At 68.4% G+C, this 56,077-nt stretch carries 52 protein-coding genes (1 of these 52 only partly in view); 13 read left to right on the top strand and 39 right to left on the bottom strand.

Features of this window, described 5'->3' with window-relative positions:
* Positions 1 to 7: 7 nt before the first annotated feature.
* Together LTI14_RS10185 and LTI14_RS10180 are read right to left on the bottom strand one after the other, a co-directional pair.
* A complete protein-coding gene (locus LTI14_RS10185; protein ID WP_241476422.1) occupies positions 8 to 1,561 on the bottom strand; it encodes a phytoene desaturase family protein in 1,554 nt (517 codons plus the stop codon).
* Positions 1,558 to 2,817, bottom strand: a complete 1,260-nt coding sequence (locus LTI14_RS10180) for a hypothetical protein (protein ID WP_241465766.1) — start codon at positions 2,815 to 2,817, stop codon at positions 1,558 to 1,560. The genes LTI14_RS10185 and LTI14_RS10180 overlap by 4 nt, the downstream gene beginning before the upstream one ends.
* Before the next feature lie 102 nt (positions 2,818 to 2,919).
* Between LTI14_RS10180 and LTI14_RS10175 the strand changes: the two genes are divergently transcribed.
* On the top strand, positions 2,920 to 3,456 hold the full coding sequence (locus LTI14_RS10175; RefSeq protein WP_241476421.1) for a dimethyladenosine transferase: 537 nt from the start codon (positions 2,920 to 2,922) through the stop codon (positions 3,454 to 3,456).
* Between the two features lie 130 nt (positions 3,457 to 3,586).
* Complete coding sequence (locus LTI14_RS10170) at positions 3,587 to 4,420, top strand: CGNR zinc finger domain-containing protein (protein WP_241465763.1); 834 nt, start codon at positions 3,587 to 3,589, stop codon at positions 4,418 to 4,420.
* Between the two features lie 244 nt (positions 4,421 to 4,664).
* Here LTI14_RS10170 and LTI14_RS10165 read toward each other — a convergent pair whose 3' ends face one another.
* The 5 genes from LTI14_RS10165 to LTI14_RS10145 all read right to left on the bottom strand — a co-directional run bounded on the left by LTI14_RS10165 (position 4,665) and on the right by LTI14_RS10145 (position 9,322).
* A complete protein-coding gene (locus LTI14_RS10165; RefSeq protein WP_241465761.1) occupies positions 4,665 to 5,078 on the bottom strand; it encodes a hypothetical protein in 414 nt (137 codons plus the stop codon).
* A 114-nt stretch (positions 5,079 to 5,192) separates the two neighbouring features.
* Positions 5,193 to 5,762 (bottom strand): hypothetical protein, encoded by a 570-nt coding sequence (locus LTI14_RS10160; protein WP_241476420.1) that lies wholly within the window; start codon positions 5,760 to 5,762, stop codon positions 5,193 to 5,195.
* A 67-nt stretch (positions 5,763 to 5,829) separates the two neighbouring features.
* A complete protein-coding gene (locus LTI14_RS10155) occupies positions 5,830 to 7,191 on the bottom strand; it encodes an MATE family efflux transporter (RefSeq protein ID WP_241476419.1) in 1,362 nt (453 codons plus the stop codon).
* A gap of 52 nt (positions 7,192 to 7,243) precedes the next feature.
* Positions 7,244 to 8,344, bottom strand: coding sequence for a CPBP family glutamic-type intramembrane protease (locus LTI14_RS10150; protein ID WP_241465757.1), 1,101 nt, complete (start codon positions 8,342 to 8,344; stop codon positions 7,244 to 7,246).
* Positions 8,345 to 8,377: 33 nt separating this feature from the next.
* The gene (locus LTI14_RS10145) at positions 8,378 to 9,322 is read right to left on the bottom strand and encodes an acyl-CoA thioesterase (protein ID WP_241465756.1); all 945 of its coding nucleotides are present in this window, start codon (positions 9,320 to 9,322) and stop codon (positions 8,378 to 8,380) included.
* A 168-nt stretch (positions 9,323 to 9,490) separates the two neighbouring features.
* On the opposite strand from LTI14_RS10145, the gene LTI14_RS10140 reads away from it, so the two are divergent.
* The gene (locus LTI14_RS10140; RefSeq protein ID WP_241465755.1) at positions 9,491 to 12,712 is read left to right on the top strand and encodes a beta-phosphoglucomutase family hydrolase; all 3,222 of its coding nucleotides are present in this window, start codon (positions 9,491 to 9,493) and stop codon (positions 12,710 to 12,712) included.
* A 287-nt stretch (positions 12,713 to 12,999) separates the two neighbouring features.
* Entirely contained in the window at positions 13,000 to 14,073 is a 1,074-nt protein-coding gene (locus LTI14_RS10135; protein ID WP_241476418.1) for a MinD/ParA family ATP-binding protein, read from the top strand.
* A gap of 89 nt (positions 14,074 to 14,162) precedes the next feature.
* On the opposite strand, the gene madM is transcribed toward LTI14_RS10135, so the two are convergent.
* From madM to LTI14_RS10120, 3 genes are read right to left on the bottom strand one after another with little or no spacing between them, the layout of a single operon-like run.
* Positions 14,163 to 14,924 (bottom strand): malonate transporter subunit MadM, encoded by a 762-nt coding sequence (gene madM / locus LTI14_RS10130; protein ID WP_241465753.1) that lies wholly within the window; start codon positions 14,922 to 14,924, stop codon positions 14,163 to 14,165.
* A gap of 1 nt (position 14,925) precedes the next feature.
* Positions 14,926 to 15,327 carry a malonate transporter subunit MadL gene (madL, locus tag LTI14_RS10125; protein WP_241465751.1) on the bottom strand — a complete coding sequence of 134 codons (402 nt, stop codon included), beginning with the start codon at positions 15,325 to 15,327 and terminating at the stop codon, positions 14,926 to 14,928.
* 42 nt (positions 15,328 to 15,369) lie between these two features.
* Entirely contained in the window at positions 15,370 to 18,336 is a 2,967-nt protein-coding gene (locus LTI14_RS10120) for an AMP-binding protein (protein ID WP_241476417.1), read from the bottom strand.
* Positions 18,337 to 18,451: 115 nt separating this feature from the next.
* Between LTI14_RS10120 and LTI14_RS10115 the strand changes: the two genes are divergently transcribed.
* Together LTI14_RS10115 and LTI14_RS10110 are read left to right on the top strand one after the other, a co-directional pair.
* Entirely contained in the window at positions 18,452 to 19,144 is a 693-nt protein-coding gene (locus tag LTI14_RS10115) for a GntR family transcriptional regulator (protein ID WP_241465749.1), read from the top strand.
* 10 nt (positions 19,145 to 19,154) lie between these two features.
* Positions 19,155 to 20,003: an IclR family transcriptional regulator domain-containing protein gene (locus LTI14_RS10110; protein ID WP_241465748.1), complete on the top strand. Its 849-nt coding sequence runs from the start codon at positions 19,155 to 19,157 to the stop codon at positions 20,001 to 20,003.
* 57 nt (positions 20,004 to 20,060) lie between these two features.
* Here the strand turns inward: LTI14_RS10110 and LTI14_RS10105 are convergent, their stop codons facing one another.
* The 4 genes from LTI14_RS10105 to LTI14_RS10090 are packed head-to-tail and all read right to left on the bottom strand — an operon-like array spanning position 20,061 to position 23,494.
* Positions 20,061 to 20,426 carry a hypothetical protein gene (locus tag LTI14_RS10105; RefSeq protein WP_241465747.1) on the bottom strand — a complete coding sequence of 122 codons (366 nt, stop codon included), beginning with the start codon at positions 20,424 to 20,426 and terminating at the stop codon, positions 20,061 to 20,063.
* A 13-nt stretch (positions 20,427 to 20,439) separates the two neighbouring features.
* A complete protein-coding gene (locus LTI14_RS10100; protein ID WP_241465746.1) occupies positions 20,440 to 21,423 on the bottom strand; it encodes a DODA-type extradiol aromatic ring-opening family dioxygenase in 984 nt (327 codons plus the stop codon).
* Positions 21,424 to 21,425: 2 nt separating this feature from the next.
* A complete protein-coding gene (locus LTI14_RS10095) occupies positions 21,426 to 22,253 on the bottom strand; it encodes a citryl-CoA lyase (RefSeq protein ID WP_241476416.1) in 828 nt (275 codons plus the stop codon).
* Entirely contained in the window at positions 22,250 to 23,494 is a 1,245-nt protein-coding gene (locus LTI14_RS10090; RefSeq protein WP_241476415.1) for a CaiB/BaiF CoA transferase family protein, read from the bottom strand. The genes LTI14_RS10095 and LTI14_RS10090 overlap by 4 nt, the downstream gene beginning before the upstream one ends.
* Positions 23,495 to 23,748: 254 nt before the next feature.
* Between LTI14_RS10090 and LTI14_RS10085 the strand changes: the two genes are divergently transcribed.
* Entirely contained in the window at positions 23,749 to 25,239 is a 1,491-nt protein-coding gene (locus LTI14_RS10085) for an amidohydrolase family protein (RefSeq protein WP_241476414.1), read from the top strand.
* A gap of 110 nt (positions 25,240 to 25,349) precedes the next feature.
* On the opposite strand, the gene LTI14_RS10080 is transcribed toward LTI14_RS10085, so the two are convergent.
* A complete protein-coding gene (locus tag LTI14_RS10080; protein ID WP_241465741.1) occupies positions 25,350 to 25,868 on the bottom strand; it encodes a DoxX family protein in 519 nt (172 codons plus the stop codon).
* 215 nt (positions 25,869 to 26,083) lie between these two features.
* On the opposite strand from LTI14_RS10080, the gene LTI14_RS10075 reads away from it, so the two are divergent.
* Together LTI14_RS10075 and LTI14_RS10070 are read left to right on the top strand one after the other, a co-directional pair.
* On the top strand, positions 26,084 to 26,332 hold the full coding sequence (locus LTI14_RS10075; RefSeq protein WP_241465795.1) for a cory-CC-star protein: 249 nt from the start codon (positions 26,084 to 26,086) through the stop codon (positions 26,330 to 26,332).
* 15 nt (positions 26,333 to 26,347) lie between these two features.
* Positions 26,348 to 27,328 carry an ArsA family ATPase gene (locus LTI14_RS10070; RefSeq protein WP_241476413.1) on the top strand — a complete coding sequence of 327 codons (981 nt, stop codon included), beginning with the start codon at positions 26,348 to 26,350 and terminating at the stop codon, positions 27,326 to 27,328.
* A gap of 14 nt (positions 27,329 to 27,342) precedes the next feature.
* Here LTI14_RS10070 and LTI14_RS10065 read toward each other — a convergent pair whose 3' ends face one another.
* The 4 genes from LTI14_RS10065 to LTI14_RS10050 form a co-directional block, all read right to left on the bottom strand.
* Positions 27,343 to 27,990 carry an alpha/beta hydrolase gene (locus LTI14_RS10065; protein ID WP_241476412.1) on the bottom strand — a complete coding sequence of 216 codons (648 nt, stop codon included), beginning with the start codon at positions 27,988 to 27,990 and terminating at the stop codon, positions 27,343 to 27,345.
* A gap of 6 nt (positions 27,991 to 27,996) precedes the next feature.
* Entirely contained in the window at positions 27,997 to 28,956 is a 960-nt protein-coding gene (locus LTI14_RS10060) for a VOC family protein (protein WP_241476411.1), read from the bottom strand.
* Positions 28,953 to 30,122 carry a maleylacetate reductase gene (locus tag LTI14_RS10055; RefSeq protein ID WP_241476410.1) on the bottom strand — a complete coding sequence of 390 codons (1,170 nt, stop codon included), beginning with the start codon at positions 30,120 to 30,122 and terminating at the stop codon, positions 28,953 to 28,955. The genes LTI14_RS10060 and LTI14_RS10055 overlap by 4 nt, the downstream gene beginning before the upstream one ends.
* Positions 30,123 to 30,314: 192 nt before the next feature.
* Positions 30,315 to 31,694: a sugar porter family MFS transporter gene (locus LTI14_RS10050; protein WP_241465735.1), complete on the bottom strand. Its 1,380-nt coding sequence runs from the start codon at positions 31,692 to 31,694 to the stop codon at positions 30,315 to 30,317.
* Between the two features lie 102 nt (positions 31,695 to 31,796).
* On the opposite strand from LTI14_RS10050, the gene LTI14_RS10045 reads away from it, so the two are divergent.
* Positions 31,797 to 32,261 (top strand): GNAT family N-acetyltransferase, encoded by a 465-nt coding sequence (locus tag LTI14_RS10045; protein WP_241476409.1) that lies wholly within the window; start codon positions 31,797 to 31,799, stop codon positions 32,259 to 32,261.
* Between the two features lie 48 nt (positions 32,262 to 32,309).
* Here LTI14_RS10045 and LTI14_RS10040 read toward each other — a convergent pair whose 3' ends face one another.
* From LTI14_RS10040 to LTI14_RS10025, 4 genes are all read right to left on the bottom strand, one after another.
* Positions 32,310 to 33,476: an acyl-CoA dehydrogenase family protein gene (locus tag LTI14_RS10040; protein WP_241476408.1), complete on the bottom strand. Its 1,167-nt coding sequence runs from the start codon at positions 33,474 to 33,476 to the stop codon at positions 32,310 to 32,312.
* Positions 33,477 to 33,560: 84 nt separating this feature from the next.
* On the bottom strand, positions 33,561 to 34,475 hold the full coding sequence (locus tag LTI14_RS10035) for an HpcH/HpaI aldolase/citrate lyase family protein (protein ID WP_241465731.1): 915 nt from the start codon (positions 34,473 to 34,475) through the stop codon (positions 33,561 to 33,563).
* 89 nt (positions 34,476 to 34,564) lie between these two features.
* Entirely contained in the window at positions 34,565 to 35,524 is a 960-nt protein-coding gene (locus tag LTI14_RS10030) for an electron transfer flavoprotein subunit alpha/FixB family protein (RefSeq protein ID WP_241465730.1), read from the bottom strand.
* Positions 35,521 to 36,336, bottom strand: a complete 816-nt coding sequence (locus LTI14_RS10025) for an electron transfer flavoprotein subunit beta/FixA family protein (protein ID WP_241465728.1) — start codon at positions 36,334 to 36,336, stop codon at positions 35,521 to 35,523. The genes LTI14_RS10030 and LTI14_RS10025 overlap by 4 nt, the downstream gene beginning before the upstream one ends.
* 310 nt (positions 36,337 to 36,646) lie before the next feature.
* Here LTI14_RS10025 and LTI14_RS10020 point away from each other — a divergent pair, with 310 nt between their 5' ends.
* The gene (locus LTI14_RS10020; protein ID WP_241476407.1) at positions 36,647 to 37,594 is read left to right on the top strand and encodes a sunset domain-containing protein; all 948 of its coding nucleotides are present in this window, start codon (positions 36,647 to 36,649) and stop codon (positions 37,592 to 37,594) included.
* Positions 37,595 to 37,677: 83 nt separating this feature from the next.
* On the opposite strand, the gene LTI14_RS10015 is transcribed toward LTI14_RS10020, so the two are convergent.
* The 11 genes from LTI14_RS10015 to LTI14_RS09960 form a co-directional block, all read right to left on the bottom strand.
* The gene (locus tag LTI14_RS10015; protein WP_241470771.1) at positions 37,678 to 38,913 is read right to left on the bottom strand and encodes an alpha-hydroxy acid oxidase; all 1,236 of its coding nucleotides are present in this window, start codon (positions 38,911 to 38,913) and stop codon (positions 37,678 to 37,680) included.
* 147 nt (positions 38,914 to 39,060) lie between these two features.
* Positions 39,061 to 39,288 (bottom strand): hypothetical protein, encoded by a 228-nt coding sequence (locus LTI14_RS10010; protein WP_241476406.1) that lies wholly within the window; start codon positions 39,286 to 39,288, stop codon positions 39,061 to 39,063.
* A 145-nt stretch (positions 39,289 to 39,433) separates the two neighbouring features.
* Positions 39,434 to 39,937, bottom strand: coding sequence for a DUF421 domain-containing protein (locus tag LTI14_RS10005; RefSeq protein WP_241476405.1), 504 nt, complete (start codon positions 39,935 to 39,937; stop codon positions 39,434 to 39,436).
* 64 nt (positions 39,938 to 40,001) lie between these two features.
* Positions 40,002 to 42,227, bottom strand: coding sequence for an SMP-30/gluconolactonase/LRE family protein (locus tag LTI14_RS13260; protein WP_342357751.1), 2,226 nt, complete (start codon positions 42,225 to 42,227; stop codon positions 40,002 to 40,004).
* An 85-nt stretch (positions 42,228 to 42,312) separates the two neighbouring features.
* Entirely contained in the window at positions 42,313 to 43,494 is a 1,182-nt protein-coding gene (gene mmsB, locus LTI14_RS09990; RefSeq protein ID WP_241470774.1) for a multiple monosaccharide ABC transporter permease, read from the bottom strand.
* Between the two features lie 3 nt (positions 43,495 to 43,497).
* Positions 43,498 to 45,039: a multiple monosaccharide ABC transporter ATP-binding protein gene (gene mmsA / locus LTI14_RS09985; RefSeq protein ID WP_241465722.1), complete on the bottom strand. Its 1,542-nt coding sequence runs from the start codon at positions 45,037 to 45,039 to the stop codon at positions 43,498 to 43,500.
* A gap of 120 nt (positions 45,040 to 45,159) precedes the next feature.
* On the bottom strand, positions 45,160 to 46,320 hold the full coding sequence (gene chvE / locus LTI14_RS09980) for a multiple monosaccharide ABC transporter substrate-binding protein (RefSeq protein WP_241476404.1): 1,161 nt from the start codon (positions 46,318 to 46,320) through the stop codon (positions 45,160 to 45,162).
* A 78-nt stretch (positions 46,321 to 46,398) separates the two neighbouring features.
* Positions 46,399 to 47,925 carry an L-arabinose isomerase gene (gene araA / locus LTI14_RS09975; RefSeq protein ID WP_241465720.1) on the bottom strand — a complete coding sequence of 509 codons (1,527 nt, stop codon included), beginning with the start codon at positions 47,923 to 47,925 and terminating at the stop codon, positions 46,399 to 46,401.
* Positions 47,922 to 48,695, bottom strand: a complete 774-nt coding sequence (locus LTI14_RS09970) for an L-ribulose-5-phosphate 4-epimerase (protein WP_241465719.1) — start codon at positions 48,693 to 48,695, stop codon at positions 47,922 to 47,924. Before LTI14_RS09970 ends, araA begins: the two co-directional genes overlap by 4 nt.
* Complete coding sequence (araB, locus tag LTI14_RS09965) at positions 48,692 to 50,371, bottom strand: ribulokinase (protein WP_241465718.1); 1,680 nt, start codon at positions 50,369 to 50,371, stop codon at positions 48,692 to 48,694. The genes LTI14_RS09970 and araB overlap by 4 nt, the downstream gene beginning before the upstream one ends.
* Positions 50,372 to 50,522: 151 nt before the next feature.
* Entirely contained in the window at positions 50,523 to 51,551 is a 1,029-nt protein-coding gene (locus LTI14_RS09960; protein ID WP_241470778.1) for a LacI family DNA-binding transcriptional regulator, read from the bottom strand.
* A gap of 151 nt (positions 51,552 to 51,702) precedes the next feature.
* On the opposite strand from LTI14_RS09960, the gene LTI14_RS09955 reads away from it, so the two are divergent.
* Together LTI14_RS09955 and LTI14_RS09950 are read left to right on the top strand one after the other, a co-directional pair.
* A complete protein-coding gene (locus tag LTI14_RS09955) occupies positions 51,703 to 52,131 on the top strand; it encodes a universal stress protein (RefSeq protein ID WP_241465716.1) in 429 nt (142 codons plus the stop codon).
* 30 nt (positions 52,132 to 52,161) lie between these two features.
* The gene (locus LTI14_RS09950) at positions 52,162 to 53,331 is read left to right on the top strand and encodes a glycerate kinase (RefSeq protein WP_241476403.1); all 1,170 of its coding nucleotides are present in this window, start codon (positions 52,162 to 52,164) and stop codon (positions 53,329 to 53,331) included.
* A 53-nt stretch (positions 53,332 to 53,384) separates the two neighbouring features.
* On the opposite strand, the gene LTI14_RS09945 is transcribed toward LTI14_RS09950, so the two are convergent.
* The 5 genes from LTI14_RS09945 to LTI14_RS09925 all read right to left on the bottom strand — a co-directional run.
* Positions 53,385 to 54,182, bottom strand: a complete 798-nt coding sequence (locus tag LTI14_RS09945) for a SurA N-terminal domain-containing protein (RefSeq protein WP_241476472.1) — start codon at positions 54,180 to 54,182, stop codon at positions 53,385 to 53,387.
* Between the two features lie 127 nt (positions 54,183 to 54,309).
* Positions 54,310 to 54,636, bottom strand: coding sequence for a DUF202 domain-containing protein (locus tag LTI14_RS09940; RefSeq protein ID WP_241465713.1), 327 nt, complete (start codon positions 54,634 to 54,636; stop codon positions 54,310 to 54,312).
* The gene (locus LTI14_RS09935) at positions 54,636 to 55,061 is read right to left on the bottom strand and encodes a YidH family protein (RefSeq protein WP_255728112.1); all 426 of its coding nucleotides are present in this window, start codon (positions 55,059 to 55,061) and stop codon (positions 54,636 to 54,638) included. Before LTI14_RS09935 ends, LTI14_RS09940 begins: the two co-directional genes overlap by 1 nt.
* 25 nt (positions 55,062 to 55,086) lie before the next feature.
* Positions 55,087 to 55,521: an SDR family NAD(P)-dependent oxidoreductase gene (locus LTI14_RS09930; RefSeq protein ID WP_274616134.1), complete on the bottom strand. Its 435-nt coding sequence runs from the start codon at positions 55,519 to 55,521 to the stop codon at positions 55,087 to 55,089.
* Positions 55,518 to 56,077, bottom strand: partial view of a pirin family protein gene (locus LTI14_RS09925; protein WP_241476402.1) — the 3' portion only. 691 nt of this gene lie beyond the right edge of the window; only the last 560 of its 1,251 coding nucleotides appear in the window; its start codon lies beyond the right edge, outside the window; it ends in the stop codon at positions 55,518 to 55,520. The genes LTI14_RS09930 and LTI14_RS09925 overlap by 4 nt, the downstream gene beginning before the upstream one ends.

Genomic DNA, 56,077 nt, shown 5'->3' with positions numbered 1-56,077 from the left:
TACCCGGTCAGTGCCGGCGCAGAACTGACTGGGCCGCGTGGAACCCGGCCATCCCGTGGGCGCCTCCGCCCGGAGGTGTCGAGGCGGAGCAGAGGTAGACCTCTGGTCCTGGGCCGCCGGAGCGTGCCAGCCCGGGAGTTCCCGGCGCCTCGCCACCGGCCTGGGGCACCCGGTAGGGATCTGCGCGCAGCACCGGCCGGGCCAGGAACTGTCGCAGCGTCGGCGCACCGGCGCTGATGGAGCCGCCCACCAGGTTCGGGTTCCACTCCTGCAGATCCGCGGGGCTCCAGAGCTTGCGTGCCTGCACCGACGCACCGAACCCGGGGGCCTGAGCTTCGATCTCGGCTTCGATCATCTTCGCGGCGCGGGGCACCGCAGACCCGGAGAGCCCGCCGGGGACATGGGCGTAGGCCCAGGCCACGGTCCGCTCATCAGGGGTCCGGGAGGGATCGGCGGCGGCGGGCTGGGTCAGCAGCACATAGGGCCGCCCGGGCAGGGTGCCGCGCACAGCTGCGGCCTCCGAAGCCGCCATCTGGGACGCGCCGCCGCCGAGGTGGACCGTGCTGGCCCGGCCCATCGACTCGTGCCGCCACGGGATCGGACCCTCGAGCAGATAGTCGATCTTCACGATGCCGGTGCCGTAGTTCCAGCTGCTCAGCGCCCGCGAATATCCGCGCGGCAGCCGCAGGCCGCTGAAGCTGCGCAGCTGGCGCGGAGTCAGGTCCAGCAGCACCGCGTCGGGGACGTGTCCGCCGGGACCGGTGCTGCCGGGCTCGCGCAGATCCTCCAGGCCGAGGATCCGGCGGCCGGTGAACACGGTGCCGCCGTGGGATTCAAGCTCCGCGACCAGGGCGCGCACCACCGCGCCGGAGCCTCCGCGCGCCATCGGCCAGCCGGTCACCTGCGCGGCGGTCCCCAGCAGCAGCCCGAAGGCTGAGGTCAGCGGCCTGCGCAGGTCGGTGGTCGCATGCCCGGCGAGACCGGCGAAGAGCGCCTTTGCCGGCGCCTCGGCGAAGATCTGCTGCAGCCAGGTCGAGGGCCAGGCGCCGCGGGCACCGATCTGCAGCAGCGACTGCAGTCGACGCGCTGCCGAGTCGGACTGCAGGTTGGTCCACGGCGCGGTGATCGGGGTCATCCCTGCGCGCAGCACCTGGTCCCAGTCCCGGGCCACCGGTCCGAAGACTCGGGTCCAGGCGGCACCGTCGGGGCCGAGCCCGGCGGCGGTGGCACGCACCGAGGTCTCCAGCAGGGCTGGAGGGGCGCCGTCGTCGAGCCCGTGGGCGGCGGGGATCGAGGCGTGGACGTACTCCAGGCCGTGGCGCATGACGCCGGGGACCGGCGGCGGGCCGAAGGGGAACACGCTGGCCCCGAGGTCACTGATCACGCCCTCCCCGCCGGGCACCGCGCCGCCGAGCTCCCCGGCGAAGAGCTCGGCCGAGCGCATGGCGCCCCCGGGTGCGGCGGCGGCCTCGTAGACGGTGACCTCCCATCCGGCCTGGGCCAGCAGGCAGGCGGCGGTCAGTCCGTTCGGACCTGACCCGACGACGGCGGCTCGCTTCATGTGTGGGGACCTTTCAGCTGGGCGACCAGGGCGGCGATGTTGCGGATGAAAACGACCATCCAGGAGAAGAGCACAGCGGCTCCGATCAGCTCCAGGGAGGTCAGGTTGTAATAGCCGATGGGCTCCCACAGGGCGACGGCGAAGAGCACGGCCGCCGCGGCGAGGTAGCTGATCAGGTAGAAGGTGCGCGGGAAGCCGGGCAGCAGATAGGGCATGCCGATCAGCAAGATCAAGAAGGACAGTCCGAAGCCGGCGGTGAAGACCACGTGGATGTCATGGTGCAGGCTGATCGGCACCAGTCCGACCCCGGCGAGCGAGACGCCCATGCTGATCATCACCGTTCGCAGCATCCCGATCCGCGGCCGCCAGACGTGTCGGGTCATCGCGGCGGCGAGCCGCGCCCCCACCGGCAGCCTGCCGCTGCGCCGGCGGCGTTCCTCCTGCCGCCGCTGCAGCTCCTGCTCGCGGGTGCTGGTGATGTGGTCAGACCAGATCTCCAGGTCGCGGGTGATGAACGCGGTGAGTGTGGTGATGATCGTCCCGGAGACCACCAGCGTGGTGTTGAAGGTCCAGAAGGAGGTGAGCCCGGCCTGGCCGGTGCCCAGCTCGGAGAACATCACATGCCACCAGAAGGGGTTCTCGGCGAAGATCATCGAGACCAGCACCCCTGAGGCGGTGAAGAGCGCAAGCAGCGTGGAGAGCGTGAACGCATTGATCCGCGCGCCGGAGTTGAAGCTGAAGTACCCCGAAGTGCCGCCGACGATCGCCAGCAGCACGGCACCGGCGATGTAGTCCACGGTCAGCCCGATGAACGCCTCCTGGAAGACCCGGAAGAGTCCCAGCGCGACCATCACCGCGATCGAGGAATGGACCACCAGCAGCGCCAAGGTGTCCATCACCTGGCGGATCCGTGGCCGCTGCCCCAGCCAGATGTTGGCCAGTCTGGTGTTCAGCGAGAAGCCCAGCAGGAAGGCGAGCCCGGCGGTGACCCCGCCGACGATGGATCCATACACCTGGATCGACCCGTCTCCGGCCAGCGGCGGCCGATGATCGGTGAAGACGAAGAATCCAGCTCCCAGCCCGATGAGCGCCCCTCCGATGGCGCACCAGATGGCGCGCGACTCGATCAGCACCTGAAGCCGGGCCTGCGTCTCAGCCTGGGAACGGGTGGTCTCCGCCGGATGGGAGGCCTCCTCCACCGCGGCCTGCGCCGCGAGCCGGCGAGCTGTGCCGTGGGTGGAGGTGGAGTTGATCACCGCCCAAGCCTTGCCGCAGGGGGAGCTTCTTGCAAGCTGGTGCGGTGAACTCCCGGCGAACGGACCTCTGCTGTCAGGACCGCCGGCCTAGACTTGAGGCCCATGAGCACACCCGCATCCTCACCATCTGACCCCCGAAACGCTCCGCGCCCACCCGAGCAGGTAGACCGCGGCGTCCACGTGGTGGCCTTCAGCGCCGAAGTCGCCGCCTCGGCGCAGGAGATCTTCGCACTGGTCGCAGATCCGCATCGTCACCACGAGATCGACGGATCCGGCACCGTCCAGAGCCAGGCGATCGGGCCGCATCAGCTGAAGACCGGCGATCGCTTCAGCGTCCGGATGCGCGTCTTCGGGGTCCCCTATACGCTGCCGCTTCGGGTGCTGACCTCACAGCGGCCGACGGCGCAGCGACCGGGGGTGCTGGAATGGGTCCAGCCCACAGGGCACCGGTGGCGCTGGGAGATGACTCCGATCCGGCCGGGCACGGACAGCACCTTGGTCACCGAGTCCTACGACGCACGTGCTCAGAACCGACTCATGCGAGCGGCCCTGACGGCGTCGAAGGTCTACTCCCGCAACGGTCGAGGGATCGAGGCCTCACTCTCCAGGCTGCAGAAACTGTTCGGCCCTGACGACTGAACGTCCCTCAGCCCGGCGGAAGGACCCCCGGCCCTGACCCCACATGGACTAACATTAGCGGCACACCAGCGCCCGCCGCCGCGAGGCCGCGGATCTCGGCCGGGTGCTATGACCTCGGGAGAGGAGATGCATGTTCGATGTGGATACTGACCGAACCCTCGTAGCGGCAGCCGACCTGGTCAACACCGGCGAAGGACTGCGCAGCGCCACGCCCGGTCTGGATCAGCTCACCACGGTGACGCAGCTCAAGGAGTATCTGAGTTCGCGGGATCCGGCCCTGCGCTGGCCACCCTCCGGCGCTGACCGGACGCAGCTGGAGAAGATCCAGCACCTGCGTGAGAAGGTCCAGCAGATCTGGAGCGCGACCCCGATCAAATCCGACGCCCCGATCCAGGTGCTCAACGAGCTCCTGCGCGGCGTGGGACTGAAGGTCGCCCGCGGCTCAGATGGCGAGTACCGCGCTGAGCCGGTGCCGGCGTCGAAGGAGCTCGCAGATGTGATGACGGCGAGTATGGCCACTGCCATCCAGCACCTGGTGGTGCGGGATGAGACGGCGCGGATGCGCACCTGCAAGGGCGAAGGCTGTGATGCGGTCATCATCGACCTCACCCGCAATCGCTCGAGGCTGTTCTGCGACTTCGGCAACTGCGCCAACCGCGCCCATGTGCGGGCCTACCGGGCCCGTCAGGCAGCACACCGCAAGACGTTCTCCACCGCGCCCGAGGCGGCGGCCCCCGTCGCACACTCGAGTCGGCACGCTGTAGCGCATTCGGACACGCTGGACAGTCCGCGACTGGTCAAGCCGAGCGCGGCAGAGAAGGCGGCACAGATCGAAGTGCCCACCTCTCAGTCCGCCAGGGCGGCCAAGGAGTTCCGCGACCGGATGCGTGATGAGCTGATGGAGAAGCGTGACAAGAAATCAGCGAAGAAGCTGAAGAAGGAGAAGAAGAAGGCCAAGACGTAGCCGCACGACTGAGGGACCGTCACGGAAAACAGGAGGCTGTGACGTGCTTGTCAGTCGGGGGCATGAACCCCGGGCCGGCCGAGGAAGGTGCTGCTGCGCCGGACTCGGCGGGTGCGGGGTTCATGCGTGCCCAGATTCGAGCATCCGAGATGTGACGGCGTGCCCGCTGGGGGCGCAGCGCGCCTCGAAGCGTCGAGTGCCCTCCTGAGGGGGCAGCGCGGCCAGACCTGGTGGAGGTCGAGGATCAGCGGCGGTCGTCGCGACGCCCGTAGGTCGGCTCGTCGCCGTCCTCGGGCTCCCCGGCGTCGCGCCGGGCCTGGGCCGCTTCGTCAGCCTTCTTGCGGCGGGCCTTTTCGCGGCGCGTCGCCACCTGCTGGCGGTAGAGCTCCTCGGAGTTCCGATTCACACCCGAGCCCTCCGAGAGGTGCTCCGGGTTGTCCCGCGAGGCCAGGTGCAGCATCGAGATCACCAGCAGCGTGGCGATGAAGCCGATCCCGAACGCGATCAGCCCCAGGTCAAGCCGTGCCGGGTTGTCGGTGCCGCCGGAGGAGGTGATCAGCGTGACGAATCCCGCCACGAATCCCATGGCGAAGGAGAAGATCAGCGGAGCCTTGACCGTCTCGAGCAGAGATCGGCGCCCCTTATCGTCTTCAGCCACTGGGAGTTCCTCGTTCCTGAGCATCGGTATCTGGTCTCGGGTGGGCTGCGCCTGCGGCGTGGCACCACCAGGTCAATTCTACGTCCTGTAGTAGAACGGCGACGATTCAGCGACTCACTGAGTCGACGCACGCCCCCGTTTGGCGTCATGGAGCAGTCCGGCGCCGCTGATCAGCAGCACCACCGCCATGATGACCACGCCCATCCCAGCGACCCCGAGAATCCCATGGGGGTCCAGCTGGAGGCCGATCGCGAGACCGAGCGCGGTGAGCACGCCCACGGCACCCAGGATGATCTGATCCCGCGCCGGGACGAAGTCATGCCGGGCCCTGAATCCTCCGACGAGCTCGGCCACGCCCATCGCCGCGAACCCGATGGCCGCGATCACGGCGGCCGCGGCGGCGGTGTTGACGAAGATCACAGCGACCCCGGCGAGCACCCAGGCCGCGGCGCCCATGGCCAGCGGTCCGCGCAGGCTGATCGGCACCGCCTCGACCTTGGCGTAGTCCCAGACGGCCGTGGCGCCGAGCACGAAGAACCCGGCGATGGAGATCTTCAACAGCGTGACGGTCTCTTCCTGCCAGAAGATCGCGACCACGGCAAAGATCACGGTGATGACCGCGCGGAGCCAGACCGGTCGGGTCAGCTCTTCGGCGGTGGCGGCGGGGATCTTCTTCACAGGCACGCAGCAGAGTCTACCGCTGCGGCCCGGCGGCCCGACCCAGGCAGGGTGCCCGGCCCAGCGGTGCGGCTCAGCGCTGCTCGCCGGCGATCATCCAGCGCTCCCCGTAGGCCCGGACCCCGAGCGTGACCCCGCGGGCACCCATGAACACCACGGCGAATCCGGCCCAGAGCCAGACGATCGCCTCGGTGCCGCTGAAACCGGCGCTGGAGATCCACCAGAGCAGCGGCAGGTACACCGCGAGGTTCAGCAGCCCGACGACGGCGAGGTAGCGCACATCGCCGGCGCCCATGAGCACGCCGTCGAGCACGAAGACGAAGCCGGCGAGCGGCTGGGCCGCGGCCATGACCAGCAGCGCGGCGGTGACGCCGGCGGCGACGCGATCGTCCGGGGTGAACAGGGCCGGGGCGAAGGGCGCCGCCAGCGCGATCAGCCCGCCGGTGATCACGCCGAACCCGAGTCCCCAGCGGGTCATCGTGCGGGTCATCGCCTTGGCCTCCTGCACCCGGGAGGCGCCGAGCTCCTTGCCGATGAGTGCCTGCGCGGCGATGGCCAGGGCGTCGAGCACGAAGGCCAGGGTGGAGAAGATGGTGAAGGCCACCTGGTGCGCGGCGAGGGTGTGCGGTCCGAGATCGGTGGCGATCAGGACCGTGGCCACGATGGCCGCGCGCAGCGAGACCGTGCGCAGCATCATCCAGGACCCCACGCTGGCCGCCTGGCGCAGCGCGATGGGGTCCACGCCCAAGGGCACTCCGACTGCCCGCATCCTGGGGATCAGCATCACCAGATAGGTGATCGCCATCCCCCACTGGGCGATGGAGGTGCCGAGGGCGGCTCCGGCGGTGCCCAGCCCCAGCGGGTGCACCAGGATCAGGTTCAGCACGATGTTCGCGCCGAAGCCGACGGCGGCCACCACCAGCGGGGTCCTGGTGTCCTGCAGCCCGCGCAGCATTCCGACGGCGGCGAAGACCAGCAGGATCGCCGGGACCCCGGGCAGCGACCAGAGCAGGTAGTTCCAGGCGTGGACCTGCATGTCTGCGGAGCTGCCCATGGCCAGGAGCAGCTGCTCACCGAACGCCAGTCCGGCGAAGGCCAGCACCGCCCCGAGCATCACCGCGAGCCAGAGCCCGTCGCGGCCCGCGGCGAGCGCCCGGGAGAGCCGACCGGCGCCGACGAAGCGCGCCACCGCCGGGGTGGTCGAATAGGCCAGGAAGATCATCAGTCCGGTGACGGTGTGCATCACGGTGATCCCCAGCGCCGCTCCGGCGAGCTCGTCGACGCCCAGCCGGCCGATGATCGCGGTGTCCGCCAGCAGGAACAGCGGCTCGGCCACCAGCGCCCCGAGGGCGGGGACCGCCAGGGCGAGGATCTGCCGGCCCATCGGCCGCGGATCGCGGGACGGCACAGACTCCGGTGCCGGTCTCGCCGCCATCAGCGCGGACCCTGGCGCCGGTGACCTGCGCGCCGGCTCAGGTGCAGCTGGTTCACTTGCCCCCGGCCAGCGCCAGGGTCGTCTCGGTGAGCACGCGCAGCACCGCGCCGGTGTGCCAGACCAGACCGCCGAGGTCGTCGATCCCGCTGTCCTCGAGGAACTGCTCGAGCTGGGGCTGGACGAAGTAGGCCATCACCAGCGCCATGACGTTGTTGAAGGCGTGCAGCAGCCAGGCGTAGACCAGCGAGCGCCCGGTGAGGATGTAGGCCACGGTGAACACCGAGCCCATCACCACGTAGGGCACCACCGAGACCACGGTGAGGTCCGTGGCCGCGCCGGGACTGGCGAGCATCGCCACCAGCGCCGGGATGAAGTGCAGCAGCGGGAAGGTGATCACCGAGATCGCCCCGCAGATCCAGATGTTGATATAGCGGGAGAGCTTCCCGATGAGCAGGTGGCGGAAGAAGTATTCCTCCACATAGGGGCCCAGCAGTCCCATCACCAGCACTGCGGCGAGGAACGGCACGAACGCCAGCATGGACTCGATCGCCAGCTGGTTCTCCGAGGTCTCCGGCTCCCCGCCCAGGCTCAGCACCAGCAGGGCGGTGAGGATCAGCGTGACCACCCAGGCCACGGGCACCAGCAGCAGCTTCAGCCACCACAGGTAGCCGAAGGCGCGCACCGAGCGCCACAACGCCTTGGCGGAGAGCGCGAGAGCGATGACCACCATCACCGCGTAGCCGATGACGTTGATCAGGAACAGCGCCTGCTGCTCCTGCTGCTCGACCCCGGAGCCCAGCATGGTGGAGAAGGGCGGCAGCAGGGCCAGCAGGCTCACGCCGCCGACGAGCATCACGATCACATAGACCAGCACCGCGATGAGATCACCCCAGATGAAGCGGCCAGGCTCGGCGTCGCGCTGCCGCTTGCGCGGCGGGTGCGACGCCGGCGGCCACCCGCCCTGCGGCGGCTGGCCGGGCTGCTGACCGGGCTGCAGCGATTGGGCGTGCTGGTGAGGCGGCTCGCCGTAGGGGTGGACCGGCTGGCCGTAGTGCTGCGGCGGTCCGCCATGAAGACCGGGCTGAGGACCGTAGACATCGGGCGCCGGGTAGCGCGGATCATGGCCATAGGGGTTATGCGGAGGCTGAGTCATCACGTACCAGTTTAGTTCTGCGCGGTGATCGGGTCAGTTCTGCGAGGTGATGGGGCTGGGCGTCAGCAGGGTGGCGTTGCGCAGGTCACGCAGCTTGCGCGCCTGGGCCGCCACCGCGTGGTCCTCGTCGGTGATCGGCTCCCAGGGGGCGATCGTCCGCGCCGAGCCGGTGCCGTCCGGGGCGACCATCACCGGCAGCCCGTAGGCCACCACCGCGGGGTGCTTCTCGCGGCGGTCCCCGGCGCGGACACGGACCAGCACATGCATGGATTTGGAACCGGTGAGCACCAGCCGGGCGTCGACCTCTACGAGGTCCCCGACGGTCACCGGCCGGTAGAAGCGGACTCCGCCTGTGAGCACCGCCGCGACCTCATGGCCGCTGTACCGCTCCGCGCAGATCTCCGCGGTCTTGTCGATCCACTTCATCACCGCGCCGCCCCGGATCTTGCCATCGGGGTACCGCTCGTCGGTGTCGGCGAGGAAGCGCATGGTCAGCGCCTCGGAGCTGCCCATGCCCTCGGGCAGGGACTGGATGGTCTCTTCCATCTGCCGGCGGTAGACCATCCGCTGGGAGGCGTCGAGGTCGCGCCGTCGCTCCAGCTCGGTCTGCGGCTCGAAGGCGGCGGCGGCAGCGGGCTCGCCGTCGTCGCCCACGGCGACATAGATCATGAAGCACTCGGTGCAGACCACCCAGCCCTCATCCTTGCGGATCAGCACCCGGGTCTGGATGTGCACCGAGGTGCGCCCGGTGTGGACCACCCGGGCCTGCACGGTGACCGGAGTCTCGCGTGGGACCGGCACGGTGAAGTGCATGTTCCCCACATAGGAGGTCACGCAGTCGGTCCGGGTCCAGGAGGCCGCACAGGCGTAGGCGGTCTTGTCGATCCAGTCCACCACCGTGCCAGCGGCCACGAAGGAGTCCGGGGAGGTGCCCGCCACCTCTCGAAATGTCAGTTCGATGCTGCTTCGCCGCGCCATGACCACGACGCTAGCACCCCCGCGTGCGAGACCCGCGCCATAGGTGGTCACCGCGCGGGTGTATATCGTGGACCCTAGAGACCTAGGATGGGGCACCGTGCCCAATCGGAGACGCCCCCGTCATTGGGCCGCCATCCGACCCTAGAACCATCTCAGCGTGAGGCAGATATGCACCCCTTTGAGAATCCGTTCCGACACAGCGCCGAAGCTAAACGCCACGCGCTGCGTCATTTCCGTGCCGTGATCTTCGATATGGACGGGGTCGTCACCGACACCGCCGGGGTGCACACGCGCGCATGGAAGGAACTCTTCGACACGGCTCTGCCGGAGATCGCCGGCTCCCCGCAGCCGGAGTTCACCGAAGAGGACTACCTGAACTTCGTCGACGGCCGACCCCGCGAGGACGGCGTGCGGTCGCTGCTGAACGCACGCAATCTCGACGTGCCCGAGGGCAGCCTCGATGATGCCCCCGACAGGCTGACGGTGAACGGGCTCGCCGCGCGCAAGCAGGGCTACTTCGAATCCGTGCTCGCCAGGGACGGTGTGGAGGTCTTTCACACCACCGTGGAACTGATCGAACAGCTGCGCAAGGACGGGATCCCCACCGCCCTGGTGACCTCCTCGCGCAATGGCCGCGAGGTGCTCACCATCGCCGGGCTGCTCGACGCGTTCACCGTGATCGTCGACGGCTCCGACGCGTTGGAGCTGGGCCTGCCGGGCAAGCCCAACCCGCATATGTTCCTCCACGCCGCAGAGCTGCTGCGCGTGGAGCCCCAGGACACCATCGTGGTCGAGGATGCGGCCTCCGGGGTCCAGGCCGGACGCGCCGGGGACTTCGGCATGGTCGTGGGGCTCAACCGCGGCGATGACCCGGCCCGGCTGAAGGAGGCCGGCGCCGACGTCGTGATCACCGATCTCGCCGTGATGAACCTCTCCTCCCGCACCACCCGCCCCTATGACTCGGACTGGGTGCTCTCCTATGACGGCTTCGATCCGAAGCTGGAACCCACCCGCGAGGTCCTGATGGCGATGGCCAACGGCTACTGGGGCACCCGCGGGCACTACCCGGGCACCGCGGCGGACGCCACCCACTACCCGGGCAGCTACATCGCCGGGGTGTTCAACCGGCTCAAGACCGACCTGATGGGCAAGACCGTGGAGACCGAGCACATGGTCAATGTGCCGGACTGGACCTTCCTGCAGGTGACCCCGGATGCCGGCACCCCGCTGCTGCCGGGCTCCCCCGAGCTGATCCACTACCACCAGGAACTCGACATGCGCCGCGGTGTGGCCACCAGGATCGCCCGCTATCAGGACCTCCATGGACGCCGCACCAAGGTGACCATGCGCCAGTTCCAGTCCCTGGCCGGCGTGCAGATCGCCGCGCTGGAGATGAAGATCGAGGCCGAGAACTGGTCCGGCAACGTCAATGTGCGCTCGATGATCGACGGCCGGGTGGCCAACCGCAACGTCGACGCCGACCGCGAGCTCGCCGGCAACCACCTGGATCCGGTGCAGTCCCGCGAGGTCGACGGCGAGACGGTGCTGCTGGAGACCCAGACGAACCAGTCCGAGGTGCGCATCGCCCTGGCGACCCGCACCTCCGTGACCACCTCCGGGTCCAGCAACCCGATGCGTCGGGCGATCCACGAGGGTGAACTCGTCGCAGGCCACGACATCTCGCTGGCGCTGGAATCCGGCAGGCCGGTGATCCTGGAGAAGATCGCGGCGGTCTCGAACTCCCACGACCAGGCGATCTCCACCGTGTGGCACAACGCGGTCAAGAAGGTCCAGCGGGCCTCGAGCTTCCGCACCATGCTGACCTACCACGAGGAGATGTGGGGCGTGCTCTGGCACCGCTTCGCCGTCTCCATCGGGGCGAACCCCTCCCGCCAGCAGATGGCGCTGAACCTGCACACCTTCCACGTGCTGCAGACCGCCTTCGGCGCCCGCCACGATCTGGACGCGACCCTGCCCGCGCGCGGGCTCACCGGCGAGGGCTACCGCGGACATCTCTTCTGGGATGAGATGTTCATGTACCCGATGCTCACCCTGCGCCGACCCGAACTGACCCGTGGGCTGCTGCTCTACCGCTACCGGCGGCTCAGCGAGGCCCGCGCGATGGCCCGCAGCGAGGGCTACGACGGCGCCATGTTCCCCTGGCAGGCCGGCTCTGACGGCCGCGAGGAGACCCCCAGCGAGCTGTGGAACCCGCGCTCCGGGATGTGGATGCCGGACAACTCCCACCGTCAGCGCCACGTCTCCCTGGCCATCGCCTACTCGGTGCTGCAGTACTTCGAGACCACGCAGGACTACACCTTCCTGGCCGACTATGGGGCTGAGATCCTGGTGGAGATCTCCCGGTTCTTCGTGTCCATGACCACCTACGACGCCGAGTCCGACCGGTTCAGCATCGACGGCGTGATGGGCCCCGACGAATACCACGACGGCACCGCCGAGGCGCCCGGCACGGGTCTGCGCGACAACGCGTACACCAACGTGCTGACCTCCTGGATGCTGCGCCACACCTCACGACTGGTGCGCGATCTCGACGGCCGCGACGATCCGCTCTCGGAATGGCTCGACATCTTCGAAGACGAGCTGGACCACTGGGAGCACATCGCCAAGCGGCTGCACGTTCCCTTCCACGAGGACAACGTGATCAGCCAGTTCGAGGGCTACGAGGCGCTGGAGGAGTTCGACTGGGAGGGCTACCGCGCCAGATACGGCAACATCGGGCGGCTGGACCTGATCCTGCAGGCCGAAGGTGACTCGACCAACCGGTACAAGCTCTCCAAGCAGGCCGACGTGCTCATGCTCTGCTACATCTTCTCCGCCGATGAGCTCATCGAGACGCTGAACCACATGGGCTATGAGCTCTCCATGGAAGACTTCGGCCGCACGGTCGAGTACTACCTGGCCCGGTCTTCCCACGGCTCCACGCTCTCCCGGCTGGTCCACGGCTGGGTGGCGGCCCGGTTCGACCGCTCCGGCTCCTGGAACCTGTTCAAGGAGGCGCTGGAGGCCGACCTCGCCGACACCCAGGGCGGCACCACCCGCGAGGGCGTGCACCTGGGCGCGATGGCGGGCACCGTGGACATGGTGCTGCGCTGCTATGGCGGCGTGGAGACCCGCGCCGACGCGCTGTGGCTGCACCCGCTGCTGCCCGATGAGCTGCCCGCGCTGACCTTCCGGATGCGCTACCGCAACCAGCCCATCGTGGTCTCGATCAACCACGAGGTCGTCGAGCTCAAGCTCTCCGAGGGCTCGGCCGAGCCGATCGACGTCAACGTCGAGGGCACCCCGAAGACCATGGCCCCGGGTGAGACCTGGACGGTGAAGCTGGCGCACTCCGCACGAGTGCATCAGCGCCAGCCCGCCGAGGTCTGAGCCGCTGGGAATATAGAAAACAAGGAACGAAGACGTCGGCCCACCCGGTTCTCCCGGGTGGGCCGTCGTCGTTCTTCGCGACGTCCCGGGCATGTTCAGCAGACCAGAAATCCTCCTCGGACCCCTTCCGGAAACCACGAGATCCCGTATTGTATGGACAGGTTCTACTGCGTTTGTGCAACTGTTCAAACCACGCCGCAGCCTGCTTGCACTATGCGGCACAGGGTCCAGCAGAATGCGCGGGCAGGGAATCCTCAGGCGTCTCATCCTTGAACAGGAGGGTTCCCATGAAACAGAGTCCGGCTGAGTCACAGAGTCCGGCTGAGTCACGAAGTCCGGCTGAGCACCCCGGCGGCGCCGACCTCGCCCCTGAGGTGATCGCCCCGCCACAGCTCGGCACCGACGCCAGGGACCTTCCGACCCGGGCTGAGCGCCGTCGTCTCGCCGAAGCGGGACGACCCTTCATCGCCGTGGCGCCGGAGAAGCCGCAGGGCGGACTGCGCAGATTCCTCTATACGGCCACGGGCGGGGTGATCAACATCGGGCCCAGCCAGAAGGAGCTCCAGGAGCAGGAGCTGATCGAGCGGATCGCCCGGCCGCTGCAGGGCAGTCACAACACCGCCGTGCTCTCGCTCAAGGGTGGCATCGGAAAGACCTCCACCACGGTGGGGATCGGCATGACCCTGGCGCACCACCGCGGCGACATCCCCTGCGCCATCGACGCCAACCCGGATTCCGGGGACCTGGTGGAGCGCGCCCTGGGCGAACGTGCCACCCAGGCGCACCAGCCGCCGAGCATCACCGATCTGCTGGAGAACCTCGACCACGTCAACTCGCTGACCGCGCTGCAGGGGTACCTGCAGCAGGCCGGGCGGCTGCACGTGCTCGCCGGGGAGCAGGACCCGGCCCTCTCGGACAGCCTCACCGCCGAGGAATGGCGCAGGATCCATGCGGAGTTCGCGAAGTACTATTCGGTGGTCGTCACCGACTGCGGGACCGGGGTCACCCACAACGCCATGGAGGGGATCCTGCACACCGCGGACAACATCGTCATCGCCGCGGGCTTCGCGGTCTCCGGGGCCCAGCGCGCGCTGCAGACGCTGAACTGGCTGGCGAACCACGGTTATCAGCAGCTGGCCCGGGAATCCATCGTGGTGATCACCGACAAGGAGCGCGTCTCAGACCGGGTGGACAAGCAGGCCATCCAGGAGAGCCTGCGCGGCTACTGCGGCAAGCTGGTGGTGGTGCCCTTCGACCGCGCCGTGGTGGACGGGGACCGGATCAACCTGGACATGCTCCAGGCGGAGACCCGCCGGGCGTATATGAACATCGCCGCTGCCATGGTGGACGGGTACAAGTAGCTTTCGAGGTAGAGCTTCAAGGACGACGACGGCGGCCGCCCACCTGGTTCCAGGTGCGCGGCCGCCGTCGTCTGTGTTGCAGAGGTCGATCAGCCGAAGAGGCCGACCAGGGTGAAGTAGAAGACCGAGGGGCCCAGCAGAGCGCCGAGTCCGGTGTAGAAGGTCGCGGTCATCGCCCCGTATGGGACCAGCCGCTTGTCCGTGGCGGCGAGTCCGCCGGCCACTCCCGAGGTGGTGCCCATCAGCCCGCCGTAGGCCATCGCCGACTTCGGGTTGTTCAGCCCGATGAACGGCGCGATCATCGGAGTGCCCACCATGACCACCACGGCCTTGATCAGGCCGGCGGCCACCGAGAGTGCGATCACCTCGGAGCTGGCGCCCACCGCGGTGCCGGTGACCGGTCCCACGATGTAGGTCGCGGCCCCGGATCCGATGGTCGCCATCGATTCGGGGTCGGTGTAGCCGAACGCGGCGGCCACCGCGGCGCCCACCACGAAGGAGACGACGATGCCTGCCAGCAGGGCCAGCCCGCCGGCGGCGCCGGCCTTCTTGATCTCATCCAGGTCCACGCCGTAGGCGGTGGCCACGATGGCGAAGTCGCGCAGCATCGCGCCGCCCATCAGGCCCAGGCCGCTGAAGATGGCGATATCGGCCATGCCGGCCTCGCCTCCGGTGTTGATGCCGCCGAAGTAGGCGAGCACCAGGCCGAGCATGATGGCGATGGCGGAGCCCTGCAGGCGTCCTCGGGTCAGCGTCTTGGACAGCCAGCCCGAGATCATCATCAGCGCGCCGACCACCACGAAGGCGAAGAGCAGTCCGTTGCGTTCGAGCACATCAGCAATGATGTCCATCTCAGGCCTCCTGCTTCTCTGCCTCGGTCATCGCGGGCAGCGGTTCAGACTGTCCTCCGATGCGCGAGATCACCGGCACCAGCGCTGCACCTGCGGTGAGCGCGCCGAGACCGGCGAGCGCTGCCATCGGTCCGCCGCCGATCGCGTCGGCGACGTTCTGGGTGGCCGCCATGGCGATCACGATCGGGATGTACAGGGCGGACCAGAACAGCACGCCCTGTTCGGTCGGCTTGGGGAACAGGCCTCGTTTGCGCAGCCTGTCGGTGGCCACGACGAGCAGGATCATGGCGAAGCCCACCCCGCCGACATTGGCGTCGACCCCTACTGCGACCCCGAGGGCGTCACCGATCAGCTTTCCCACGAGCAAGCACAGCGCCAGCGCTGCGACTCCATAGAGAACCATCGTCTACTCCTGACTTGCGGTTGAAGTTTCTTGAGCGAGCATTCAGCTGTTGAAGAGCTCTGTGTACTGCTTGCGCAGCTCGGCCTTCTGGACCTTGCCCATCACGTTGCGCGGCAGTTCCTCCACGAAGCGGACGGCGCGAGGCTGCTTGAAGCGGGCCAGCTCGCCGGCGAGCGACTGCAGGATCTTCGCCTCATCGGGGGCGTCGCCTCCGGCGGGGACCACCACGGCGACCAGGCCCTCGCCCAGATCCGGGTGGGGCACCCCGATCACGGCGGATTCGGTGACGCCGGGGTGGTCATCGATGAGTCCCTCCACCTCTTTGGGGTAGATGTTGAACCCTCCGGAGATGACCAGATCCTTGTCGCGGCCCACGATGCTCAGGTAGCCCTGGTCATCGATCACTCCGAGGTCGCCGGTGATGAAGAAGCCGTCCTCGCGGAGCTCCTCGGCGGTCTTCTCCGGCATGTTCCAGTACCCGACGAAGACGTTGGCGCCGCGGACCTCGATGATGCCGACCTCGCCCTGAGGCAGCGTCGCCTGGGTCTCCCGGTCCACGATCCGCACCTCGACGCCGGGCAGCGGATGCCCCACGGTGCCGGGGCGTCGCGGTCCCCCGCGGTAGGGGTTCGAGGTGTTCATCCCGGTCTCGGTCATCCCGTAGCGCTCGAGGATGGCGTGGCCGGTGCGGGCCTCGAAGGCCTCGTGATCGCTGGCCAGCAGCGGAGCGGAGCCGGAGACGAAGAGCCGGATCCCGGAGCAGGCTTCCGCGCTGAGCCGGTCCGTGCTGAGCAGCCGGGTGTAGAAGGTGGGCACGCCCATCAGCACGGTGGCGCCCGGCATCGCGTCGAGCACCGCGTCGGCGTCGAACTTGGGCAGCCAGATCATCGAGGCTCCCGAGACCAGGGTCATGTTGACCGCCACGAAGAGCCCGTGGATGTGGAAGATCGGCAGCGCGTGGATCAGCACGTCTTCTCCGGTGTACTCCCAGGACTGGATCAGTGAGGCGCAGTTCGCCGCGAGATTGCCCTGGGTCAGCACCGCACCCTTGGAGCGGCCGGTGGTCCCGGAGGTGTAGAGGATCGCGCCGGGGTCTGAAGGGCGCATCTGGGTGATCTCGGCGTGCTCCTGCTCGGCGGCGAGCAGCGTGCCCTCCCCGGACGTGCCGAGGGTCTCGACGACGATGCCGTCCTTGCCGCGCTGTTCATGCTCGGCGGTCTGACTCGGGTCACAGACGAGCACCCGCGGGGCGGCGTCGGACATGAAGTAGTCCATCTCGGCCCCGGTGTAGGCCGTGTTCAGCGGCAGGTACACCCCGCCCACCTGCAGCGTGGCCAGATAGAGCGCGATGGCCTGCGGGGACTTCTCCACCTGCGCGGCCACCCGGTCACCGGGGACGACGCCGTCGCCGATCAGCTTCGTGGCGATCCGGCGCGAGGTGTGGAGCACCTGCGCGTAGGTGAGCGTGCGCCCACCTGGAAGATGGAAGAGCGGCTTCTCCGGGTGCGCCTGCGCCTGCTGGATGAAGCTCTGGTAGATGCCGTCGGGGTGGTTGTCCACTGGTGAGGTTCCCTTCTCGCTGCGGTTGTCTTCTCTGCTGCTGTCTGTGCTGGTGGTGGCTTTGCTGGTGTGTGGGCTGTTCAGGTCTGTGCTGTCTGGAAGCAGCGCCGTGACGTGGTCACCCAGGGCGATCACCCCGTGCCGGACGTAGTTCTCGTGGCGCTGCTCCACCAGGGATGGTTCGTAGCGGTAGTTGATCATCGCCCCGTAGGACTGGTCCCACATGTAGTCCGCGCCGCTGGCCGGCCAGTGCAGCTGCCAGGCCGTGGCGCCGTTGCCCAGGTGGAAGCGGGCCACCGGATCCAGCGGCTGCCCATCCGACCGGCGTTCGACGGCGATGTAGCGTGCCAGCGCTGCGCAGAGCCGCTCGCGCAGCTCCGCGGCGGCGGGCTCGCCCGGGCTGGACGCACCCCTCATGCTCGCTGCGCCGCGCGCATCTGCCGGTCCCGTGAGCTCCGCAAGGTCGACGTGAAGCGCGGCGAGCTCCGCGGATGTCGCGGTGCGGGCCTGCTCGCGCAGCCAGCGCCGGAAACCCGGGATCGGTGAGAGCGTGACGAAATGCTCCAGATGCGGCAGCTCGGTGGAGACCTGGTCGATGACCTGCTTGATCAGCAGGCTGCCGAAGGAGATGCCGGCCAGGCCATCCAGGGAGTTGTTGATCGAGTACAGCACCGCGGTGTCGGCCTTGGCCGGGGAGAGCGCCTCGGTCGGGGTCAGCAGCGGCTCGACGGCACCGGGCACCCCCTTGACCAGCGCCACTTCGACGAAGATCAGCGGGAGGTCCCCGGTGGCGGGGTGGAAGAACGCGTAGCAGGTGCGGTCCTTGGGACGGAGACGTCGCTTGAGCTCGTTGAGGTCCCGCATCGGGTGGACCTTCTCGTAGCGCAGCAGGTGGTTCTTCATCTCCCGCGAGGCGTCCCAGCCGACCTGTTCCATGCGCAGGAACCCGCGATTGAACCAGGAGCTCAGCAGGTGCCGGAAGTCTCGGTCCAGAGGCGTGAGATCCGCGCGGTCTCGCAGGATCCGGCGCAGGTCGGCGCGCATGTTGACCAGGTGCAGGGTGCCGTCGGGGGCGTGGTTGAGCCGGCGCAGCAGCGCCTGGCGCCGCGGTTCGCTGGCCTCGAACAGGTCGGCCAGCTCGACCTGACCCTCGCTGGAGTCCCACTTCGCGTAGGCGCGGCGCAGCGCGTCTGGCTCCACTGCATAGGCATGGAGCATGTGCGCGAAGAACTCGGTCCGGGCGTCGTCGTCGAGTTCGCGGTATGTGGCCAGGGCCCGTTCGGCCACGGCTCGCATGGACGCCTCGCCCAGGTCCCCCATCAGCGCTGCGCAGGCAGCGGTGAGCTGCTCGAGGGGTGCGGACGCTGGTGCTTCGGCGCCCTGCTGGGTCTTGTGCCCGCCGAGGCTGCGCAGCAGATCGGCCAGGAGCCAGCCTTGAGTGGTCGCCATGATCCCTCCCTACGTGTATATCAATGACTGTGATGTATATAACAGGGACTATAGGGCATGAACGTGATCCACGCCACAATTTGCTCCTGACGATATGCTCGTCGCAGGAGGTGTCATGGTCAGAGTCCCGGAATCCCAGCGTGTGCGTGATGCGCTGGAGAACGCCATCGTCGATGGACAATACGGTCCCGGCGAGCGGCTGGACCCTGCCAAGCTGCAGCAGGAATTCGGCTGTTCGCGCACCCCGGTGCGCGAGGCGCTGCAGGCGCTCGAGCGCTCCGGACTGGTGCGAATCCGCCCCAAGCAGGGCACCTATGTGACCGAGCTGAGCCTGCCCGAGCTGGCCGAGCGCTTTGAGCTGATGGCTGAGCTCGAGGGCATGGCCGCACGGCTGGCGTCACGACGCATCGAGCGCGAGCCCCTGGCGGAGCTGGGCGAGGCGCTGAGAGAATGTGAGCGCTTCGAGGCTCTGGGGGACGCGGATGGCTACTACTACGCCAACGCCTGGTTCCACGGGATCATCTACGACTCCTGCGGCAACGGGTATCTGCGGCAGCAGGCGCACGACCTGCGCCGGGTGCTGCAGCCCTACCGGCGGCTCCAGCTCCGCGCCCCCGACCGCATGCGCCGCTCTCTGGCCGAGCACCTCGCGATCGTGAACGCGATCGGCACCGGAGATGGTGAGACTGCGGAGGACACCGCCCGGGACCACGTCTTGGTGCAGGTCAAGGAGTTCAGCCAGCTCGTGCAGACCTGGACCAGACTGCGCGAAGCCCGCGCCGATCACGCCCAGACCCAGCTCCACTGAAAGGAACCAGATGTCACCGGAGCGAAGTCCCGAATTCATCGAGGCCATCTCACGCGGGTTGTCCGTCATCACGGCATTCACCCCTGAATACCCCAGCCTGACCCTGAGCCAGGTGGCCAAGGCCACCGATCTGGCGCGTCCCACCGCACGGCGGATCCTGATGACGCTGCAGGAGCTGGAATATGTCCGAGCGGAGAACGGCCTGTTCGCCCTGACCCCGCGGGTGATGGAGCTGGGCATGGCCTACGTGAGCTCCCTGGGGCTCTGGGACGTGGCCAAGCCCCACCTGGAGGCGCTGGTCACCCACACCCACGAATCGGCCTCGATGTCGCAGCTGGACGGTCCCGACATCGTCTATGTGGCCCGGGTGGCGGTGCCCAAGCTGATCGGCCTGCGGGTGGACATCGGCACCCGCTTCCCGGCCCCGCCGACCTCCCAGGGCAAGGTGCTCCTCGCGGACATGGAGCGCCGGGCGATCCTGCAGCGACTCTCGGAACCCTCCCGCTCCTCGGTCATCCCTGTGGTGCAGTGGGACCAGAAGTCATTCCTGGAGGAGCTGGACCGCGTGCAGCGGCAGGGCTATGCGCTGGCCGATGAAGAGCTGGCCCGCGGCATCCGCTCGATCGCCGTGCCGGTCCGCGATGCCCACGGCCGGGTGCTGGCGTCGATGAACACCACGGTGCACGCCGCCGAGACCAGCGTGGAGACCCTGCTGACGAAGCACCTGCCGCCGCTGCGCGAGGCGGCGGCCGCAGTCACCGAGGACTGGACCCGCTGGCAGTCGCTGCCCAGCCACACCCGCGAGCGCGACGCCGCCGACGTCGGACGGCTCCCGCTGCTGGCCTCACCGGAGGCCTGATCGACTCGGCCTGAACTGCCAGTGGTGAGCCGCTGTGCGGGGAGGGTTGCGCACGGGTCACATCGCCACGGAGGGGTAGTCCCGTCCGGTCCAGTGGTCCAGCTTCTGCGCCATCTCGGTCTGGAACGCCAAGGGGCCTCTGGCGGCGGCGTACTCCTCGTCGAAGAGCGCGATGAACAGGGTGAGGTTCAAGAAGAAGTGGGCGCCGTGCTCGAAGAGCCACACGTAGTCATGGGTGGCCAGCGCCTCGCGCTCCTCAGCGGTGAACTCCAACCAGCTGGTCTGCTCCACCGGGTTCAGCCAGCGTCCGACGTCCTTCTCCCAGCGCTCCACGGTGGCCCGTGGATCATCCCGATAGCTGGCCACCCACTCGGGGTCCCGGTCGATGGTGAAGAGAAACTTGTTGACGTAGTACTTGCTCATGCTCGCTCCTCGTTCAGGCGCCGACGGCCGGGGCAGTGTGTTCTGTGCGGAACTGCTCCCAGGCCGGATCGGTGGCGTAGATCGGCCCGGTGCTGGCCTGGGCGGTCTGGGCCGCCCGGGCGGCGGCGTCGAGCTGGTCCTGGGTCCTGTTCGGGTACCAGGTCATGTACATCTCCCGTGTGTGGAACAGGTCCAGGTGATCGACGTAGTCGGCGTGGACTCCGGGACCGGCGATGCCCATCATGAGCAGCAGGTCCATGAAGCCATGGGTCGCGTTGCCCGCCCCGGCCATCGACTCATGGGTGACGTTGGCAAGGATCGCGTCGATGTTGCCGGTGGAGAGCCATTCGATGGCATCGGCGTCGAAGAGCGGATCCGGCCCGTGCTCGCCGAACTGGCGCGGCCCGCCGAGCTCCAGCGAGAGGTGCCCGGTGCCGATGGCGGCGACCTTCTTGTCGCTGGGGAAGCTGTCGATGATCTCCCTGATCGCCCGTCCCACCTGGTAGAAGCGGCGCGGGGAGGGCAGCGGGGGCACGAAGATGTTCGTGTAGATCGGCACGATCGGCAGATCCGCCTGGGGACGGACCGTGATGATCGGGCAGATGATGGAGTGATCGATCTTCAGCTCATGACTGACCGAGAAGTCGAATTCCTTGACCAGCAGCTCCTCGTGCATATAGCGAGAGAGCTCAAGGTCTCCGGCCAGGGTGTACTTCGGGATCCCGAACTCGCGCTCCTCGTTGTAGAAGGTGGCGTCATAGGTCTCCTGCTTGCCGATCAGGAACTGCGGATAGTTGTCCAGCCAGAGCTGGTGGAAGTGATCCGCACCGACCATCACCAGGATGTCCGGCTCCGCGGCGGTGAGCGTCTCCCGGTAGGCCTCGACCTTGCGCTGCCAGTCGGCGGCATAGGGCGGGCGCTGATCCTGAGGGGAGGTGGTGGCCTTGTAGTAGAACGGGTGGTGGGTGCTCGCCAGCACCGCTGTCAGCTCTGCCATGCTCAGTTCTCCTTGGAATCGTCCGGGGTCAGCGGAACGAACTCCGCGTTCCGGTCCACGTGCATGTAGATGTCGTTGGCGATCGGGTTCCGCCGCTCCTCCGCGATCTGGCCCAGCAGCCCGGCGGTGCGGGCGAGCAGGGCGAAGCCGCGCAGGAAGTCCACCGGCAGCCCCAGGTCAGCCAGGGCTGCCCCGCAGACCCCGGCGCCGTTGAGCGGAAGCTTCTTGCCCAGCACCTCTTCGCTGACCCGGCCCATGGCCTCGAACAGGCGCAGGTGCTCCCCGCGGGTGCCGCCCTCTTCGGCGATCTGGATCAGCCGCGGGGTGCGTGGGTCTCCCTGCTTGTGCACCGGATGGCCCAGGCCGGGGACGATCTGCTTGGCGGCCCGCGCCCGGGTGATGGCCTCCCGCGCCAGAGAGTCAAAGTCGGCGTCGGTGCTGCGCTCGCCGTCGTCCGTTTCCAGGACCTGGTGCAGGAACCTGCCGGTGTCCTCGGTGACGCCGAGGAAGCGGGAGCCGCCGCCGAGCAGACCCGCGGCGATCGCGCCCTGGATGGACTCCGGGGCTGAGAGGTAGGTCAGCCGGGCGGCGATCGCGGTGGGGGTGAAGCCATGATCGGCCAGCGCGACCAGCACCGCCTCGAAGGTCCGCAGCTCACCGGGGGTGGGCCGGCGGGTGGCGGTCATCCAGAACGCCAGCTCGGCGAACCCGACCTTGCCCATCAGGTCCTCGGAGAGGGACTGGCCCATGAGGCTGATCTCTTCGGTGGTGGAGGTCCCCAGCGAGGTGGGGTAGCTGGGCGTCTGATTCGTGTTCTCGGCGGCGCTCATCGCTGCGTCCCTTCTTCGGTCGTCAGCCAGGCTTTGATCTCCTCGGTGTGTTCGCCGAGCTTCGGCGGAGCCAGCTCATAGCGCGGGGTCATGGTGTTGAAGCTCAGCGGGTGCCGGACCCCAGGAACGGCGCTGTCGCCGCTGCCCACCTGCACCACCGGCTCCAGGCCCAGCGCTTCCGCGTATTCGACCCCCTGTCTGATGGAGTTGATCGGGCCGCAGGGCACGCCGACGTCGTTGAGCTTCTCGAAGAGCTCCTGGGCGGTGTGCTTGGCCAGCTCCGCCTCCAGGATCGGGCGGAGCTCGTCGCGGCGGTCGGTGCGGTCCCCGACGTCGGCGAAGCGCTCGTCCTCGGCGATCTGCGGGATCCCCAGCACCTTGCAGAGCCTGCCGAACTGGGTGTTGTTGCCGGCGGCGATGATCACGTCGTCATCGGCGGTGGGCATGGCCTCGTAGGGATAGAGCGAGGGGTGGGCGTTGCCCATCCGCATCGGGGTGGTGCCGCCGCCCACGTAGGCGTGGGTCTGGTTCACCAGACCGGACATCGCCGAGGCCATCAGGGAAGCCTCCACATGGGCGCCGTCGCCGGTGTGGTCGCGCTGGCGCAGCGCAGCGAGGATGCCGATGGTCGAATGCAGTCCGGCCATCACGTCGAACACGCTGATCCCGGCGCGGTAGGGCGGGCCGTCCGGGGACCCGGTGAGGCTCATCAGCCCCGACATCGCCTGCACGATCAGGTCATAGCCGGGGTACTTGGCACCCTCGCCCTGGGTGCCGAAGCCGGTGATGGAGGAGTAGACGACGCTGGGGTTGGTCTTCGACACCGAGTCGTAGTCCAGCCCGAACTTCTTGAGTCCGCCGGGCTTGAAGTTCTCGATGACGACGTCGGCGCGCCCGGCCAGACGCTGCGCAACGCAGAGATCGTCGCCGTCCTTGAAGTCCAGCACGATCGACTTCTTGTTGCGGTTGATCGCCGCGTAATAGGTGGAGACCCCGTCCGGGCGACGCGGCGGGACCCAGGTGCGCGTGTCATCTCCGCCGGTGCCCTCGACCTTGATCACCTCGGCGCCGAGGTCTGCCAGCAGCATGGTGGCGTAGGGTCCCGCGAGCACCCGGGAGAAGTCAGCGATCAGGATCCCGTCCAGCGGAAGCCGGCCGCCTCCCCGCGGGGTCTGCGCGGCCTCCTCGCTTCCGGGCTGCGCGCCCAGGGCGCTGGTCTCATCTGGATGGTGCTGGCTCATCACGGAGTCCCCTTTCTGCGATTCCCACCCAGGCCGCGTCACCACCCTGCGTGTCGTCATGCGGACACCCGTCCGCTTATCTCCTGGCCAGTTTCACACCGCTTGGGTGGGGCCGTCAACCCCGGGCGCGCCTGGTCGAGATTCCCTCGAGCGGGGTCGGTGAGATCCGAGTCACAAAGTAATCGGACTCTTGTCCACTGTGCGAACGCGCGCTATCGTGAGGGCCATCACAGAGATCTTCACAGGAGGCTGACATGAGTTCTGAAGCCGCATCCAACGGCACTGGCGCGCCCGTTCTCTTCAAGAACGGGATCGTGCTGACCATGGACAAGCAGCACAGCGTCTTGACCAGGGGCGACGTCCTGGTGCTGGGTGACACCATCGCGGTCATCGGCCCTGATCTCGAGGTGCCTGAGCACGCCCAGGTGATCGACGCCGCGGGCGGGATGATCACCCCCGGCTTCATCGACACGCATCGGCACATGTGGCAGACCGCCATGCGGGGCTACGGGGCCGACTGGACGCTGACCCAGTACTTCGTCTGGAACTACCTCGAGCATGGCAAGAAGTTCCGCCCCGAGGACATCTACGCCGGCAATCTGCTCTCCGCCGTGGAAGCCATCGACTCCGGGGTCACCACCTCGGTGGACTGGTCCCACGGGCTCTCCACCGTGGATCATGCCGACGCGGCCGTGGACGCCCTCGAAGAGGTCGCCGGCCGCTTCGTCTTCGCCTACGGCAACATCCACGCCGGGCCCTGGGAGTGGTCCGCCTCGCCGGAGTTCCACGACTTCGTAGACCGCCGGATCCCTCGCTCCGGCGGCCAGCTCGGCGATGACATGCTCGGCTTCCAGATGGCCTTCGACGTCACGGGCGACCCGGAGTTCCCCGAGAAGAAGGCCTTCGAGGTCGCCCGGGACCTGGGCGTGGGCGTCACCACCCACGCCGGCGTCTGGGGCGCGACGAACGACGACGGCATCCGGCTCATGCACGAGCACGGGTTCATGAACGAGAAGACCGTCTACGTCCACGCGGCGACGCTGAACCAGGACTCCTATCAGCGCATTGCAGCCACCGGAGGCGCGGCCTCGGTCTCGGCGGAGTCCGAGTCCAGCTGCGGGCAGGGCTATCCCTCCTCCTGGCAGCTGCGCAAGCATGGCATCCCGGTCTCCCTCTCGGTGGACACCTCGGTCTGGTGGAGCGCGGATCCGTTCGCGGCGATGCGCTCCACGCTGAGCTCGGACCGGGCGCGGGAGCACTTCGAGCACCATGCCACCGGTGAGACCTGCACCAATCTCGGCCTGCGCGCCGACCAGGTGGTCGGCTGGGCCACCCATGGTGGGGCCGAGGCGCTGGGGATGGAGAAGTCCATCGGCTCCCTCGAGGTCGGCAAGAAGGCCGACATCGTGCTGATCAAGAACGACGACTCCCCTGCGATGTTCCCGATCCTGAACCCGCACGGACACGTGGTCTTCCAGGCCCAGCGCGGGGATGTGCACACCGTGATGGTCAACGGCCGGATCGTGAAGCACCAGCACAAGCTGGTGGATGTGGATCTCGCCAAGGTGCGCCGCACCGTGGAGGCGACCGTGGAGCACATCGCCTCGGAGCTGGGCCAGCAGGAATGGGAGGCCGGGATGAGCCCCGAGGTTCCCGAGACCAAGATCCTGGACAACCCGTACACCTACACCGAATATCGCACCGAGAAGACCCATGCCGCGCAGGGGCGGGGTCCTGACGCCTGAGGGGGCGCAGTGCCCGCACGTGATCCTTCGCGCCGATCACGTGCGGGCAAGACTGGGGCTGCGCTCGAGGGGAGCGCAGCCCCAGTCGTGTGCATCGAGGGTGGCGAGGCTCATCGGGCCGCGGCGCGCCGGACCACCAGCGCAAAGGGCACCGCCGCCGCCAGTGCCGCGAGCACGATGAGGACCCCCACCCAGCTGGCAGGCTCATGGATCAGCGTGGTCCAGGCCTCTCCGGAGAGCTGGGCGTCCAGCGAATAGGCCCCGGCGCCGGTGAAGCCCAGCACCGCGGCGGCCGCTGCCAACACGTAGGGGTACTCCCCGCCGCCGGCGATGTTCCAGAACTTCCCGGAGTTCAGCTGCAGGGTCACCCCGGCGACCACCATGGTCCCGGCCGCCAGCAGCGCCCCGACCGGGGTGAGGAAGCCGAACAGCAGCAGGGATGCGGCGATCAGCTCGGAGAGCCCGGCCGCGAGCACCATGCCGCGGCCCGGATGCAGCCCCAGGCTGGCGAAGATCTCCCCCTGGCGGTGCAGACCCTGGCCGCCGAACCAGCCCGCGAGCTTCTGGGTGGCGTGGGTGAAGAGGACCAGCGCCAGCACCAGGCGCAGCAGAAGCAGACCGATCTCCATGATCACCTTTCATCGGGCGGACGAGTGTCCGCTAAAGTCAGTGTCGTCCGGCAGGCCTGCCTCGTCAAGGGCCTCGGCACGTCGCGGTTGCTCTCGCGTAACATGAGGTGCCTCACACGAGATGACCCAGTCATGCGAGGAAGGGGGACACCGTCACAAGCTCAGCCGGACAGGATCCCCGCGCCCATGACCCCCGTGCCACCGAGCCGGCAAGTCTGTGGAAGCGGTTCAACGCCGGACTCCACGAGTTCTACGTGGCCCCCTACCGGCGGGTCTTCGCCCGCGCCAAGCGCGATGAGGAAGACCTGTTCATGATGCTGGTGCTCTCCGAGGCGCTGGGCCTGCCGAACCCCGCCTCCGGGATGACGCTGGAGCTGCTGCCCGAGATGCTGGACCGGATGCATGAATGGCACACCCGTCAGGGACTGGACCACTCCCCGATGGACGGACTCGGCTGCTGCTGAAAGGACTCGGTACAGATGCTGCTGGACCTGATTGAACGACGCCGCGTGATCTTTCTCGGCGGCAAGGGCGGAGTCGGCAAGACCGTCACCGCCTCGGCAGCGGCGCTGCACCAGGCCACCGCCGGCAGGCGGGTGCTGCTGGTCTCCACCGACCCCGCGCACAACCTGGGCCACCTGTGGGACCAGGCCGTGGGTGATGACCCGGTGGAGCTCTACCGCGATGACGCCAGCGGCGGAGTGCTGCGCGGCGTCGAGATCGATCCCCAGCGCACCATCGATGAGCACCTGGCAGAGGTCGGAGCCAACCTGCGGGACTTCATGCCCGAACACCTCCACCCCCAGGTGGCCGCTCACCTGAAGCTCTCCGCCCACTCACCGGGCACCCATGAATCAGCCATCCTGGAGCGGATCGCGGTGCTCATCGAGTACGGCCTGGACTCCCACGACCTCATCGTGTTCGACACCGCCCCCTCCGGCCACACAGCCCGGCTGATGGCACTGCCAGAGATCATGTCCACCTGGATGTCGGGCCTGCTGACCCGGCGCAGCAAGGCCGAGCGCTTCGGCGCGGCGGTGCGGGTCCTCGACGGTGACGACGACCCGGCGAAGACCTCTCCGACGAATCGCGACCAGCGGATCCGGCAGGTGCTGACCCGCCGCAAGGCGCGCTTCGAGATGATGCGCGAGGTCCTCGCCAACCCCAGGGCCTGCAGCTTCGTGATCGTGCTGACCCCCGAGCGACTTCCGGTGCTGGAGTCCACGGAGCTCTGCGCACAGCTGCGTGAGGCCGGCGTCGACGTCGGCGGGCTGGTGGTCAACCGCCTCTCCCCCACCGACGCCGGGGAGTACCTGGCCCAGCGGCGGCAGCAGGAACAGCGCCACCTCGACTCGCTGACCGAGCTGCTCCCCGGGGTCCCGGTGGACACGCTACCGCTGCTCTCCGGCGACCTGGTGGGCCGGGCAGCGATCCAACGCCTGGCGCACGAGCTGAGCTGACGCAGCGGCGCTGCTCAGTCCCGTGCGTGCCGGCGGAGGTATTCGCGGATCCGGGCGGCGGCGTCGTCGGTGATGTGATGCTCCTCGTCGCGGTAGACGTTCAGCGTGGTCACCCCGACCAGTCCCTCGAACGCCGCGGCGGTGTCCTTCACCCGGTGCAGCGGCACCCAGGGATCCTCATCGGCGCAGAAGAGCTCCACCGCGAGCCCGCTCAGCCCAGGTGCTGCCGCCCGGGTGAAGCTGCGCGGCCGGGGGCCCAGATATCCGCCGGTGTGCAGCAGGGCGCCGTCCACCGCCGGCTGGACCGTGAGGAGGTGCTCGGCCAGCAGGCAGGCGCCCTGGGAGAAGCCGAAGACGATCACCGGGGCGCCGCCTGCGCCGCGTGTCTGGAGGAGTTCGGCGAGCTGAGCCTCCAGCACCCCCAGTGCCTGGTCCAGCTGCGGCTGATTGGACTCGCGGGGTTCCATGAACCTCCCCGGGTACCAGGAGTGCTCAGCCGCCGTCGGCAGCCACCAGCAGATGCCCTCCAGTGACAGGCGCGCGGCGAGGTCGATGAAGAGCTGCGGGCTCTGGGTGCGGCCGTGGACCCCGTACACCACCAGCCGTGCGGCCTCGGCGGCGACGCCGTGGTGCACGAGGTTCATCTGGTCATGGGTGGCCACGGCGGATCAGTCGTCCACGCGCAGCGGCTCGAGCTGGGACATGATGTGCTCGCGCTCGTGCTCGAACTGCGCGGGCAGCATGAACTTCCGGCCCAGCTCCTCGGGGGACTCGTCGCAGTCCCAGCCGCCGTCGGCGTGGGTGACCGCGAGCTCGAACAGCGCCCCACCGGGTGTGCGCACGTAGTGGGACTTGAAGTAGGTGCGGTCCTTCAGCTCGGAGATGTCGGTGTAGCCGGCGCCCTCGATCTCGAACTTCGAGGCCTCCTGGTTCTCCAGGGTGTCGAAGTTCCAGGCGAAGTGGTGATAAGTTCCTGCCGCGAAGCGCCAGGTGCCCTGATCATCGGTGCGATTGCCGCGCAGCTCCACCCAGTTGCCGAACTCATCGGAGCCGACCTTGAACCGGGCGACGTCGCCGGCTTCGGCGATCTCCCCGCCGAGGAAGAACACGTCCTTGGCGAAGTCCACCATCCGGTCCTGGTCATAGACGTGGATGCCCATGCCGTAGATCCCGTGCACCGCGTGCTCCGGCGGCACCCCGTGGCCGGGGTGGCCCACGCGGGAGTCGCCGTGGACGCCCACGAGCACGTATTCGAGCCCACAGGGGTGGTTGAACGCCAGGCGCCGCTCGCCGAAGAGCTCCGACTGCTGGTGTTCGATCTGCATGGAGCTCAGTCGCTGCGCCCAGAAGTCCATCGAGCCGGCGGGCACCGCGAGCATCACCTCGCGGGCCTGGTTGGTGCCGCGAGTGCCGAAGCGGCCCTGCTGCGCCCAGGGGAAGGTGGTGACCACGGCGGAGGGGTCGCCGTCGGCGTTGGAGTAATAGAGGTGGTAGATCGGGATGGAGCCGTCGTAGAGCACCGTCTTCTTGATGAAGCGCATGCCTAAGACCTTGGTGTGGAAGTCCACATCCTCCTGCGCCCTGCCGACGGAGAGCGTCACGTGGTGGGAGCCGAGCAGATACGTCATGATGATGCCCTTCCATGGAGGTGACTGCTGCGATCTGGGACTGAGTTGATCTGGGACTGGAGTGATCTGGCGTCGTCGTCGCGCTGGGAGGGCCCGGCCAGCGTGGCGGGATCATCGCCGGCCCACGCGGCGCGGATCAGCCGGACGGCGTCGTCTGGAGTCATCGCGCGCGGGTTGCTCGCCGGGACGACGCCGAGGATCAGCTCCGCAGCACGTCCAAGGTCCGCTTCCTTCAGTCCGTGTTCGCGCAGCGCACGCGGGGAGTCGACCCTGCTGCGCAGCCGTTCCAGTCCGGCGGTCGGGTCCGCGACACCGAGCGCCGCCGCGATGCGCTCCCCAGCCTCAGGTGCTGACGGCAGGTTGAACGCGAGCACGTAGGGCAGCATCACGGCGTGGGTCTGAGCGTGGGGCAGGCCGAAGGATCCCCCCAGCACGTGGCAGATCTTGTGGTGCAGGCCTGAGCCCGCTGAGGCGAAGGCCGTGGCGGCGAGATACGCGCCGTACTGGAGCTGCTGGCTCCCCTCGGGGCTGTGGATCGACCCCTCGGCGAGCTGCGCCATCCCCCGATTCAGGGCGCGGATGGCTTCTGCGGACCAGAGGCTGTTCAACGGATCCGCGCGGGGGGCCCAGAAGGAGTCGATGCAATGGGCCAGCGCATTCATCCCGGAGGCGCTGGCCAGCTCGGCCGGAAGATCACGGACCAGCTCGACGTCGTAGACCACGCTTCGGGGCAGGACCACGTCGTCGGTGCCGGTGGCCTTGACCCCGGCCTCGGTGACGCCCCAGATATTGGTCGCCTCCGAGCCGGCGTAGGTGGTGGGCACCGCGATGATCGGGGCGCGGGTCTTCAGGGCGACCGCCTTGCCGAGCCCGATGGCGGAGCCGCCGCCGACGCAGAGGATCAGATCGGCCTGGGCCTGTGTCGCGGCGTCGCAGGCCCGCTCCACGTCCTCCACCGGGACGTGCTGACGGGCGCCGTCGAGCCGGTGGGCGATACGCAGCGTGGCATGGAGCGCGTCGGCGGCGACCTCGGCGCTGCCCGAGGCGATGAGCAGAATCTGCTGGGCGCCCATCCGCTTCGTCTCGCTGCGCACATCGGCGGTCAGGTTCCCGGTGCCGAAGTGCACCCGCTGACCCAGCGTATGGTGGCTGAAGCTCATGGTCATGTGGTCTCTTCTCCCGCGGCGGCGTCAGGACTGCAGACGCTGTGAGGGCGCCGCAAACTTCGGACAGCTGTCCGAGGGCCATTATGTGGCGGGAACCACATCGACTGTCAAGGGTTTGCCGGTTCGAGGCAGTGGTGTTGATTGCCTTCAGTCCTGGTCAGCGCCGATCACCCTGATCGTTTCCTGCACCGTTCAGCCCGCTCGGCGGAACGCGGTCTCGATCTGCTCCAGCGTGCGCTCCTTGGTCTCGGGGACCTTCTTCCAGGTGAAAATGAAGGCGGTGAAGCAGATGACGGCGAACCCGGCGAAGATCCAGCCCACCCCGAAGGCGGCGAGCGCCGTGGGGAAGAGCAGCGAGACCAGGCCGTTGGCCAGCCAGTGCGCGGTGGTCACCACGCCCATCGCGGCCGCGCGCACGCCCAGCGGGAAGATCTCCCCGAGCACCACCCAGACCAGGGCGCCCCAGCTGACCTGGAACATGAAGATGAACACCGCCAGGCAGGACAGGGTGGCGATGCCCAGCGCGCCGAGTCCGTCGGGAGCCGGCATGACCAGGTTCACCACGGCGAGCACCGCGAGCGCCAGCGAGGTGCCCAGCGCGCCGACCAGCAGCATCGGGCGGCGCCCCCAGCGGTCGGTGTAGGTGATCGCGACCCAGACCGCGGCGATGTTGAGCGCACCGATGATCAGGTTGGAGCCGATCGCTCCCTCATCGGAGAAGCCGACGTTCTGCAGCGTGGTGGGCGCGTAGTAGAGCACCGCGTTGATGCCCATGACCTGCTGATAGACCCCCAGCCCGAACCCCACCCCGAGGATCGAGAGCACCCAGGGGCGGCGCAGCGCGCGCAGGCCTGAGACGCCGTCGCGCTTCTCCGCCTCATGGACCTCGTGGATCTCACCGAGTTCCCGGCGGGCCTCCTCGGGAGTGCGGTCGCGCAGCAGCATCGTTTCGGCCTCGGCCTCCCGGCCGCGGTGGACCAGCCAGCGCGGGGTCTCGCGCACCACGGTCAGTCCCAGCGCGAAGAGCACCGAGGGGATCACCGAGAGTCCCAGCATCCAGCGCCAGGACTCCACCGGGGCGAAGGCCACTCCGACGACGAACCCGAGGAACTGACCGATCACGATCGCCAGCACATAGGAGGCGGTGACTCGTCCGCGGATCCGCGCCGGAGCGATCTCGGAGAGATACACCGGGAGTACGACGGCGGCCAGACCGGTGCCCAGCCCGACCACGAGCCGAGCGGCGAACAGCACCTCAGCGTTGGGTGCGAAGGCCATGCCCAGCGGGGCGATCAGGAACAGCGCAGCGGTGACCAGCAGCACGGCTCGTCTGCCGTAGCGGTCGGAGAGCTGACCGCCGAGGCAGGCGCCGATGGCGGCGCCGACCATCAGGCCGGTGACGATCCCGCCTTCAGCCCAGCTGCTGAGCTCGAAGTCCCGACGCAGGTATACCAGCGCCGCGGAGATCACTCCGGTGTCATAGCCCCAGTTCAGTCCGCCGAGGGCGCCGAAGAGATAGATCAGGGTGGAGCCTCGGCGTCGCTGCGTGGCCGTGGGTGCTGCTGTGCTCATGCTGTTCCGTTCTGCTGCTGTGCTCCAGGTCCCAGGCGCTGACCTGCGCATGGAACGCAAGTCAGACTAGTCTGCGAAGCCACCGGTGGCAGAATGTCGAGCATGCGCATCACCGAGGGGACCCTGGATCATCCGGCTGTGCGGGAGCTCATCGCCGAGCACCTGCGCGATATGCATGCCACCTCCCCGCCGGAGAGCATCCATGCGCTGGACCTCGATGCCCTGACCGGGCCCGGGATGACGTTCTGGAGCGCGTGGTTCGACCCCGAGGAGGTGCTTGCCGGGTGCGCCGCGCTCAAGGAGCTGGATCCCGCGCACGGGGAGATCAAGACGATGCGCACCTGCGTCGCGGCGCGCGGGCGGGGCGTGGCCGACACGATGGTGGAGCATCTGGTGAGCGTGGCGAGTGCTCGCGGCTACGCCAGGCTGAGCCTGGAGACCGGCGTGGAGGACTATTTCGCCGCCGCGCGCAGGCTCTACCGGCGGCACGGGTTCACCGAGTGCCCGCCGTTTGGCAGCTACGTGCCGGATCCGAACAGCGTGTTCATGACCCGGATGCTGGGCTGATCAGCGCGGTTCTGGGTCACCGCGGTTCTGAGTCAGCGCGGTTCTGAGTCAGCGCAGCTCTGCGGCGATGGTCTCCTTGAGGATCTCGCTGGTCCCGCCGAAGATCGTGAGCAGCCGCACCGCGAGGTAGGCCTGCGCCACCGGGTAGTCCAGGATGTAGCCGTAGCCGCCGTGGAGCTGCAGGCACGCATCCACCGCTGTCTTGGCCTGCTCGCTGGCCCAGAGCTTCGCCTTCGACGCGTTGATCAGGTCCAGCTCTCCGGCATTGAAGTCCGCCACGGCCGCGGCGACATAGCGCTGGGTGGCTTCGAGTCCCACCTGCAGCTCGGCGAGCTGGAACCGGGTGTGCTGATATTCGCTCACCGGCTGGCCGAAGGTCTGTCGCTCGGCGACGTAGCCGCGGGTCTGGCGCAGCACCTCGGCGGTGATCCCCGCGGCTGAGGTGGCGATGCCGAGCCGGCCCTGGGGCAGGATCGCCTTGGCGTGCTGCAGCCCCCGGCCCGCTTCACCGATCAGGTTCGCCGCGGGGATCTGCACCCCGGCGAAGAACAGCTCGGCGGTGTCGGAGGCCTTGAGCCCCATCTTCTCGAGCTGGCGTCCGGGCTGGTATCCGGGGTTGTCCTGCTTCTCGACCAGGAACAGGCTGAAGGAGCTCTCGGTCCCGCGCTGGCGGACATCGGAGCCGTCGGTGCGGGCCAGCACCAGGGCGCCGTCGCCGGAGATCCCGTTGCCGATGAAGGTCTTCTGCCCGTCGAGGGTCCAGCCGCCGTCGTCGTTCTTGACTGCCCTGGTGCGCACCGCGCGCAGGTCTGATCCGGCGCCGGGCTCGGTGAACGCCACCGAGGAGACGAAGGATCCGTCCATGAAGCGGGGCAGCCAGGCCGCCTGCTGATCGGCGGAGCCGAACTTCAGCAGCGCCGGGAGCACCCAGTCGTCGTGGAGGTGGAGGGCCAGCGAAACCGCGAGCGCGTCGGCGCGGGCCAGCTCCTCATCGAGGATCATCCGGAATCGGTAGTCGCCGAGCCCCATGCCCCCGTGCTCCTCGTCCACAGCGAGCCCCAGCAGCCCGTTCTCCGCGGCGGCGAGCCACAGCGAGCGGTCGATCATGTGCGCGGACTCCCAGCCCTGGTGATGCGGGGTGACCTCGCGGGCGACGAATTCGCGCACCACCTCGCGGAACTCCTCGTGGATCTCCTCGTAGAAACCTGCAAACATCGTGGGCGGGTCACCTTTCGGGCGGTGCGGGGAGCCTGCGCTGAGACTCAGGCGAGCTGGCGAGGCGGTGCGGTGCGGCGAGGCTCAGGCGACTTTGCCGATGGACTCGAAGCGGGTGAGGATGCGCTGGACCTGGATGATCACCGGCATGTCGATCATCTCACCGCGGAAGCTGAACGCGCCGGCGAGCTCCGGGTCCGCCCGATGCCCGGCGCCGGGCGCCAGTCCGGCGGCGTTCTCGAAGGCGGCGATGACGCCTTTGGCCCATTCCAGGTCGCTGGCGGTGGGCGTATAGGCCTTGCGGATCGGGGCGATCTGCTTGGGGTGGATGCAGGCCTTGCCGATGAACCCGGAGGCGCAGGCGTCCTCGGTCTCCACGGCCAGGCGCTGCAGGTCAGGGACCCGGGTGAAGACGGCGTCGATGATCGGCACCCCCACGGCGCCGGCGGTGAGCAGCAGCCGGTTGCGGGTGAAGCGGATGATCTCGCGCTGCGAGCCGTCGTTGTTGCGCGAGGTGGTCCCGCCGATGCCGGCGATCAGGTCCTCGGTCCCCCAGAGCAGCGCCACGGTGGCCGGGTGCTGGGCCAGGGCCAGGTCGTTGAGCACCCCCACCGGGGTCTCGATCTGCGGGATCAGCCCGACGCCGGGCAGCGCTGCGGCGACCTGGTCGAGGACCTCGGTCCGTTCGGCCTTGGCGATGACCACATGGCTGATCTCGGTGCCGGAGATCGCGCGCAGGTCCTCCTCCAGCTCGCCCGAGGCCGGCGCGTTGACCCGCACCAGGGTCCGCCGCGGGTCGAGAGACTGGTCTCCCCAGTTCAGCGCCTGCACCATGTTGTTCCGGGCGATGTCCTTCTCCCCGGAGATCACGGCATCCTCGAGATCGATGATCACGGCGTCAGCAGACCCGGCGGCCTTCACGAAGAACTCGGGGCGACTGGCCGGGCAGAACATCAGGGCGGGGCCCAGCGCGAAGCGAGCCTTGGTGGGGTGAGGCATGTGTCTTCTCCGAGCGTGATCGGCGTGGTGAGCGTGGGCGTGCCGGGACTCCCGTGAGGCCGGCTCTGGTGCGGTGCGGCCGCGCGGGGTCATCCCCTGCGCCGGCGCAGCTCCTCGATCATCTGCGGGATGACATCATGCAGGTCCCCCACCACGCCGAAGTCGGCGATCTCGAAGACCGGGGCGTCCTCATCCTTGTTGATCGCCACGATGGTGCCCGCGGTCTGCATGCCGGCGCGCTGCTGGATCGCCCCGGAGATGCCTGCGGAGATGTAGAGCTGCGGGGAGACGGTGACCCCGGTCTGGCCCACCTGGGCGGCGTGTTCGATCCAGCCGGCGTCGGTGGCTGCGCGAGAGGCGCCCAGTCCCGCGCCGAGCTCGTCCGCGAGCTCCTCCAACGCGGTGAAGTCACCTTCGACGCCGCGGCCGCCGGCGACGACCACGCGCGCCTCGGCCAGGGCGGGGCGTGCGGAGACGCTCAGAGCGGTGCGTTCGAGGATCTCGACGCCGCCGACGGAGGGCCGCACCGGCAGCACCGTGCCGTCGGGCTGATCCCCGGCGTGCAGGAGCGCGTCGACGCGCTGCGGGTCGAGATTGTTCGGCTTGAAGGTCGCGACCAGCGGCCGGCCCGGGGCGGGGATCAGCTGCGACATCGTGGTGTAGGAGCCGGCCAGCTCGGACTTCGTGGCGACCAGCTCGCCGTTGAGCGCCCCGACGCCGCAGATGATCCCGGTGTCCAGCCGGACGGCGAGTCGGGCCAGGGCGTCGGTGATGTCTGCGGTGGAGGAGCCCAGGATGACCTCGGCGCCGCATTCGGCGACGGCGGTCTCGAGCAGGTCCACCACGGCGACCTCGGGGGCGGGCAGGCTGCTCTCGGCGAAGTAGACCTCGCCGATGTCGCTGATCGCCAGCGCCGGGGTGGGATCCCCCTGGTAGGCGCCGACGGCCACATGGACATCGCCCAGCGACTGCGCCTGGGCGATCAGCTCGCGCTGTGCCGGGCTCAGCGCGTCGCCGAGCTCATCGAAGAAGACCAGGACATTGCTCACAGCAGACGCTCCTTCGCCAGGAATTCGACGACCTTCAGGCCGGCGTCCCCTTCATCGATGATGATCTCTCCCGCTGTGCGCGGCGGGCGCGCCGTGGTGGTCAGCACGCGGACCTTCGCGGTGACCTCCTCGGGGCGCAGCCCGATGTCGGCGAGGTTCCATCGGGTCAGCGGCTTCTTCTTCGCCGCCATGATGGCCTTGAAGTTGGGGTAGCGCGGGTCGTTGGCCTGATCGGTGACCGAGACGACGGCGGGCATCCGCACCGCGACCTTCTGCGACTCGGTGCCGCCGGAGCGGGTGACGAGCAGCCGGTCCGGCGCCAGCTCGAGGCTGGTGGCGTAGGTGACCACGTGGGCGCCAAGACGTTCAGCCAGCTGGGCGGGGATCGCGCCGGACTCACCCTCCTCGGAGGCCATGCCGGTGAGCACCAGGTACTCGGGCTCGCCGGAGTCGAACTCGCCGGCTCCCGCGACGGCCTCCACGGCGGCCTTCAGCGCCACGGAGCTGGCCCAGATGTCTGCCCCGATCAGGGCCTCGTCAGTGAGCTGGTAGGCGTCGTCGGCGCCGATCTGCAGGGCCTTCTTCACGGCGGTGCTGGATCCGGCGGGGCCCATGGTCAACGCGGTGACCCGGACCTCACGGTCCTGGGCGGCCTCGCGCAGCTGCAGCGCGGCCTCCAGCGGGTATTCGTCCAGTTCGCTGAGCACGCCCTCGGAGCGGTCGATGCGCCCCTCGGCGTCGTACCGGCGCTCCAGCTGGGCATCGGGGACCCATTTGACCAGGGTGATGATGTGCAGGGGTGCATTCACCATGCGGTGCTCCCGCCTCACTCTCGAAATGTGTGGAGTATCAGACCTTGTCCATGGTCGCATGAAACGCGGTTCCTGGCAGGGTCGTGAAGCCCTGCGACACCGGCCTAGAACCCCGCCCGCCCCACCATCCTGGGTGGTTGAGTTCTCCGGTGGATACGTTCCCGCGGGAAAACTCAACCAGCCGGGAGGGATTGGGGTCCACGGGCGGGTGGATATCGGCTTGTTTGACTATATGATCACTCTGTTCAGGAGCAGATCCTGGTGCCGCCCCGTTCCGCGCAGTGGACGCCTCACACTGGAGACGAATGCCATGGGGACCTCCCAGCATTGGCGGACCATCACCACGGTCCTGACCACCACCGTATTGGCCGCCACTCTGATCGGCGCCTCCGCGCCGCCCCCAGCGACGACGACGCAGCTCACCCACTCCGTGCTCAGCGCCTCCGCGCCGGCAGCGGTCCAGGTGACCGGGGCCCCGGTGTCGTCGATGATCTCAGCCGCGCCCGCCGTCGCGCCCGCCGTCGCGCCCACCACGGGCCGCCCCGCGGCGAAGACCCTGCGGGCTCCCACTCCTGCGATCTCCGGTGCGGCCGCCGTGGGTAAGAAGCTCATCGCGAGGCCGGGCGCCTGGACCAGCGGGACCTCGCTGAGCTACCGCTGGCATGCCGAGGGCAGGGCGATCAGCGGCGCGACGCGAAGCACCTTCACCCCGAGCACCGCGCAGCAGGGAAAACGGATCACCGTGCAGGTGACCGGAAAGCTCTCCGGATACGCCACGGCGTCGAAGACCTCGGCGGCCACGTTGAAGGTGGCGCGATCCTCCGCCCCTCGGGTGACCGGCTCGGCCGTCACCGGGAAGACCGTCTCGGCCAGCGTCGGGACCTGGACGCCCTCGACGTCGTTCTCCTACCAGTGGCGCGCCGACGGCACCTCGATCAAGGGGGCGACCAGCCGAACCTATACGGTCGCCAACGCCCACCAGGGCAAGAAGCTCTCGGTGCGGGTGACCGGCAAGAAGTCCGGGCACACCACGCTGACCCGTACCTCGGCGTCGACCGCGGCGGTGAAGAAGGCGACCAGCGTGCAGATCACGTCCTCGACCTTCCACTGCCCGAAGGGCTACCCGGTCAAGGGCAACGCGGACTCCGGGATCTACCACGTGCCCAGCGGGGCCTACTACACCCGGACCAAGCCCGAGGAGTGCTTCGCAACCGAAGCCGCCGCCCGCAACGCCGGGTACCGCAAGTCCAAGCGCTGAGCCCCACTCCTCCCGGGCGGTTGAGTAATCCGGTCGCAGCGTAACCACCGGATTGCTCAACCACCCGGGAAGGGTGGGCAGCATCAGCGGGCGCGGGGGACCAGGCGTTCGAGCTGGGTCACGTGCTTGGGCTGGAGCTCCGCGAGGTTCGGCACTTCCAGCAGCTTCATGGTGCGCTCGACCTGATCAGCCAGGATCTCGATCGTCCGATCCACTCCGGCCCGGCCCCCGGCCATCAGCCCATAGAGATACGCCCGCCCGATCAGGGTGAACTTCGCGCCCAGCGCGATCGAGGCCACGATGTCCGCGCCGTTCATGATCCCGGTGTCGATGGTCACCTCGAGATCCTCCCCGACCTCACGCACCACCTCGGGCAACAGGTGGAACGGCACCGGGGCTCGGTCCAGCTGCCGGCCACCGTGGTTCGAGAGCACGATCCCGTCCACCCCGAGGCCCGCGAGCTTCTTCGCGTCTTCGACGTTCTGGACCCCCTTGACCACCAGCTTGCCGGGGAACAGGTCGCGGATGATCTTCAGGTCATCGAAGCTGATCGAGGGGTCCATCGCCTTGTCCAGCATCTCCCCCACCGTGCCCCCGGTGGAGGTCAGCGAGGCGAACTCCAGCGGCGGGGTGGTCAGGAAGTCATACCACCACCAGGGCCGCGGGATCGCGTTGAGAACGGTGCCCAGGCTCAGCTGCGGCGGGATCGAGAACCCGTTGCGCTTGTCGCGGAGCCGGGCCCCGGCCACCGGGGTGTCCACGGTGAAGAACAGCGTGTCGAACCCGGCCTTGCCAGCGCGTTCGGTGAGGTCATAAGAGATCTCCCGGTCCTTCATCACATAGAGCTGGAACCAGTTGCGTCCGTGCGGGTTCGCCTCTTTGACCGCCTCGATGGACGTGGTGCCCAGCGTGGAGAGGGTGAACGGGATCCCCGCCGCCCCGGCCGCGGTGGCCCCGGCGATCTCGCCCTCGGTCTGCATCAGCCGGGTGAACCCGGTCGGGGCGATCCCGAAGGGCAGCGCGGAGGTCCCGCCGAAGATCTCACAGGAGGTGTCGACCTGCGAGACATCGCGCAGGATCGAAGGGTTGAACTCGATGTCCTGGAACGCCTCCCGCGCCCGGGTCAGCGAGAACTCGCCTTCGGCGGCGCCGTCGGTGTAGTCGAATGCGGCCTTCGGGGTGCGCCGCTTGGCGATCTTGTGCAGATCCTCGATGGTCAGCGCCGCGGCGAGCCGTCGGCGGGAGGCGTTGAAGTCGAACTTCTTGAACTTCATCAGCGGCGCGATGTCGCGCGGCTTGGGCAGTTGACGCTGAACCATTGAATGCTCCTAGGCCGGTCTCAGGACTGTGGGCGGTACGTGATGACGCGCATCTGATGTCGTACTTGGCTCTCACGATGCCACCGAACCGGCCAGAAGCCCACCACCTGGTCATCTACAGGTGACCCCCCTCAGTACGACACCCGCTCATCGAAGATCCAGCGGGACCGCACTCGGGCGATCCGCCCGGGAGGCGATGCTCACCGGTGCTTCGGTCTCAGCGGCGGTGAACACCCCGGCCATCACTTCGAGCACATGCAGACCCAGGGCGCGGCCGAGCGTGGGACCGCGATCGAGCCTTCGGTGCCGTGGACCTCGATCGGGGCGGCCGGCAGGCCGCAAGCTGGGCTGGTGAACTTCGGTCGAATCGGTCAACCGGGCTCCTCGGCGGCACCTGAATGCGCTCTGCGTCACCGCGCAACAAATGCCATTTGAACCTCCCGGGGCCCGGCTCGGCCCGGGTGCTTCGACCCGGAGGTTCCGCGCGGGTGCTCAGTCAAGGTCGCTCAGGCGAGGGTGCTCAGTCGAGGTCGCTCAGGGCTGAGCTGTCACCGATGTTCTGCGTCGAGATCACACTGAGCGTGCCGTTGGTCTCGAGCACGACGGCGGCGATGCTGCTCAGGTCTCCCGAGCCGCTGCTGCGAATGGCCTGGTGCACCTCCGAGGCCGAGAGCCGGTTCCGGCGCAGCTCTTCCTGCTGCATCTGCCCCTCGTGGAACACCACGGCGGGACGGGCCGTGATGAGCGTCCGGAACTTCGGGGCTCGGGCAGAGATCCAGGCAAGGACGAACTGCAGACTCGCGAGCAGAACCAGCGCCAGCGCACCTTCGGACCAGGAGACGTCGCTGCTGAGCAGGATGGTCGCCAGCACGGAGCCGAGAGCCACCGTGACGATGAAGTCGAAGGCATTGAGCTGGCTCAGCGTCCGCTTCCCCGACAGGCGGATCACCAGGACCAGCACCGCGTAGGCGGCCATGCCGATCAGCAGCACCCGGCCCAGGTCTGACCACGTATCGAACCACATGTGCGTCTCACTCTCCGGCGTCGGCGACGCCCTGGTTGGCTGGTGCCCTGCGGTCGGTGATGTCCTAGCTGCGCGGCTCCGAGCCGAAGAGCAGCTCGTTCAGGAACGCATTGCGGAACGTGCCCTGCGGGTCGAGCCTCTCAGCCAGGCGCGTGAAGTCCCCGACCCGCGGGTAGAAGCTGGCGATGTCGGTGGTGGCGAAGCGTTTGCCCCAGTGCGGCCGGGCTCCGAGCGGCAGCAGCTGCTCCTCCAGGCGTGGCAGCAGCGCGGCCACCTCCGCTTCACGCTGCAGCCAGGTGAAGTGGAACCCGACGGTCTCCCGGCCTGAGGCGCCGCTCATCCACTGCTCATCGGCTGCCATCGTGCGGATCTCGCTGATCAGCAGCAGCGGCTCGATCTCCGCGGCGAGGGCGCGCATCCTGCGCAGCCCCTCCACGGCGTGCTCGCGTGGAAGCAGGTACTCGCTCTGCAGCTCATCGCCGTTGCTGGGGGTGAAGTCCAGCCGGAAGTGCGGCAGGCGCTGGTCCCAGCTGCCCCACCGCCCACCCTGCTCGGTGGCGAACTCCGGGGGCCCTCCGGCCAGCCCGATGTCCTCGCGCCGGGCGGCGACGCCGAGCACCTCCGCCGGAGGCTCTTCGGTGGACTTCATCCAGACCAGTCCGAAGTCCTCCCCGGCCCAGCGGGTGAACAGGCTCACGCTGTAGGCCGCCTTGGTCAGCTCCTCGAAGTTCTCCAGCACGCCCTCCCAGCTGACCCCGTCATAGATGTCCTGGCGCACCTCAAAGCTGGGGACGACGTCGAGGGTCAGCGTGGTGACCACGCCCAGGGCGCCGAGGCTGACCACCGCGCCGTCGAAGTCTGCGTCGCCGCGGCTGAAGGTGTGCACGCTGCCGTCGGCGAGGACCAGGTCCAGGCTGCGCACCGAGGAGGCCAGCGGCGGGTTGCGGTCACCGGAACCGTGCGTGCCGGTGGCCACCGAGCCGGCCACGGTGATGTGCGGCAGCGAGGCCATGTTCGGCAGTGCCCATCCCTCGGCCTGCAGCGCGGCGGCGAGGTCTCCGTAGCGGGTGGCCGCGTCGAAGGTGACGGTGCGCGCCTGCGCGTCCAGGGTGAAGATCCGCGGCATGGCAGTGAGCTCGATCAGGGTGCCGGTGGTGTCTGCCACGGAGCTGAAGCTGTGCCGGCTGCCCAAGGCCTTGACCTGTGCAGACTCAGCGACCAGACGGGCAAGCTCCTCCAGGGAGCGTGGACGTTCCAACCGGGCCGCGGAGTACGTCAGGTTCCCGGCCCAGTTGACCTGGGGCTCCTGCGCGGAGCTGCGCAGATGGCCGACTGCGGGGCGGCCTGCCACGCTGACCTCGGCGGTGATCACTCGGCCGTCGTGGTCGGCGGGTTCTTCCAGGCCTTCGGTGGCGGAGGTGACCATCACCCGGTACGGCGGTGCCGCGCTGAGCGCGATGCTGGTGGGCTGCCGCACCGGGACCGGGATCCGTTCGAGCAGCTCCCCCTCCGCGGAGTAGCGGTGCAGGGCGGAGGCGCCCCAGACGGCGGACCAGAGGCAGTCCTCGGCGTCGACGGTCATCCCGTCGGGGCCGCCCTCGCTGATGTGGATGAAGTCCTCGCCGGCGTCGAGCTCACCGGTGGAGATGTCCACCCGGTAGCGGCGGATCCACCCGGTGGGGGTGTCGGAGAGGTACATGGTCTTGCCGTCGGCGCTGAAGGCCGGTCCGTTGGGAATGGCCAGGTCCTCGAGCACGATGTGGATGGACCCATCGGGGTCCAGGCGCAGCAGGAAGCCCTGCCCGGCCTCGCCGTCATAGGCCATGGCGCCGGCCCAGAAGCGGCCGTGCGGGTCGGCGACGGCGTCGTTCATCCGCAGCGGCACCGAGGACCGGTCCGCGGCAGGTTCACCCAGCGTTTCGACGACCTCCAGCTCACCGGTGGCTGAGCGATCCAGCAGGGCCAGGCCCTTGCCGAGCGCGGCGACCCAGCGGCCGTCGGGGGCGCAGCTGTGCTGACGCACCGGGGCCACCGCGCCGAGCGGCTCCTGGACACGCCCCTGCAGGGTCAGTCCGGCGCCGGGTTCGGCCGAGGTGGAGTACAGGCAGCCGTCCATGATGTCGACCAACACGAAGGGGTGCTGGGCGGTGCCCGGCTGCTCCTGCTGCGGGACCGGGCTGATGCCGGTCTCCAGGAAGCGCGCGCCCTCGCCGAGGAAGAGTCGCCGCTCGTCCACCGGGGCCCAACCGCTGACTACTACCGATGTGTGCCGTGCGGAATCGATGTTCATTCCCTCATACTTCCAGAAGCAGGCGGCGTCACAGTGAGGCACCTCGCACACTCGATGGCCTCACCGGGTCTACCTCCGAGCGGCGTCAGCTGCTCACAGATGACCGCTTCTTGCTCCAGACGTCGAAGGCCACGGCCAGCACCAGCACCACGCCGCGGACGACGTTCTGGGTGGACTGGTCGATCCCCAGGATCTGCATGCCGTTGGACATCACGGCCATGATCAGGCCGCCGATGATGGCGCCCTGGACCTTGCCGACGCCGCCGGTGACCGCCGCGCCGCCGATGAACGCCGCAGCGATCGCGTCGAGCTCGAACATGTTGCCAGCCGCCGGCTGCGCCGAGTTGGACCGCGCCGAGTAGACGATGCCGGCGATGGCCGCCAGCACGCCCATGTTGACGAAGAGCATGAAGTTCACCCGCTTGGTCTTCACGCCGGAGAGCTTGGCGGCCTCGAGGTTGCCGCCCATGGCGTAGATGTGGCGCCCGAAGACGGTGCGCTGGGTGACGAATCCGTAGATCAGCACCAGTGCGGCGAGCAGGATCAGCACGATCGGCATGCCGCGCGCATTGGCCAGCTGCCAGCCGAAGGCCATGATCACAGCAGTCACCAGGAGCACCTTCACGGCGAAGAGCCACAGCGCCTCCACAGGCTGCTTGTACTCGAGCTTGCGCATCCGCACCCGCCACTGCTGGACACCGAAGCCGACTGCTGCCAGCGCGAAGATCAGCAGGGTGAACACGTCATAGCCGGGACCACCGAGCAGGCCGTTGAGGAAACCGCCGGAGATCTGCCGGTACTCGTTGGGGAACGGGGAGAGCGAGACGTTGTCCAGCACCTGCATGGCGAGCCCGCGGAAGATCAGCATGCCGGCCAGGGTCACGATGAACGCCGGGATCCCCACGATCGCCACCCAGAAGCCCTGCCAGATGCCCACCAGGACACCGGTGATGAGTGCGGCGATGATGCCGACCCACCAGGGCATTCCCTCACGGATCACGACGACGGCGGCCACCGCCCCGGTGAGCGCCACCACCGAACCTACGGAGAGGTCGATGTGACCGGCGACGATGATCATCACCATGCCGATCGCCAGGATCAGGATGTACGAGTACTGCAGCACAAGGTTCGTGATGTTCCCAGGGCTCAGCAGCGTGCCACCGGTGAGCACCGTGAAGAGCAGGACGATGAACACGAAGGCGATGTAGATGCCGCTCTGACGCAGATTCCGCGTCATGAGCTCGATGAGATTAGATGTACCGGTCATGCCTCAGTCCCTCTCCATAGTCATGAGCTCCATGAGGCGCTCCTGGGTGGCGTCTTCCACGGGAAGCTGCCCGGTGATGCGGCCTGCGGACAGCGTGTAGACGCGGTCACACATGCCCAGCACCTCGGGCAGCTCTGAGGAGATGACGATGATCGCCTTCCCCGAGGCAGCCAGTTTGTTGATGATCGAATAGATCTCGTACTTCGCGCCGACGTCGATGCCTCGGGTCGGCTCGTCCAGGATCAGCAGCTCGGGCTCGGTGTAGAGCCACTTGCTCAGCACCACCTTCTGCTGGTTGCCTCCGGAGAGCTTGCCGATGACCGACATGACCGTCGGTGCCTTGATGTTCATCGAGGTGCGGTAGCGCTCGGCGACCGCGATCTCCTCGTTGTCGTTGATCCACCCTCGCGGGGCGACCCGCTTCAGCGCCGCCGCGGTGATATTGCGGCGAATGTCATCGATCAGGTTGAGCCCGTAGCGCTTGCGATCCTCGCTGACGTAGGCGATGCCCGCCTTGATCGCGTCCGCGACGCTGTCCACCTTGACCGGCTTCTTGTGCATATAGACGGTGCCGCTGATGTCGCGCCCGTAGGACTTCCCGAAGACGCTCATCGCCAGCTCGGTGCGGCCGGCGCCCATGAGGCCGGCGATGCCGACGACCTCCCCGGCGCGGACGTTCAGCGAGGCACCGTCGACGACCTTGCGTTCCCGCTGCGTCGGGTGGCTGACGTGCCAGTCCTCCACTCGAAAGACCTCCTCGCCCAGCGTCACATCGCGCCCCGGGTACATGTTCTCCATGTCCCGGCCGACCATGCCGCGGATGATCCGGCGAGTGAGATCCTCACCGTTGCGAGTGGCTTCGGCCATGTCGATGGTCTCCACGGTGCTGCCATCACGGATCACGGTGGTGGAGTCGGCCACCGCCGCGATCTCGCCGAGCTTGTGCGAGATGATGATGCAGGTGACACCTTCCTCCCGCAGATCTCGGATGAGACCGAGCAGGTGGGCGGAGTCATCGTCGTTCAATGCCGCCGTGGGCTCGTCGAGGATCAGCAGCTTGACGTTCTTGCTCAGTGCCTTGGCGATCTCCACCAGCTGCTGCTTGCCCACGCCGAGGTGGCCCACAGGGGTGACCGGGTTCTCACGCAGACCGACCTTGTCCAGCAGGGCCGCAGCCTCCAGATTGACCTCGTGCCAGTTGATGATTCCTGCGCGGCTCTTCTCGTTGCCCAGGAAGATGTTCTCCGCCACGGAGAGATGCGGCACCAGCGCGAGCTCCTGGTGGATGATGACGATGCCGAGAGCCTCGGACTCGTTGAGCGAGGAGAAGCTCACCTGTTTGGACTCGAAGTGGATCTCGCCCTCGTAGGTCCCCGCCGGGTGGACCCCGGAGAGCACCTTCATCAGGGTGGACTTTCCTGCGCCGTTCTCGCCACAGACCGCGTGGATCTCCCCCCGACGCACCTGAAGGTTCACGTCGTCCAGCGCCACCACCCCTGGGAACGTCTTGGTGATGGAGCGCATCTCGAGGATGTTCTCGTTCATGGGCCCTCCTTAGGACCTCTGCAGAAGGTCGGGCCCGGGGCTTCCACCCCGGACCCGACCGGTGAGACTGCTGAGCGGTGCTCAGCTCAGTGGTAGATCGGGCTCAGCGCCACATCAGGGTCACTGCTGGCCGGACTCGACCTGCTCCTCGGTGTAGTACTCGGAGTCCACGAGGATCTCCTCGTAGTTCTCCTGCAGGATCATCTCCACCGGCAGCAGGTAGGAGGGGATGACGGCGGAGCCGTTGTCGTAGCTCTCGGTGTCATTGGCCTCGGGCTCTTCCCCGTTGAGGAAGGTGTCCGCCGCGTTGACTGCCTGCTCGGCGAGCAGGCGGGTGTCCTTGAAGATGGTGGAGTGCTGCACGCCTTCGGCGATCAGCGAGACCGACGCGATCTCGGCGTCCTGACCGGTCACGATCGGCAGACCGTCTTCGATGGTGTCTCCCAGCCCGTCGCTGCGCAGGGCGTTGATGATGCCGCGGGAGAGCGGATCCGCCGGGGAGAGCACGCCGTGCAGCTCCTCCTCACCGCGGTAGGTGCTCGTGAGCAGGTTCTCCATGCGCTCCTGAGCGGTCTCCTGCTCCCAGCGCTGGGTGGCCGCCTGGTCGATCGTGGTCTGACCCGAGGGAACAGCGATGGTCTCATCCTCGATATAGGGCTCGAGCACGTCCATCGCGCCGTCCCAGAAGAACCGCGCGTTGTTGTCATCGAGGGAGCCGGCGAAGAGCTCAACGTTCAGCGTCTCCTCCGGGGCGTCCTCGGCGGGCTCGAAGTCCTCATCCAGGATTCCGAGGCCGTAGAGCAGCGCATTGGCCTGCTCCTGGCCCACGGCGAAGTTGTCGAAGGTGACGTAGAAGTCGACGTTCTCGCTGTTGGTGAGCAGTCGGTCGTAGGAGATCACCGGGATCCCCGCGGCATCGGCGGCGTCGAGCTGGCTGGTCAGCGCCGAGCCGTCGATGGAGGCGATGATCAGCGCGTCCATGTCCTGGGTGATCATCTGGTCGATCTGCTGCTGCTGGGTGGGGATGTCGTCGTCGGCGTACTGCAGGTCCGCGTTGTAGCCGAGCTCTTCCAGGCCGTCCTCCACGGCCGCGCCGTCGTTGAGCCAGCGCTCGTAGGTCTGCGTCGGCATCGACACGCCGACGGTCATGTCCTCGGGTGCGGCGTCTCCGCCGCCGGTGTCGTCTCCGCCTTCACTGCCAGCGCCGCCTCCCGCACATGCGGTGAGACCCAAAACCAGGGCGGCCGAGACGCCCAGCATCTTCATTGATCGGTTCTGCATGATTTTTTCCTCCTGGGTTTCGTGCCTGCCCCTGCGGTAGACACGTGGTGCGAATGAGTGGGTCATGTGCGCGCTGGGCTAGAGTCCCTGCGCAAGTCGGTGGTAGGCGGCATTGAAGCGCAGCTCTTTGGCGAACCCGCGGGCGGTGGTGGCCGCATCGATGATCGCCAGCTCCATCCCAGCGATCTCGGCCAGATCCTCGAAGGCCTGGACTCCGGCGCCGGTGGAGAGCACCGTGTGGTGCGCCGCCCCGGCGGTGAGCCAGCAGGTCGCAGAGGTCGCGAAATCTGGACGCGGCTCCCACACCGCACGGGCCACCGGAAGATTCGGCAGCGGCTCGTCCGGGGGAACCAGGTCCACCAGGTTCGCGGTGAGCCGGAAGCGTTCGCGCAGATCAGACATGGCGACGACGACGCCCTCGCCTGGATCGGTGTCGAAGACCATCCGCACCGGGTCCTCCCGGCCCCCGATGCCCAGCGGGTGGATCTCGATCCGCGGGGTCGACGTGGTCAGCGAGGGGCAGATCTCGAGCATGTGCGCACCGAGGATCTTCTCCTTCCCCGGGGTCATCTCGTAGGTGTAGTCCTCCATCAGCGAGGCACCCCCGGGCAGACCGTGCCCCATGACCTTCGCCGCGCGGACCAGCAGGGCGGTCTTCCAGTCCCCCTCCGCGCCGAAGCCGTAGCCGGCCGACATCAGCCGCTGCACGGCCAGCCCGGGAAGCTGGCGCAGCCCGCCGAGGTCTTCGAAGTTGGTGGTGAACGCGGAGAACCCGCCCTCTTGGAGGAAGGAGCGCATCCCGGCCTCCTGGCGGGCCGCGTAGGCCAGCGACTCCCGACGCTCACCGCCGGCCTGGAGTTCAGCGGCGACGTCGTAGTGGGCGTCATACTCGGCCAGCAGCGCCTGCACCTCTTCTTCGGACACGGCCTCGACGCGTGTCACCAGATCGTTGACCGCCCAGGTGTTGATCGAGGTGCCCAGCCGGATCTCGGCCTCGGTCTTGTCCCCCTCGGTGACCGCGACGTTGCGCATGTTGTCCCCGAACCGGCACACCCGCATGTTCTGAAGCGCGTTCCACCCGGCGGCGGCGCGCGCCCAGGTGCCCACCTCGGTCTGGACCCGGGGGTCGGTGCTGTGTCCGACCACGGTCTTCCGACGCACCCCGGTGCGTGTCGCGATGTAGCCGAACTCGCGGTCCCCGTGGGCGGCCTGGTTCAGGTTCATGAAGTCCATGTCGATCTGCCCCCAGGGCAGCGCCATGTTCGCCTGGGTATGGAAGTGCAGCAGCGGCTTGGCCAGCGCCTCGAGCCCGGCGATCCACATCTTCGCCGGGGAGAATGTGTGCATCCACACGATCACCCCGAGGCAGTTCTCATCGGCGTTGGCCGCCAACGCGGCGGTGCGGATCGCGTCGCGCTCGGTGAGCACCGGCTTCCACACGATCTCCACCGGGATCTGGTCCGCGCCGTCGAGGGCGGCGGTGACCTGCTGGGACTGCTCGGCGACCTGATCCAGGGTCTCGGGCCCGTAGAGGCCCTGGGAGCCGGTGAGGAACCAGATGGACCTGCCCTCGAAAGGCGAGGAAGCCGGGGTGTGGAAGCTCATGCGTGGTCCTTCTGTCCATAGACGTTCTGATACCGCGCGTAGAGCGCGTCGATCTGGTGCTGGGCGATCCGCTGCGGCTCCCCGTAGGCGCGGGCGAGGTGCACGGTGCGCGCGACCTCTTCACAGAGCACCGCCGCCTTCACCGCTTCCTTGGCATCACCGCCGATGGTGAAGGGACCGTGGCGGTCCATCAGCACCGCCTTCGACCGGGAGGCCTGGAGGGTCTCCACGATGCCGCGGCCGATGGAGTCGTCCCCGATCAGTGCGAAGGGCCCGACGGGGACGTCTCCGCCGAACTCATCGGCCATCATGGTCAGCACGCACGGGATCGCTTCGCCCCGGGCGGCCCAGGAGGTCGCATACGGGGAATGGGTGTGGACCACCCCGCCGATGTGGGGCATGTGCCGGTACACATAGGCGTGGGCGGCGGTGTCGGAGGAGGGGCTGAGCCCGATGGAGGTGTCATCGTCGACCTTGACCCCGTCCAGAGTGCAGACCACCATGTTCCCCGGGCTCAGCTCGTCATAGCTGACCCCGGAGGGTTTGATCACGAAGAGTCCCGAGGTCTCACCTGAGACGTGCTCCGAGGCGTGGGCGGCGAGCTCTTCGGCCTCTTCAGAGAGGTCCACCCGCGCCGAGACGTTGCCCGCGGTCCAGGCCACCAGGTCATTGCGGGGCAGCTCGGCATGCAGGCCGGCCACGGTCTCCCGGGCTGAAGCGATGGCCTCCCTGGCCGAGGCCGAGAAGGCGTTCAGATGCAGGGCGTTCATGCGCTGACCTCCTGGTGGTGTGCCCGGCGCCGGATGGCCTTGAGCCGACGCATCACGTCGTTGCCGCCGCGGCCGAAGTGGTCGTGCAGCGCGCGGTATTCGGCGTAGAGCTCGTCATATGCGGCGGCCGCCTCCGGCTGCGGGGTGTAGGCGTTCTTCCGGCGGCCGCCCATGACGGCGCCGGCGGCGGAGGCGTCCGGGTAGGCGCCCGCGGCGACCGCGGCGTGGATGGCCGAGCCCAGCGCGGGCCCCTGGGTGGAGACGATGGTCGAGATCGGAAGCCCGGTGATGTCGGCGTAGAGCTGCATCAGGAAGGAGTTGCGCAGCAGTCCCCCGGCGACGACGAGCTCGGTCACCGGGACGCCGGAAGCGTTGAATGCCTCGATGATGGTGCGGGTGCCGAAGGCGGTGGACTCCAGCAGGGCGCGGTAGCCGTCCTCAGGCTTGGTGGCCAGGGTCTGGCCGAGCACCAGCCCGGAGAGCTCGTGATCCACCAGCACCGAGCGGTTGCCCGAATGCCAGTCCAGGGCGACCAGTCCATGGGCGCCGACCGGCTGGGCCGCAGCCTTCTCGGTGAGCAGCTCGTGGACGCTCAAGCCGCGGGTCTCGGCCTCGGCGCTGACACTTCCCGGCACCTGGTTCTCCACGTACCAGGCGAAGATGTCGCCGACGCCGGACTGTCCTGCCTCATAGCCCCAGAGCCCGTCGGTGATGCCGCCGTGGACGGCGCCGCACATGCCCGGCACCTCGGCCAGGTGGTCTCCGTTCATCACGTGACAGGTGGAGGTGCCCATGATCGCGACCATCTGCCCGGGCGCCACAGCGTCGGCGGCCGGAGCAGTGACGTGGGCGTCCACATTCCCGACGGCGACGGCGATGCCCTCGGGCAGCCCGGTCCACTCCGCCGCGGTGGCGCTCAGCCCACCGGCACGCTCGCCGAGCTGGCCGATGCGGTGGTCGAGCTTCTCTGCCACGAAGCCGGAGAACTCCGGGTTCAGGGCGGCGAGGAAGCCGGCGTCCGGGTAGGTCCCGTCCTGGTAGATGCCCTTGTAGCCGGCGGTGCAGGCATTGCGCACGTATTCCCCGGTCAGCTGCCAGACGATCCAGTCGGCGGCTTCCACCCAGTGGTCCATCGCTGCGTAGATCTCGGGGTCCTCCTCGAGGACCTGCAGACCCTTGGCGAACTCCCATTCGGAGGAGATGAATCCGCCGTAGCGTCGGATCCAGGATTCCCCGCGAGAATGGGCCAGCTCATTGATCCGGTCGGCCTGGGCCTGGGCGGCGTGGTGCTTCCAGAGCTTCACGTAGGCGTGGGGCCGGTCGGCGTACTCGGGCAGCTCGCTCAGCGGGGTGCCCTCGGTCGTGGTGGGCACCATGGTGCAGGCGGTGAAGTCGGTGGCGATGCCGATGACCTTCTCGGCCGCGACCCCGGCCTGGCGCAGCGCCTCAGGCACCGCGGTCTTCAGCACGTCGACGTAGTCACCGGGCACCTGCAGCGCCCATTCCGGGGGCAGCGGCTCCCCGCGGTGCGCGGTGAGTCGGCTGTCCATGACCGCGTGGCCGTAGTCATGAACGGCGGAGCCGAGCTCTGCGCCGTCGCTGACCCGGACCACCAGGGCCCGTCCCGAGAGCGTGCCGTAGTCGACACCGATGACGACCGCGTCCGCAGCAGACATGGAACACCGTTCTTCCTTGCACTGGATCTGGCTCCGGGCCGGGCATGGCCGCGAGCTGCACGTGAACATGACCTGAGTCACGTGATCTACGTCTCAGCAATGTTAACGTTAACATCGCCTTGCGCGTCAAGACCTTCTCAAAATTTTTATTTCAGTCGCGGAAGGCGGTCGAACCGCGTGTGATCAGCTCCGGGGAGATGAAGTTCGGCACGTGGGTCAGCCCGTCGCTGACGTCGAGGAGCAGCTCCAGGGCCGCACGTCCGGCTTCTTCGAAGGGCTGGCGCACCGTGGTCAGCGGCGGGGAGAAGTACCCGGCGGCGTCGACGTCGTCGAACCCGACCACCGAGATGTCCCCCGGCACCGAGAGCCCGCGCTCGGCCAGCGCGCGGATCAGGCCCAGCGCGATGAAGTCGTTGGAGGCGAAGATCGCGTCGGGCAGTCGAGCCTCGCTGAAGAGCTGCTGGGCGGCGTCGTAGCCGGCCTCCGCTGTCCAGCCGGAGGACCGGATCATCCGTGGTGCGCTGAGATCCGCGACGGCGAGCGCCTGCCGCCACCCGACCACGCGACCGCGGGCGTCGAACCAGTCCATGGGTCCGGCGATATGCGCGATCGACTTGTGCCCGCGATCGATCAGGTGCTGGGTGGCGCGGCGCGCGCCGAGTTCCTGGTCGATGCCGGCGACGTTCATGTTCCCGGCGGGCCACAGCCCGGAGGTGACCAGCACCAGCGGGACCCGGGTGGAGAGCTGCTTGGCCGCCTCGGCCAGGGCCGGCACCGGGGTGATCACCACGATCCCCTCGATCCCGTGGCTGAGGAAGAAGTCCAGCGTGGAGTCCACCGTCTCGGCGCGCTGATCGCGGACCACGCTGAGCGCGGTGGCGTAGCCGCGCTGCCGTGCCGCGTTCTCGATGGCCCAGGTCATCCGGGTGGGCCCGAAGTCGGTGTCGCCCTGGCTGACCACGCCGATCAGCCCGGTGCTCTGGGTCTTCAGCGCCCGGGCCTGGCTGTTGCGCCGGTACCCCAGGGCCTGCATGGAACGTTCGATCCGCTCCCGGGTGTCCGGGTGCACCGTCTCCGGGGCGTTGAGCACGCGGGAGACGGTCTGGTGGGAGACACCGGCATGCTTGGCGACGTCGATCATCGAAGGCCGCCTGGCACCTTTGCGCTTCGCCCCGTTCACCCAGCGGCTCCTCTCCCCCTGCTCGAGATGATCCTGCCACATCCGCGCACCGGGTCGACCCGCCCCACGTCCAGTCGACGCTCCCTGCTCGGAACGAGGCTCCAGTACGCTGATCCGTGGTCACGCTCACCATTCGTAGAAGGAGAACATCATGGCAGGTCCGATCGTCGTCGGTGTGGACGGAAGTCCGACAGCCCAGCGCGCTGCCCAGAAGGCCCGCGATCTCGCGCTGAAGCTCGATGTCGCGCTGCACGTCGTGTCCGCACACACCGATGCCACCATCGAGCACGTGAACAGCGGCTCGGACCAGTGGGTGGTCTCGGGCACCGACAACGCGCTCTACATCGCCGAGCAGGTGGTCCGGGGTCTGCGCACTCCGGGGTTGAAGATCAGCGCGGGGTCAGCTCAGGGCAAGCCCGCGGAGGCGCTCATCGACTACGCAGAGAAGGCCGGCGCGCAGCTGATCGTGGTGGGCAATCAGCGCATGCGCGGCGCCCGTCGCGTTCTGGGCAGCGTGGCGAATTCGGTGTCCCACACCGCAGGCTGCGACGTCTACATCGCCAATACGTATGGCGACTGAGAACGGCGGACCAGCACAGATCAGCACGCCATGAGTTCCACCGTGCCTGCCGTGCAGCGCATCGTCTGCGTCCCCGACTCCTTCAAGGGCTCCGTCAGCGCGGCGCAGGCCGCCGCGGCGATGGCCCGCGGAGCACGCCAGGTCTTCGGAGCGGCAGAGATCCTCGAGCTGCCCTTCGCCGACGGCGGCGAGGGCACCTTGGAGGCGCTGCTCGCCGCGTGGGGGCGCGCGCCGGAGACCGTGGAGGTCCGTGACGCGCTGGGTCGACCGGCGACCGCGCAGTATGGACGCTCCGCCGACGGACGCACCGGAGTGATCGAGGCGGCCCAGGGCAACGGGCTCCCGCAGGTCTCCGACGTGGCGCCGCAGCCGCTGCGGGCCGACACCTTCGGGGTCGGGCTCATCGCTCGGGAACTGCTGGCCGATCCTGCCTGTACCGAGATCCTGCTCTGCATCGGCGGATCGGCGAGCACCGACGGCGGCACGGGGCTGCTGCGCGCTCTGGGCGCCGAATTCCTCGACGCCGCTGGAGCCCCGGTGGCTCCCGGCGGTGCGGGCCTGGGGAAGATCAGCGCCGTGGACCTCAGCGGGCTGGACCCCAGGGCGAGCCAGGTGGGCTGGCGGATCGCCGTGGACGTGGAGAACCCGCTGACCGGCGAGCGCGGGGCCGCGACGGTGTTCGGGCCCCAGAAGGGCGCGACGGCAGCGGAGGTCGGCCTCCTGGACGCCGGTCTGAGCCATCTCGCCCAGGTGCTGGGCGAGATGAGCGGCGCGGAGCCTCAGCGGCTGCGCGAGACCCCTGGCTTCGGCGCCGCCGGCGGAACGCCGGTGTGCCTGGCCGTGCTGCTCGGTGCCGAGGTCCTTCCCGGCGCGCAGATGGTGGCCGAGGCGCTGGACCTGCAGGAGACCCTCGCCCGGGCCGATCTGATCATCACCGGAGAAGGCTCCCTGGACGCACAGTCCCTCGACGGGAAGGTGGTCCAGGCGGTGCGCGGCTATGCCCCGCACGACGCGGCGGTGCTGGTGATCGCCGGCGCAGTCCAGCTCAGCGCGGAGCAGTGCCGCGCCGCGGGGCTGACGGCCGCGTTCTCGATCGCCCCGGGCGCGGCCTCGCTGCAGGATCTGCTGCGCCGAGCACCGGAGCTGATCGAAGACACGGCGGCCCAGGCCTGCGGGCTGCTGAGTCACAGCCTTTCGTGAGACCCCGTCTTCGCTGAGGCGCAGGTGCGCCTGGAGGCGGCGTCCCGCTCAGATCACAGGTGTGTCTGGACGTCTGCCTCGGCGCGGAGATCTTCGACATGGTCCAGGGCTGCCTCATTGCGGGCCTGATCGGTGGCGTCCGCCTCGAGGTCATCGCGCACCTCGTCGAAAGGTGGGATCTCGGCCGCTTCCTCACCCTCGGCGCCTTCAGCACCCTCAGCGCCTTCCTGGGCGGCGACGGCCTCGTCATAGGTCTCGCGGAGCTCCTCCTCTGAGGGCTCCGGGACCTCCAGCTGCGCGAGCACCTGGTTGATCAGGACCTGGCTCTCGGCGTCCTCAGTCAGCTGCTCCTCGTCCATGCCCTGCTCTTCATAGGCCTCGATGAACTCTTCGGAGGAGCCCATGCCTGCGGTCTCGGCGGCGTCGGCGATGAGCGCGTCGATCTCCTCCTCGGAGGCCTCGTAGCCCTCGTCCTCGGCGTCCTGGAGCAGAAGCTCGTTGCCGATCATCGATTCCAGAGTCTGCTCCTTGAGCTGATCCTGGTCCGGCTCCTCGCCGGTCATCTGGGACTCCATCGCCATCTGCTGGAACTGGGACTCATAGAGCACGGTGAAGTCCTCGCCGGTGATCTCTTCGCCGTTGACCTCGGCCACGACCTCCGGAACGTCAGAGGTGTCAGCCTCAGGCAGCTCGGGCTGCTCGCCGTCGGCGCCCTGCTCCGGGCTCTCGGCGCCCGCTTCGGCGCTCTGCTCCTGCGCGCTCGCATCGTCGTTCTCTGCGGCGGGTGCATCACTGCATGCGGCCAGGGCCAGCACGCCGGCCAGGGCGAAACCTGTGGTGATCATCTTCATCGACAAGGCAAGGACCTCCTCATTGGTAGTCGAGCGCGAAACGTAGCACGCGCAGCCCAACGCCGGGACCAGCCTGTACTCAGCTGGAGTTCAGGCCGACGATGAAGGTCCAGGTCAGGCGTCCGGCTCAGGCCAGCACCGCGAGGAGGCCCAGGATGCCGAGCACCACAACGGCCAGCGTCGTGACCAGCACCGCCGGCACGTCCGCCTCCACCCGCTCCGCCGCGATGCCCCGGGACTGCCGCGAATACCGCCGCCGCTGGGTGAGGTAGATGGCGCCGGCGACGACGGCGCAGCTCAGCGTCAACCCCACGGTCCAGAACCCGTAGTGCGGCAGCCAGCGCAGGAAGACCGCTCCGACCAGCGCGAAGAGCATCATCGTCCGGCCCCAGGAGAGCACCGTGCGCTCGGGCTGCAGGCCCGGATCCGCGTGCATCGGCGCCGCCGGGGACATCAGTCCAGCACCACCAGCACGATGACCACAGCCATGGCGACCCCGGAGGCGAAGCTCAGCAGCGGGATGATCAGCGGCATCGGCAGCGGATGCCCCAGACGCATGCTGCGCTCCACGTTGAGCCAGCGCATCGCCGCGCCCACGCTGATCAGCAGTCCCACGCTGATCGTCAGCACCGAGACCACGGTGCGGTAGGGATCGGCGAACACATCGGCGGCGAAGGCCTCCACAGCCACGCCTCCGGCGAGGAACGCCAGGGCGGTGCGGATCCAGGCCAGGAAGGTGCGTTCGTTGGCGAGGGTGAAGCGTGGGTCTGGCTCCTGGCCGTGTGCCAGCAGGCGAGAGCTCAGTCGTCCCCGCGGTGGATCCTCGCTCAAGGGGTCTTGGCTCACTGAGCCTCCTGCTCGCTGGTCCTGGTGCTGCATCACTGCGTCGGCGAGCCCAAGTCTTTCACAGCGGCGAGAACCCCGACCGAGCTGTCTGGTTCAGACGCCGGCCTTCACGGACCCCTCCACCACGAGGTGATTCATCTTCTTGGCGATCATCGCGATCCCCCTTCTCGGGGCGGGCCTTGAGCCCGGGCAGGAAGGCCTTGACCATGTGCAGAGTGCCCCAGAAGTTCACGTCCAAGACGCGTTCGATGACCTCGAGGTCGAGGTCCTCCACGGGGACGGAGGGCTGGATGATCCCGGCCACATTGATCAGCCCGTCCACGGGCCCATGGGCCTGAGTGATGAGTCCGGGAAGCTCGTCCACAGCCTCGCGGTCGACGATGTTCACCATGTGCGTGCTGAGCCGCCTCCCGGCCTGGGCCTCTCGGGCGCGTCTGCGCCGCCAGCAGATGGCGCTCGATAAACCCTGTCGCGCCTGAGCCTGCCGGTTCAGCCGCGCGGCTTCATCCGCGTGTTGGGCAGCTCCGGGGCCGGCAGCGGCGCGGCCTGACCGGGTGGAAAGTCCCCGAACTGCGGGAACATCCGGCCGTCGTCGTAGTGGGCCTCGGCCAGCGCATCGCGGAGCCTCCCGTGCACCGGGTTCCCCAGCGCCCCGGCGGGAACCGGGATCTGGTGCTCCGAACCATCGGCCCGGGCCGCCCGTTCAGTGGTGCCGCCCTCCGTGGCGCCGCCTCTGTCGTCACCTGCGTCGCCCCCTGTGTCGTCGCCGTCGGGAGCGTGTTCAGCCGCACCCACATGGTCGCGCAGCGGTGAACCCTCCGCCGGTGGCTCGAAGCCCATCTCGGCCTGGTAGGCGCTGCGGAAGGCCGCGATCTCCTCGTGGCTGCGCCCGACGAAGTTCCACCACATCACGATCTGCTCGCCCAGGGGTTCTCCGCCGATGAGCAGGGCCAGGACCGGCTCGTCCAGGGCCTCCACCCGCAGCGTGGTGGCCCCGACCTCGGTCACCGCCAGATGATCCTCCCCCACCAGGGCGCCGTTCAGCCGGA

Source organism: Nesterenkonia sp. YGD6, from assembly GCF_022565895.1.
Taxonomy (GTDB): domain Bacteria; phylum Actinomycetota; class Actinomycetes; order Actinomycetales; family Micrococcaceae; genus Nesterenkonia.
This window is presented reverse-complemented; position numbering and strand designations above follow the sequence as displayed.

Coding starts and splice junctions, on each gene's coding strand:
- LTI14_RS10185 (WP_241476422.1), bottom strand. CDS start 1,561: ATGAAGCGAGCCGCCGTCGTCGGGTCAGGTCCGAACGGACTGACCGCC.
- LTI14_RS10175 (WP_241476421.1), top strand. CDS start 2,920: ATGAGCACACCCGCATCCTCACCATCTGACCCCCGAAACGCTCCGCGC.
- LTI14_RS10170 (WP_241465763.1), top strand. CDS start 3,587: ATGTTCGATGTGGATACTGACCGAACCCTCGTAGCGGCAGCCGACCTG.
- LTI14_RS10155 (WP_241476419.1), bottom strand. CDS start 7,191: ATGGCGGCGAGACCGGCACCGGAGTCTGTGCCGTCCCGCGATCCGCGG.
- LTI14_RS10150 (WP_241465757.1), bottom strand. CDS start 8,344: ATGACTCAGCCTCCGCATAACCCCTATGGCCATGATCCGCGCTACCCG.
- LTI14_RS10145 (WP_241465756.1), bottom strand. CDS start 9,322: ATGGCGCGGCGAAGCAGCATCGAACTGACATTTCGAGAGGTGGCGGGC.
- LTI14_RS10140 (WP_241465755.1), top strand. CDS start 9,491: ATGCACCCCTTTGAGAATCCGTTCCGACACAGCGCCGAAGCTAAACGC.
- LTI14_RS10135 (WP_241476418.1), top strand. CDS start 13,000: ATGAAACAGAGTCCGGCTGAGTCACAGAGTCCGGCTGAGTCACGAAGT.
- madM (WP_241465753.1), bottom strand. CDS start 14,924: ATGGACATCATTGCTGATGTGCTCGAACGCAACGGACTGCTCTTCGCC.
- madL (WP_241465751.1), bottom strand. CDS start 15,327: ATGGTTCTCTATGGAGTCGCAGCGCTGGCGCTGTGCTTGCTCGTGGGA.
- LTI14_RS10120 (WP_241476417.1), bottom strand. CDS start 18,336: ATGGCGACCACTCAAGGCTGGCTCCTGGCCGATCTGCTGCGCAGCCTC.
- LTI14_RS10115 (WP_241465749.1), top strand. CDS start 18,452: ATGGTCAGAGTCCCGGAATCCCAGCGTGTGCGTGATGCGCTGGAGAAC.
- LTI14_RS10110 (WP_241465748.1), top strand. CDS start 19,155: ATGTCACCGGAGCGAAGTCCCGAATTCATCGAGGCCATCTCACGCGGG.
- LTI14_RS10105 (WP_241465747.1), bottom strand. CDS start 20,426: ATGAGCAAGTACTACGTCAACAAGTTTCTCTTCACCATCGACCGGGAC.
- LTI14_RS10100 (WP_241465746.1), bottom strand. CDS start 21,423: ATGGCAGAGCTGACAGCGGTGCTGGCGAGCACCCACCACCCGTTCTAC.
- LTI14_RS10095 (WP_241476416.1), bottom strand. CDS start 22,253: ATGAGCGCCGCCGAGAACACGAATCAGACGCCCAGCTACCCCACCTCG.
- LTI14_RS10090 (WP_241476415.1), bottom strand. CDS start 23,494: ATGAGCCAGCACCATCCAGATGAGACCAGCGCCCTGGGCGCGCAGCCC.
- LTI14_RS10085 (WP_241476414.1), top strand. CDS start 23,749: ATGAGTTCTGAAGCCGCATCCAACGGCACTGGCGCGCCCGTTCTCTTC.
- LTI14_RS10080 (WP_241465741.1), bottom strand. CDS start 25,868: ATGGAGATCGGTCTGCTTCTGCTGCGCCTGGTGCTGGCGCTGGTCCTC.
- LTI14_RS10070 (WP_241476413.1), top strand. CDS start 26,348: ATGCTGCTGGACCTGATTGAACGACGCCGCGTGATCTTTCTCGGCGGC.
- LTI14_RS10060 (WP_241476411.1), bottom strand. CDS start 28,956: ATGACGTATCTGCTCGGCTCCCACCACGTGACGCTCTCCGTCGGCAGG.
- LTI14_RS10055 (WP_241476410.1), bottom strand. CDS start 30,122: ATGACCATGAGCTTCAGCCACCATACGCTGGGTCAGCGGGTGCACTTC.
- LTI14_RS10050 (WP_241465735.1), bottom strand. CDS start 31,694: ATGAGCACAGCAGCACCCACGGCCACGCAGCGACGCCGAGGCTCCACC.
- LTI14_RS10045 (WP_241476409.1), top strand. CDS start 31,797: ATGCGCATCACCGAGGGGACCCTGGATCATCCGGCTGTGCGGGAGCTC.
- LTI14_RS10040 (WP_241476408.1), bottom strand. CDS start 33,476: ATGTTTGCAGGTTTCTACGAGGAGATCCACGAGGAGTTCCGCGAGGTG.
- LTI14_RS10035 (WP_241465731.1), bottom strand. CDS start 34,475: ATGCCTCACCCCACCAAGGCTCGCTTCGCGCTGGGCCCCGCCCTGATG.
- LTI14_RS10025 (WP_241465728.1), bottom strand. CDS start 36,336: ATGGTGAATGCACCCCTGCACATCATCACCCTGGTCAAATGGGTCCCC.
- LTI14_RS10020 (WP_241476407.1), top strand. CDS start 36,647: ATGGGGACCTCCCAGCATTGGCGGACCATCACCACGGTCCTGACCACC.
- LTI14_RS10015 (WP_241470771.1), bottom strand. CDS start 38,913: ATGGTTCAGCGTCAACTGCCCAAGCCGCGCGACATCGCGCCGCTGATG.
- LTI14_RS10005 (WP_241476405.1), bottom strand. CDS start 39,937: ATGTGGTTCGATACGTGGTCAGACCTGGGCCGGGTGCTGCTGATCGGC.
- LTI14_RS13260 (WP_342357751.1), bottom strand. CDS start 42,227: ATGAACATCGATTCCGCACGGCACACATCGGTAGTAGTCAGCGGTTGG.
- mmsB (WP_241470774.1), bottom strand. CDS start 43,494: ATGACCGGTACATCTAATCTCATCGAGCTCATGACGCGGAATCTGCGT.
- mmsA (WP_241465722.1), bottom strand. CDS start 45,039: ATGAACGAGAACATCCTCGAGATGCGCTCCATCACCAAGACGTTCCCA.
- chvE (WP_241476404.1), bottom strand. CDS start 46,320: ATGCAGAACCGATCAATGAAGATGCTGGGCGTCTCGGCCGCCCTGGTT.
- araA (WP_241465720.1), bottom strand. CDS start 47,925: ATGAGCTTCCACACCCCGGCTTCCTCGCCTTTCGAGGGCAGGTCCATC.
- LTI14_RS09970 (WP_241465719.1), bottom strand. CDS start 48,695: ATGAACGCCCTGCATCTGAACGCCTTCTCGGCCTCGGCCAGGGAGGCC.
- araB (WP_241465718.1), bottom strand. CDS start 50,371: ATGTCTGCTGCGGACGCGGTCGTCATCGGTGTCGACTACGGCACGCTC.
- LTI14_RS09955 (WP_241465716.1), top strand. CDS start 51,703: ATGGCAGGTCCGATCGTCGTCGGTGTGGACGGAAGTCCGACAGCCCAG.
- LTI14_RS09950 (WP_241476403.1), top strand. CDS start 52,162: ATGAGTTCCACCGTGCCTGCCGTGCAGCGCATCGTCTGCGTCCCCGAC.
- LTI14_RS09945 (WP_241476472.1), bottom strand. CDS start 54,182: ATGAAGATGATCACCACAGGTTTCGCCCTGGCCGGCGTGCTGGCCCTG.
- LTI14_RS09940 (WP_241465713.1), bottom strand. CDS start 54,636: ATGTCCCCGGCGGCGCCGATGCACGCGGATCCGGGCCTGCAGCCCGAG.
- LTI14_RS09935 (WP_255728112.1), bottom strand. CDS start 55,061: ATGCAGCACCAGGACCAGCGAGCAGGAGGCTCAGTGAGCCAAGACCCC.